The organism is Shewanella sp. DW31 (genome assembly GCF_015767295.1).
GTDB lineage: Bacteria > Pseudomonadota > Gammaproteobacteria > Enterobacterales > Shewanellaceae > Shewanella > Shewanella oncorhynchi.
The window spans coordinates 1-57,671 of the sequence record NZ_JADWMP020000019.1 but is presented as its reverse complement, the minus strand read 5'-3'; the positions used below and the strand labels follow the sequence as shown (position 1 = coordinate 57,671).

The window sequence follows — 57,671 nt, the reverse complement described above, 5'->3', positions numbered from 1 at the left end:
GCCAAAAAAAGCGCTACCTAAGTAGCGCTGTTTTATTAGAGCCGTTCACTCACCATAGCGGTTAGATCTTAATCAAGTTATAACCAAAACTAGTGGAAGGATCTTTATTCAGCACCATAGTCACATTGTCTTCATTGCTGAAATCCATTAAATCGGATGCATAGACAACGGTTTTAGTACCGTTTTCCACAGCGATAACCTTAATAGAATATTCGCCAGCTGGCACAGTCAATGACTGAGGGCTTGCTGGATTGACTGCGGTGATCTTATTTACAGCCGTTTCAATCGTGTCATTTGCCTTTAAGAAATACACGGTTAGATTGCTTTTATCGGCAAAACTCACAATGTCGAACTTAAAGCTATAGGGACTTGGCGTCTGAGTTTGCTTCATCTCCATCGCCTTCACTTGGCTGCCCTGCTCGGTCGTTTGCTCATAGATGAAGATGGTTTTAATGTCATCTTGGTTAAGGGTGATCAACACGTTATCGAGCAATTTATTTTGCGTACCGTGGTCGAACACACTCACACCAAAATCATTAAACTCAGCACCTTGATAGCTCGTCACCCCAAAAGATGGCACTTCGCTAAACAGAGTATCTTGCTTACTGCTAGCCACTTTCACATCGATAATGTGCGAACCTAAACCGTTAAAGACGCGATAATCGACACTCGCTTCTAATGCTACATGATTGCGAACATTGGTGGTTGAATCGACACTGTCCAAGGTGATTTTTGAATCCGAAGCACCAAAACCTTCGCGGATAATCAGCTTATAAGGCACCTTAGAACTGAATTTAATGTTCGCAGTTGTATAAGAAACATTCATTGTTCCCGCTGGTGCGAGGTAAACCTTATATTCACCCGTATCCATCACTTGCGGCTGCGACACTTCACCGTAGGCCACACTGCCTAACATCACGGCATCGGCAAAGGTTTGGGTCGACTTAGAAACATAAGCGTCAAAGGCTTGGGCATGTACAGCAGTATTGGCAATCAAGAGCTGCATTTTACTGTTTTCAGCCACTTCGTTGAGCTTATCGAGTTCAGTGCGAGAATAGTTGATATTAAGTAATTTAGGTTCGGTAAAATCACCATGTAATACAAAGAAATGGTCCGTTGCAACTTTCAAATCGATATTTTCTTTATAAATAGAGATATCTTTATCAGAGGCATCCTTAGCCATCACTTCAATCGCAGTTACGCCAGCCGTCGACGTAAATCGCGGCATAGTGTCCCCATAGATCACACTTTCATAGGTTTTATCGGCAACTTTGAGTGCAGTAGCAGTGCTTCCAGCTGAAGCATTATAAAATTGCACATAGGTGGCATTTTGATCTGTGCCCTCTTCATTATTATCATCTGAGCCACATGCCGTTACCGCTAAACAGGCAACAGCCACCGCAGCGAATCCCTTTAGCTTACTTTTTATCATTGTTTCCCTCATTAGCAGACAAAAATTCAGTTCAATCTACGCAGTTATACAATGACAACAATGGCAATTTCCACTAAAAACAAAAAACAAATATTTTACAAACTCAAACACTTAACAAACATTTCAATAACACACTAAAAAGTGATACAAACCACACTTTTCAGGCCCTTAATTGATACAAATGCGGCTGCTGATACTTTTGCTCGCCTCTCAAAAATTCTGCTCCAGTGGAAAATGACTGTTCTATCGAACACCTCTCTTTTAGGCTTAAAGCGACTATGGATAAACTATCCTCAGACGGTACAAACCTTGTTCGACTAATGCGATTAGGTTACTCTCGCATCGCCAATTAAGCCTTTGGGATGGATAGGATTTGCAAGGGATTCTCAACTACTACAAACAATGTTTTCAACACGATAGTGCCGAAATCAATCTCTGGTCTAGCCACAAGCTTGCCGAGCAAGATCAGCTATTACTCCAACATGAAGACGAGTTAAGCAGTGGCTTCCTACCCCGCTTGCCAGTGCCATTTGCTCCCGCCAGTGCATTACTAGCACGTAGCGCTTTGTATTTACGCGAAAAGGTATTATTGCACTGCTGTCTGTTTTTCTGCGGCACAGTCGACCTTAATGGCGAAAAACGAAAAGTCGTGACACCACTCCTTTATCGAGAATGCCAATTGCAGGCTGACGGCGATAATCTCTACCTAGAGAGCAATAACACTCTAGCTGGCAGCGGACCATTCACTATCAATGAAGCTCTATTAGAAAAATTAGTCGTTGAAGGACATAGCCTAAGCCAAGATTTACGCGATAATCCAACGGATGTCAGTGGCTGGATAGCTTGGCTGCGGGCGGGCCAAGCCGATGTCGATACCAGTCATTTATTGCATTTTCCCAAGCTGATCGATGAGGCTGAATTCACTAGCTTATGCCGTAAACGTGGGCAGTTTCTTGTCAGTCGAAGCCAAATCATTTTGGCAGAACGTTCGATCGCAAGTCGCGGCATTTTGCACGAACTCGACAAACTAATGACAGCGGCTGAACCATCAGCACCGCTTAAAGCGCTATTCGCAGAAACACAACAAACAACATCAATCAGCGCCAGTGAAGACACGCAAGAGGCTTATCTTCCTGGGCTGTTAAGCCGCGCGCAAATTCAGGCCTTAAAGATTGCGGCCAATCATACTTTGGGGCAGATCTCAGGCCCGCCGGGAACAGGTAAGAGTTACACCATAGCCACTGTGGCAGCAGAGCAGGTATTAAGGGGTAAATCTGTCCTCATCGTCGCCCACACTGATGTTGCTGTTGATGTGATTGCCGATAAATTGCAACAACAATTCCAGCTTGGGAGCAGTCTTATTCGAGCCGGCTCGCCGCAGTTTATAAAAGTCCTTAAAAACCAGATTGATGAAATGCTCCATGGTCAGCACCCTGCATCTGATGAGGCCGTCTCGGATAAGTTGCTACTCAATGCAAAACAACAACTTAATACTGTGACTCGTCAGCAAGTCAAAATGGAAGCGGACTTTATACGTCATTGCCGCCATGCCATACGTCGCGGCCAAAAACTGGCGACCTTACAACAAGGACAATCCCGTTGGCGCTTAGGATTTTACAACTGGGCTTACCGTGCAGGTATAAAAAGGTTTGCCCAGCAATGGAATGAACTCGATAAATTAACGACACTGATAGCGCAAAAAGAAGACTTAAGCCTCAAATACTTACAATTGGCAACTCACTATCGATTAAACCAATTACTCAAACATAAGCGCAGTACACTGGTGAGTTTTGCCAGTGCGTTACGCGCCCGCCAGTCCGCTAAGCAACTCGACGGTTTCTACAAAACGGATTTTGATGCCTTAAAGCAAACCTTTCCCATTTGGTTATCGAGCCTTGCCAGCTTGCATAAAGTGCTGCCCATGGAGCAGCAAATGTTTGATCTAGTGATTATTGATGAAGCCACCCAAGCCAATATTGCCGCCTGTTTACCGGCCTTGCAGCGGGCAAAAGCGGCACTGGTGGTGGGCGATAGCAAACAGCTGCGCCATTTCTCGTTTTTGTCCCGCGCAAAACAAACCCAAATCCAGACCCAACTCGGACTCGCCCCAGATTGTCGCGGCCTAATGAGCTACCGTGATGCCAGTATGCTCGACTTAGTATCGCAATCCCTTGCGAGCCAATCCCAAGTGGTATTTTTAAATGAGCATTTTCGGAGTAAACCTGAGCTGATCCAATTTAGTAATCAGCAGTTTTATCAAGGCATGCTGAAGATTATGCAGCACAGACCTTGCACAAGCTCTGGGCACTTACACAGAGTCCATGTGACTGGCAGCCGTGATAGCAAGGGCATTAACGCCATAGAAGCGGAGGCATTAATTCAAAAGTTAGCTCAACTGATTGATGAACAAGAGAATGCATTAGTGCCCGCCAGCATTGGTGTACTATCCTGCTTTCGCAATCAGACGGAGTATTTATCCCAGCAAATTCTCGCACGCTTTAGCGCACTACAACTCGAGCGTCACCAATTACGGATTGCCACACCCTTTGGATTTCAAGGTGAGGAACGCGATATTATGCTGCTGTCGTTTAGCATTACGGCCAACGACAGCCGCGCCGCCGTGTATTTAAATCGCGAAGATATGTTCAATGTCGCCATCACCCGCGCTAAACAAATGCAGTGGCTATTTTTATCGGTACAAGCGCATGAGCTCCCCAACAATAATTTACTGGCAACTTACTTAGCATCGGCGGGCCAATTTCAAGCGGCACACAATTATGTCGATTCCCTCGATACCTTCGGCCAGTCTGTGGCACTCGCGATTGAAGAAAAAGGCATAACTGTCTGGCGAGCCTACCATATGGCGGGGCTAGAACTGGATATTTTATGTCGCTATGGTAACCAATATTTAGCAATAGATTTAATCGGTTACCCAGGACCTTGGGCGGACTTTTTCGATATTGAACTGTATAAACTCTTACAGCGCGCGGGCATTAAACTTATCCCCGTCAGTTACGGGCTATGGTGCCAACAGCGAGAACTTTGTATCCAACATATTTGTCAGCAATTGGGTATTACCCAAACAAGTTAATGCAGTAAATAACAGCCTTAATCATGCTGTTGATAAATCGCTTTTATCTTGCTTCGCAACCAATTGATTTTAGGGTTGTGGCTGTTTCTCTTATGCCAAATCAAGGTAAAAGGAATGGCGAGTTTATCAAGATATTCGCCACTTATCGGGATAGGGCGACTGACTAAGTCAGGGTGTAATTGGCGAGCATATTGCTCACAATATTGTGGTGCAATTGCCATCATGCTGTGGTGAGGCTCTGCCGCGACAAACAGTGACTGCTCAAAACTGGCCAAGGTCAGCACAATATTACGGCTTAACCCAAGCTCAATAAGCACATCATCTAAGGCCCAAGTTTCACTCTTTTCCCACAAGATATTGATATGCGAATATTTAAGAAAGGTGTCTATATTCCACTCTTCCTGCAAGGCGGGATGATCGCGGCGCAAATACACCTGAGGAAGATCGGTAAATAAAACCTCAAAATCGATAAAATAGGGTAATAAATCAAGGGATTCCTTGGAACGTGGATGACTTTCTCGGCCGGTAAAACCCATATCCGCTTCACCACGCACAATCGCTTCGAGTGAATCGTAATCCCAATTTCGTACCTTCACCTTTGCATCAGGGTATTGAGTATAAATGGCCTGAGTCAGCTCATTAAGCATGATAAGCAACAAAGGCGACTCAAGCATCAACTCGAAGGTGAGCCCTTTGGTCATCTCGTCACCGCGCTTAGCCATCAGTTGCTTACCCATTTGCAACCATTCGGATAACTCCTGCTCCATACCGTGAGCCAATGGCGTTAACTGAAATCCCTGCGGCGTTTTGACAAATAAGGGATCGTCAAACCAATCCCGTAATTTGGCCAGCGACTTACTCACTGTGGATGGCGTGACATTGAGCTTTTTGGCAGTCTTAGAGACACTCCGCTCCTGTAATAAAAGCTGCAAAATAAACAATAAGTTAAGATCAAGCCGACTCAGGGATTTGGTCATTAAGTACAATTTCCGGCAATTTAGGAACCGCTAAGATCAGTGTAATGCTCACCAGCGCACCGACAGCGAGGATCACTAATAATATATTAATCGCACTCACTTCGAGCAGACCCATCACCCAAATATATAAAGCTGAAGTACACACTTGGGCAATTCCCAGTAATGAGCTGGCAACTCCAGCACGAGTAACAAATGGACTCAGCGCCTGACTCATGGTGACCCCAAATCCAATCGAAAAACCGGAACAAACAAAAGCAAAACCTAACAGGTTGAATGACTGACTAACCCCGCCCAATTGAGTCAAGATAAACACCAATGCCGCGGCGGCAAATAATGTCTGAGAGAACAAAATTAATGATTTTTCTTTAAACAGGTTAAGTAAAAAGGGCGTCGAAAATGAGGCCACCATACTCACAAATGCTGTCATAGCCATAGTGTTGGAATATTGCCCACGGTCAAACCCCATCTGCCCCATGATCAACATGGGAGAGACATTTACATAGCTTAAAATCGTTGTCACACCTAAAGTCGTTATCACCACGCGACTGAGAAAAAACCGCTGTTTAAAGGATTCTTTATATCCACCCGACTCAACTGTGGTGTGAAATTGCGGTTTAGGATAGGTTTCGCGCAATACAAAAATACACAGGGTTAATACCATTAATCCCATCCCCGCCATAGTGTTAAATAGGCTAGGCCATGGGAATTTAAGCATAATTAAATGGCCTATCACAGGTGCTATCACTGGGATAATGCAAGTCACGCCATTGACCATAGAGAGCACTTTTGCTCGGCGCTTATCGTCTAATACATCACGCAAAATCGCAAAAGCCACAACATAGCAAGAACCCGCACCAATGCCTTGTGCAAAGCGTGCCATTAAAAAGAGATCACTGGTTTGCGCACTACCGGCAAAGTAAGAGGCAATAGCAAACAGCAATGCGCCAAACAAGGTAATGGGTTTACGCCCAATCCTATCTGCTAAGCTCCCCGCAAACAGCATAGTGGTCGCCATGCCCGCAAGATACACAGAAAAAGCAATATGCAGCTGCGCCTCACTCGCCCCTAAATCCTGCGCAATTTGCGGCAAACCGACCAAGTACATATCTATCCCTGTCGGGTACAAAAGCACTAGACAAAAACTGCACAATAGATATCGAAACATATACCTCACCCCATTAGCCATCTCACACATAAGTTGCGCCTAGCCTAGTTTCACTCGCACAGATCTGTGAGTGGCATTTTCGACAACAGGTATTTCCATTGACGACCTATGGGTGGGCATAACACCACGAACGTGAAAGAAAAGTTGGTAAAAGAAGATAGAGGAGGAAAGGGGTAGAAAAATATCCCCAGCGGTTTACGACCACAGGGGATATGTCGGTGAATGATCAGTCTACTATTCTATGAGCCCAATACTCATTGCTGAGGTTCTGGCGGTGCAGGAAGGACTTGGATCATTAAACGGCTATCATCTTGCAGATATTGCTGCGCCAATTTATTAAGTTCTGCAACTGTCATCTGCTGCGCTAACGCTTGCCTTTGTTTAAAGGCAGCAAAACGACCAGGATGACTCTGGGCAGTTGAGGTGAGATCTAACCAAAAACCATTGGTTTGCGGCGCAGCTTGCATCCACTCAAGTACAGGTTGGCGGGCTCGATTAAATAAGTCCTCACTGATCCCCGAAGGCGCTTTAACTTGCTTAACTGCGGCGGTGAAATACTCGGCAACCGTTGGCAACATGGCTTGAGTCGTCACGCTAAACAAACCTAAGTAACCATAACCGCTGGCATTGAAATCGTTATAAGAAAAGGCCGATGGCGAATAACTCGCGCCCGCCTTCTCCCTCACGTTTTCCGTTAATAGAATGCTTAGCACTTGCTCCAGCAGACCCAATCCCGCGTGTTGACTCAAGTGAGTCATGTCCGTTGTAGGCCACACCATGGCAAGTGCCGCCATATCCAGTTGACCATAATGCGTTAATGTTTTCTGAACGGGCACTTTCGGAAACACAGGTACTATCGACTGAGCATTAGCAATAGGGCTGCGCTTAATGGCGCCAAGTGTTTCAGTCACAGCAGCAATGGCACTCGCTTCGTCAAAATCGCCCACAATAGCGAGTTCAATCGCCCCTTGCTCGACGGCCGAATGGAAACTCGGCGCTAATTCTCCAAAGTGACGTTTGAGAATTTCTTCAGGCTCACCATAACCATAACGTTTATCACCATTATGGGAGATACGGGCAAACTGATTAGAAAACTCAGATTGTGGGTTGCTATGAATACTTTGTTGCTCGGCAATCACTTGTTCACGAAACAATTGCTCAGCCTGCTTATCCATACCTGGCTCAATTAAATAAGCCGTCATTAAGCCAAGCTGCGTGCGAAGCTCTGCGGCATTAGTGCTAATCTCGCCGCCAAAACTTTGCTCACGCAGGCCTAAGTTGATGGAAATATCTTGCCCAGCAAAAATATCCTGCAGACTGTCATAATCATGGGCCTTGAGTCCCCCCTGCACAAACGCACTGTTAAACAGATAAGACAAACCATCCAACTCAGGGAATGGCACTTCACCAAAGCCAATGTTTAGGCTGACCAATGTGGTGCCTTTATTAAAGTTGGTAGGCTTAAGATTAAGGCGCACGCCATTGGCAAATTGCAGTTGGCGAATCCCCGTTTCCTTATCGCGACTGTCGGCCACTAACTTGCCTTGCTCGCCAAACTGAGTATAAGCAAACTCATCAATCGCCTTGATTGCTGGTGCGCTCACCGCTTGTTTACGGCTTTTCTCGTAGCTGGCGATAAGCTGTTTTTCAGCATTTTCAATGGGCTTATTGCTGGTCAGATACAAATACGGCGTGGCGTTCCATGTTTGATTAAACACTTGGCTTAGCTTTTGCGGTGTCACTGTTGGCATTATTTTTTCAAAAAATGCGAGCTGCCAATCAGGTTCGACAGGGACGCGATTGCCCGCCACCGAATACACTAGACTCTCGGCAATATTCACACTGTGAATAGTACTGCTCCCCGCGACACTTAGCTGATATCCCTTATGCATACGTTTGATTTGCTGGTCAATTTCCTGCTGGCTAAAACCAAACTCTTTTGCTTGACGCAGGGTTTTCTCCAAGAGTGCGATTCCCTCTTGCCAGTTATTTTCCTGCGTACCTAGGCTCATTTGTGTGCCATAGGCAATATCAAACTGCGGCCCAACCTGCAGGTTTACACCATATAAACCTTGGCTATGCAGTAATTGCGACTCCATACGGCGATACAAGATGCCGTGGGCAAGCTCGAGCAACATTTCCTGCTCCCGCACAGCAGGGTTATCGGTAATCGCTGAGATGGGTTTTAGCATGCCAAGGGAAACTGACGTTGACAGACTTTGATCAAAAAATGCCGCCGCATCGACACTTTGGCGCTCTGCGACAGTACCAATAGCTTGTTCCTTGGTTTTAGCGGCCAAAGGCGCGGCTTTCCAACTGGCAAACTGTTGTTTTATCTTTTGTTCTACCGCGGCCACCTCGATATCACCCACCACAATTAAAGTGGTGCGTGAGGGCGTATAAAAACGCTGATATAAAGACAGCAACGCCTCACGATTGGCATTACTGATACTGTTCGCCTCACCCACAGGGAAGCGCTTTGACAGCAATGTGTTTGGCATTAAAAACTGTAATTGGTTACGGTAATTCTCAAGATCCGCACCGCTACGTTCACGTAGCTCAGACAACACTACCGCTTTTTCACGTTCAATTAGCGCTGGGTCGAGTAATAGATTACTGCCAATTTCTCTCATTAAAAACAAAGCAGTATCGATTTTATCTTGGCTATTACTTGGCAAGTTGAATTGATAGACCGTCTGCTGAAACTCAGTCACTGCATTGGTATCGGCGCCAAAACTCAGGCCAAGGCGCTGCAATGTCGGCATCATCTCCCCCGCCGCCAATCCGGTCGATCCATTAAAGGCCATATGCTCAAGAAAGTGCACTAATCCTTGCTCGGTATCAGACTCAACCAAAGAGCCTACATCCACTCGCATCCGCACTATGACCGCTTGCTCCGGCGTCTTATTGCTCACCAATAAATAACGCATACCATTGGCAAGTTCACCGGTATGGACCCGCTCACTCATAGGCAAGCCTGTCGTTCCCATCCACAGCGGATCTTCACTCGCCTGCAGTGGCAAAACCATACTCAAAAGCGCCAGCAGTAACCACTGACGCACAAAACTAATTACCTTGAAATTGTTCATTAAAATTCGCACTTTTCCCCCAAAATCAAACAAGAAACCTAGGAAGCGCTCACCTATGTTTCAGATAAAATAAGCTTTCACTATAGTACCTAAAGCACTTTAAGTCACAAAATCAATACCTTATGCCGTACTAAAAATAGTTTATCGCCTTGATATATAGTCAGAATATGCCGAAAAATAATGAGCGAGGAAGGAAGCTGAAACAGCTGTGGATTTAATGGTTACTGTGGAATGGTATGCATATATTAGTGAGATATTGAGTGCTTAATTAGCCAAGCCCTTTCTTAAATCTAATTACAGAGCAATATCTTGATTGAAAATCTGAGTTGAACCCTCACAATTTTGGCTTTAAAAATCACAACACTGTTTAGATATTTCGGCTCATGGCCTCGTGAAAAAACCACTTCACAGGTAAGCCATTAATGCAAAATGCAAAAGCCCTACAAATATTCGCAGGGCTTTTGTTTTATCACGCAGCTGATTCTTAAAACTGTTGAAACCAACGTTGGATCTGTTGTGGATCTTTGCTTTGTGTTAACGACAGCATCAGTAAAATGCGGGCTTTTTGCGGGTTAAGATTACCTGCGGCGATAAAGCCATATTTAGCATCGTCTATCTCGGCATCAAGCGTGGTTGCGCCTGTGGGCACTCGACTAGAGCGAACGACTAAGGTGCCTTTTTGACTCGCCTTAGCTAAGGTGTCAAATATTGAGTGGTAAATATTACCATTACCTACACCGGCGCTGACTATGCCATCAAAACCCGCTTCAACCATAGCTTTGACAGGTAAATCGCTGGCATTAGCGTAGTTGTAGACAATCCCTACCTGTGGCAGCTTGTCGAGTTTGCTAACATCAAAAGGCGTTTGCCTTGTATGTTGACGCTCAGTTTTGCCCATGTATTCAATCTTGCTGTTATGGATAACGCCAAGCGGGCCAAAGTTAGGCGCGGCAAAAGTGTGTACACCTGTAGTGTTAGTCTTAGTCACATCGCGGGCATTCAATACGGTATCGTTCATCACCACTAACACGCCTCGACCTTTAGATTCGAGGTTAGCGGCGGTCGCGACTGCGTTATACAGATTCATCGGGCCATCGGCACTCATGGCAGTTGATGGACGCATTGCCCCAACCAGTACTACAGGCTTATCGCTCTTGATGGTGAGATTTAAAAAATACGCCGTTTCCTCTAAGGTATCAGTACCATGGGTAATGACGATACCGTCGACATCTTTATCAGCCAATAGCAAATTGATGCGCTTGGCTAAGGCTAGCCAAACTTTATCGTTCATATCCTGCGAACCGATTTTAACCAGTTGCTCACCTTGAATATCGGCAAGTTGTTTCATTTCAGGCACGGCCGCAATTAAGCTACTAATGCCCACTTCACCAGCCTGATAGTTAGACTCAGTAGCCGATTGTCCGACTCCCGCAATAGTGCCGCCCGTGGCAATAATACGTACCTGTGGAAGCGCCTGCGCCGCGGAGGAGAGAAATAACCCTAAAGTGACCGAGAGCAAAAGCTTACGCATTGGAAAATTCATGCTTACATCCTTTGATTAATAATAAACGCCCACAGTGTGCACTATTGTCTAAGCCTCACTGTGATAGCTCTCACTAAAATGAAATAACAGATTTAGCGTTATCTAATTGATTATTTAAACTTTAAGGAAAACACCATGCATTTATTATTGAGTAGATTTAACTAATCAATGATTATTCGCTATTGACGCGGTGACAATTAAATATCGTATGGTTTATTTAAATTTAAAAATACTTGAATAAATATGTCGCCGATTGGTTAACGAATAACAAATCTATAGCTAATTTGCATCAAAAAGTAATGGCTCACACTAGTGATCCGAGTTGAGAGACTTATCTAAGAAACAAAAGAAATACACTATTTCAAACAGTTAAGTGATCACCATCCTAATCCTGTTATTGCCAAAGCGTTAAGATCTACTTCGATAGTCAAGGAGACGATTCTCCTTCATGTTTTCGATGAGTTATTCTTGATGTGTTACGTATACTTATTGTACACATCCACAACTCAATACTCGGAGATATATCTTACTATTAATTGGATTTAATAGGATCGAAATGAAAGATACTAATAGCGTACGGATCGAAGAAGATTTATTGGGCACGAAAGAAGTTTCCAATGAATTTTATTATGGCATACATACATTGCGTGCCATCGAAAACTTTAAGCTGAGTAATCAAAAAATTTCCGATGTACCTGAATTAGTCCGTGGCATGATGCTAACAAAAAAAGCCGCTGCCATGGCTAACAGTGAATTAGGCGCTGTAAGTCCTGAAATCGCTGACAAAATTATTGAAGCGTGCGATCTGATACTTACAACGGGTCGATTTGTTGATCAATTTCCGGTCGATGTTTATCAAGGAGGCGCAGGCACTTCAGTCAACATGAATACCAATGAGGTATTAGCCAACGTTGCACTGGAAATCATGGGGCTAGAAAAAGGCCGTTACGATGTCATCAACCCTAATGACCATGTTAATAAATGCCAATCGACCAACGATGCCTATCCAACAGGTTTCCGTATTGCGGTCATCAACAGTACCGATATTCTGTTAGATGCATTAACCGACCTTATCAGCGCTTTCGACACTAAAGCCACAGAGTTTAAAACCATCTTAAAAATGGGCCGCACTCAATTGCAAGATGCCGTGCCTATGACCTTAGGCCAAGAGTTTCATGCCTTTGCTGTTACATTGCGAGAAGAAATTAAGTCCATCAAGCGTTGCCAAGAGCTGTTGTTAGAAGTGAACTTAGGCGCAACCGCCATTGGTACAGGGCTCAATACGCCTGTCGGTTATTCTGCATTAGCCATTAAGTATCTGGCAGACATTACTGGCCGCGCCTATGTGCCAGCGGAAGATTTAATCGAAGCGACATCCGATTGTGGTGCCTACGTTATGCTGCACAGTGCAATTAAGCGTATGGCGATTAAAATGTCCAAGATTTGTAACGACCTACGCTTACTTTCATCAGGTCCACGTACAGGTCTGAAGGAGATTAATCTTCCTGAGCTGCAAGCGGGTTCCTCCATCATGCCAGCCAAGGTTAACCCTGTGATCCCTGAGGTCGTCAATCAGGTTTCCTTTAAGATTGTCGGCAACGATATCACTATCACTATGGCCGCCGAAGCAGGCCAATTACAGCTTAACGTAATGGAACCTGTTATTGGGCAGGCGATGTTTGAGTCGCTCAGTTTGATGGGTAATGCCTGTATCTCCCTGCGTGAAAAATGCGTTGAAGGTATCACAGCCAATCCAGAGATCTGCATGGCCCATGTGATGAACTCTATCGGGATCGTGACCTACCTTAACCCAATCATCGGCCACCATGAAGGTGACATCATAGGCAAGATTTGCGCCCAAACGGGTAAAAATGTCCGTGAAGTGGTACTCGAACGCGGTTTGTTAACGGTTGAAGAACTCGATGACATTCTCTCAGTTGAAAACCTGATGAATCCTAAATATCAGGCTAAACGCAATACTAGCAAAGCCAAAGTGTAACTCAGTGGGGCTGGGGAGCCTTCCCCAGCCCACAACTCGATGATTCAAGAATAAGCATGCGCAGAGTGAATATGCGCAGGCTATTGAAATTAAAAATAAAATAGAGTTAACACTATGATTATATTAGAGATAATTATCGTCCTCGGGGCTATTTACCTTGGTGCAAGGATGGGTAGCATGGGAGTCGGCTTCGCTGGCGGTGTCGGGGTACTGATACTGACCGCGGGGATGGGACTCAAACCGGGCAATATCCCGATTGACGTGATCCTCATCATTATGTCAGTTATCACCGCGATTGCGGCCATGCAAGTGTCTGGAGGGATGGATTATTTAGTCTCACTGGCAGAAAAATTATTACGTAAGCATCCCAAACAAATCACCTTTCTGGCCCCTGTCGTCACCTATTTCATGACACTCTTTGCGGGTACAGGCCACACAGCATTCTCCACCTTACCTGTTATTGCCGAAGTCGCAAAAGAGCAAGGCATTCGCCCCTCTCGCCCCTTATCTATTGCCGTTGTCGCATCTCAAGTCGCCATTACCGCCTCACCGATTTCAGCGGCTGTCGTGTTCTTCTCAGGCATCTTAGAGCCGTTTGGCGTAGATTATTTAGTACTGTTAGCCGTTTGTATTCCCTCAACTTTCCTCGCCTGCATGGTCGGAGCCGTTGTTGCCAACTTAATGGGTAAAGAACTGGCCGATGATCCTGTCTATCAAGAACGCTTAGCCAAAGGTTTAGTCAAAACACGCGGTAAAACTGAGATCAAAATTAAAGCTGGCGCGAAACGATCTGTGATGATTTTCTTGCTGGCGATTGCGGCTGTCATGGCCTATGCCACTGCGATATCTGACAAAGTCGGTTTGATTGTTGACCCTGTATTGCCACGCGACGCCGCCATTATGGTGCTGATGCTTACGGCAGCTGCCGCTATTACGATTTTCTGTAAGTTAGACGCAAGCGAAATCTCTAATGCGGCCACCTTCAAGTCAGGCATGTCAGCCTGTGTTTGTGTGTTAGGTGTGGCTTGGTTAGGCGATACCTTAGTGTCGAATCATATTGAGGAAATCAAAGATTTAGCTGGCACCTTACTGCAAAGTCAGCCTTGGTTATTATCGGTAACCTTATTCTTTGCCTCCATGCTGCTCTACTCCCAAGGCGCGACAACAAAAGCGCTGATGCCCGCAGCCTTAGCTATTGGCGTAAGTCCATTAACTGCCGTTGCCTCTTTCGCCGCCGTCAGCGCGCTGTTTGTATTACCGACTTACCCCACGCTACTGGCTGCGGTCGAGATGGATGATACTGGCTCGACACGGATTGGTAAGGCGGTATTTAACCATCCGTTCCTGGTCCCTGGCGTTGTGACGATTGCCACCAGTGTGGCATTGGCCTTTCTGTTTGGCGGCATGATGCTGTAGCTCAATTTTACCCTAAGTGCTCTCAGGGCTAATGCCTACAAATGGATTAACCCTCTTCTTTTAATCTGTATCTATAGACTTTGTTTTGGCGTGATGCAGGTACATTCACGCCATAACAAATCGAGTAAGAGGTGAATTAATGTCAGCAAAAACGCGTGTTCCTACCGCCATTAACGGCGGACCATTTGGCCAAGCTTGGTCGGCTAAAGCAGACTGCTTACAAAGTGTGACAGGGCTTATATTAGGTATTTTTCTCTTATTTCATATGCATTTCGAGGCGAGCATTTTATTTGGTAAAGAAACCTTCTTTCACATGGTGCAATTCTTAGAAGGCAGTATGTTTAGCTCGACGGGTCATGGCTTCCCCATAGTGACCCAGATCATTTCAGTCATTATGCTCGTGATTGTTGCAATACATGCCGCAACTGCACTACGTCGTTTCCCTGTGCAATTAGGCCAATGGCGAGCGATGCGTGGCTTCATGTCGACTATCAAGCATAGAGATACCCAAGCATGGTTCTGGCAGATGATCACCGGTTTCTTACTGTTTTTCTTAGTGTCAGCCCATCTTGCCACTATGATTTTAAACCCTGATATTGGCCCTCACCTTTCGGCCGAACGGGTTTACCACGATAACGCTTGGCTCTTATACGTGGTGTTTTTACCTATCGTGTTATTCCACGGCATCGTTGGTTTATACCGAGTGATATTAAAGTGGGGTGTGAGTAGTAACCGTCCACTTATCCGCACTATAGCGCAAGTATTGATCGTCTATTTATTGTGTTTAGGCACATTAAGCCTAGTGACCTATATCAATATTGGTATCGAATTAGTTTTGCCAGTACAACCGTTTATTCCTCAGTAATGGGCATGACGCTATCGGCGCACCTAGCCTATATAGCAAGACAAACAACATACGGATCCTCCTCTGATACATAGTTGCAGCGCATCTATGCCCGAGGAGCGCAATGATAAATCCATGAAATGTTATCTAAATTATTAGATAAGGATCTGATTTGAAAATCATTTATACAGACTCATTAGTCATTGGCGCAGGATTGGCAGGCCTTAGAGTCGCGATTGCCACCAAAGAGCGAGGCCTAGATACCTTAGTGCTATCGTTAATTCCCGCAAAACGTTCACATTCGGCCGCCGCACAGGGCGGAATGCAAGCCAGCCTAGGCAATACCGTTAAAGGCATGGGCGATAACGAAGACATTCACTTTCAAGACACAGTAAAAGGTTCTGACTGGGGCTGCGATCAAGACGTCGCACGCATGTTTGCCCACGTTGCACCAAAAGCGATCCGCGAACTCACCAACTGGGGAGTACCTTGGTCGAGAATATCCGCCGGCCCACGTGAAGTCATCATGAACGCGCAAAGGGTAACGCTCAATGAGGCTGAAGAAGCTCACGGCCTGATCAATGCCCGCGATTTTGGTGGCACTAAAAAATGGCGTACCTGTTACACCGCCGATGGCACTGGCCACTCTTTGCTGTACGCGGTCGATAACCAAGCTATCTCCATGGGCATTCCAGTACACGAACGAATTGAAGCACTGTCGCTGATCCATGACGGTAAGCGTTGCCATGGAGTCATTGCCCGCTGTTTAGTCACAGGTGAATTGCGCGCTTATGTGGCCAAATCCACCACCATCGCCACTGGCGGTTATGGCAAGATTTATGAAATATCGACCAATGCCACCATCTGCGAAGGCATAGGCCAAGCGTTAGCACTCGATACTGGTGTCGCCACCTTAGGCAATATGGAAGCGGTGCAGTTTCACCCTACCGCCATAGTGCCCGCGGGGATCCTTACCACTGAAGGTTGTCGTGGTGATGGCGGTATTCTGCGCGATAAAGACGGCCATCGCTTTATGCCAGATTACGAGCCAGAGAAAAAAGAACTCGCTTCCCGCGATGTGGTTTCCCGTCGCATGACAGAGCACATGCGTAAAGGTAATGGTGTCGAAAGCCCTTACGGCCCGCATCTGTGGCTGGATATTACGCAGCTGGGCCGTGAGCATATCGAAACCAACCTGCGCGAAGTGAAAGAGATTTGTGATTACTTCCTCGGTATCGATCCTTGTAAAGATTGGATCCCCGTCAGGCCAACCCAGCATTACTCCATGGGCGGCGTGCGCACCAATGCCACTGGCGAGAGTCCACAACTCAAAGGACTGTTCAGTGTCGGAGAAGCGGCCTGTTGGGACATGCATGGCTTTAACCGTTTAGGTGGTAATTCGGTAGCGGAAACTGTAGTCGGCGGCATGATCATCGGCAAATATGTCGCTGATTTTTGTGAGAATAACGACTTAGAAATTGATACTGCGCTGACTCAAAAATTCATCGATAAATTGCAGCAAGAAATCGATGGACTGGTCGAAGGCAACGGCACAGAAAACCCCTTCCAAATAAAGAAAGAAATGCAACGCATCATGATGAACTACGTCGGGATCTTCCGTAATGGACCCGAGTTAGATAAAGCCATCAAAGGCTTGAAAGACTTACTGCTACGGGCAAAAAATCTTGGCCTTAAATGTAAAAAACGTCACTCCAATCCTGAGTTAGTCGAAGCGCTACGCGTCACCCGCATGTTGAAAGTGGCCCTAACCGTCGCCTGTGGCGCAGAGGCTCGCACTGAAAGCCGCGGCGCCCATTCACGGGAAGATTACCCACAACGCAATGATAAAGATTGGCTCAACCGCACGCTGGCGACTTGGCCAGATGCCGAATCACTTGAACCAGTACTGCGTTATGAAGCGCTAGATGTGATGAAAATGGAGCTACCACCGGGATACCGGGGCTACGGTAACGACAATACTATCGCCCATCCAGATACCGAAAAACGCGTACAAGAAATCAATCAAGTGCTCGCGAGCTTAGGTGACGATCCCGATAGAAACACACTGCAGCGAGCCCTAATGCCATACGAGCTGCCAAGTCATCTGCAGGCTCCCAATGGACGCCTCAGCGATACCTTAGCGATCACTCCAGCCCAACCGGTAGGGAATAAACCACTATGAGCCGCCAAATCAGCTTTAATATCTTTCGCTACGATCCGCAAGATGGCCAAGACAAGCCAAAGATGGAACGTTATCAGTTGACTGAAACACCGGGCATGACAGTGTTTATCGCTTTAAATCAACTACGTGAGCTACAAGACCCTTCACTGCAGTTCGACTTTGTCTGCCGCGCGGGCATCTGTGGCAGTTGCGCCATGGTGATCAATGGTTTTCCCACGCTTGCCTGTCGCACGTTAACGGCAAATTATCCCAATGGTGAAATCACCCTTATGCCGCTACCTGGCTTCGAGCTGATTGGCGACTTATCGGTGAACACGGGTAAATTTATGCGTGAATTAGCCGAACGCTTAAAACTGTGGCTGCACCCTAGACCCGATGATCAGGACATTCATCGGCTCGAAAATCCAATGGCACCCGAAGAAGCCGCACGGATCTATGAGCTAGAACGCTGCGTCGAATGTGGCGTTTGCGTGTCGGCCTGCGCCACCAAACAAATGCGTGACACCTTTGTCGGCGCGGTTGGCATGATGAAAATTGCCCGCTTCGAAATGGATAGCAGAGACAGCCGCAGCGCGGATGATTTCTACCATGTGATTGGCAATCAAGATGGCGTCTTCGGCTGTATGACGCTACTCGGCTGCCAAGATAACTGCCCCAAAGATTTGCCGCACATGCAGCAAATCGCTTACCTGCGCCGCAAAATGGCCGCGACCATACTCTAATCCTCCCTCTAACATCCCGCTGTTTTGGCGGGATGGATAGGATTGCATCTTTCCAAAACCAGCTGACAGGTTTTATCTGTCAGCTGCTGAGTTACGAAGCCTAATTTTCTTAGTTAGGCGCCTCCCCAGCACTATCACAAGTGCAGCTCCTTACTACTAGCGATACAGCTCAATCGGCAACAAAATCCATTAGCGTAACGCGAGTAGTTGTTATGTAAGGAAACATAAATGAAACCGTCTAAACTTACATCAGCCATACTTGTGCTGAGCTTTGCCACACCTATTTTTGCCGTTCAAGCCAATAATACAGCAGAAACCAATGACGAATTACGCACTGAATTACAACAAATTCAGCAGAGACTCGCCATGCTCGAAGCGCAAGAAAATGAGCCATCAGTGCCATCGGATACCCAGTTTAATTTTTATGGTTCTTTACGCCCAACCTTCGGCCTGACCCACACTAACTCGGACGATGTGTGGGATGTAGGCGATGCGAACTCGCGAATTGGCTTTGCCGCAGAACACCAGCTTGGCAATGGCTTAGTCGGGTTTGCGAAGGGGGAATTTAAGGTCGATATCAAAGATGACGGCGACTTTGGCGATGCACGTAAAGCCTATGTCGGATTAAAGGGATTTTTTGGTAGCGTTGCCATAGGTAAACAAGCCGTCACGCAGGAAATGATTTCCGATCCCGTTGATATCTTTAACCGCTCAGGAACGCCTCTGGCCTATGACAGTGCGAGCCCATTCAGGCTCAATAATCTCGTGACCTATCGTAAAGAGTTTGGCGACCTGTTATTTTCGGCCGATGCGCAATTCGACGGCAATAAAGGCAGTGGTGGCAGTGACTTCGTTAACACGGGCATCCGTTATAAAACCGACTTCATCTACATTGCCGCAGCTTTTTATAATAAAGAGTTAGAGGACAACAAGGATGAAAATACATTCGGTGTAACACTAGCAAAAAATTTCAATTCTCTGTTCCTCGCCGCAGCCTACCAAAACATTGAAAAAGACAGCGTCGATGGCACCACATTGGATGGTTCAACACTGGATGTAGTTGCAAGCTATCCCATCACTGACAGCTATAAAATCAAGCTAGGCGTGTCCAAATATGACGATGGCGACAATGACATCACCTCCGCGAAATACAATGCCTATAACACTACGCTGGAATGGCATAAAACACCGAAATTCAGCACCTTCATCGAATATCAAAAAACAGATTTTGAATACCGCGAAACCAATGACCAGATCATGCTAGGCATGCGTTATAACTTCGATTATACGTTCTAAGTTTTATCTCAAGCGTATCATCATGTGAACAAGCGAGGTAAAGGGTTGAACAACCTAACCCACGCTTCACGGCAAAAACTTAAAAACAAGAAACAACAAAGCCACGACTCGCGTGGCTTTGCTTATTTAAGACGATACCGTCTTTATGCTTCGATACGTTCCAAATTAGAACGGAATATCGTCATCCCAGCCATCATCCAAATCTGGAGTGAAGTTTTGCTGTGGTTGTGGCGCTGGACGCTGTGCTGGTGCTGCAGGCGCTTGATAAGCTGGCGCTGGCGCGGCTTGTTGCTTAGGCGCATAACCACCTTGTTGTGGTTGTTGAGCCTGTGGCTGACCATAACCTTGCTGCTGGGCAGGAGCTGGCGGAGCATATTGTTGCTGAGCTGGCGCTTGGTAAGCAGGTGCAGCTTGAGGCGCTGGCGCATATTGATTTTGCGCAGGCGCGGCTTGTTGTGGTGCAGATTGATAACCTGCGTTTTGTGGCATGCCGCCCATTGGCGCGCCTTGTGCTTGTCCACCTTGACCACGGCTACCTAGCATTTGCATGCTACCGCTTTGGTCGATAACCACTTCAGTGCTGTAGCGGTCTTGACCACTTTGGTCTTTCCACTTACGAGTTTGCAGTTTACCTTCAAGGTAAACCTGTGAACCTTTACGCAGGTATTCACCGGTAATTTCAGCTAATTTGCCGAACAGAACCACACGGTGCCATTCAGTACGCTCTTGCTGTTGACCCTGTTGGTCTTTCCACGATTCGCTAGTCGCTACTGTGATGTTTGCGACTGCATTACCGTTTGGCATATAACGCACTTCTGGATCTTGTCCCAAATTGCCAACCAAAATTACCTTGTTAACACCACGACTGGCCATTGAAATCTCCTGCGATTCTTTAAATAATCTATTAATTCAGTATGTTGTTTATCTTTATTGCCATAGAGGAAAATCAGCTTCCCCAAATACCACACGGCAGACCAGATATTATTGAGCAGAGCCTAACACAGCTCGTGCTTCTCTTAAATCGAAATGCTCGTCTACCTTGAGATAAGCCACTTTCTCGTCCAGCACGACTATGGCTTCAACAACGCCCATTAATTGGGATAACTGGGTTGCCATATCGCGCGCTTGCGCCTTGTCTTTCACTTCAGCTTCTAAGGTGTAACTCTTTAACAACACAGGATTTTGCATGCCTAATGTCAGGAATAACCAAATAGACATTAAGATCACGGCAACAACAAATACCCCGACTGCGCCCACGAGCTGGAAAGCACCGCCACCGAGCATACCACCACAAAAAGCCCCTAAAAACTGGCTAGTTGAATACACGCCCATAGCCGAACCTTTTTCGCCGACGGGGCAAAATTTGGCAATCAAACTTGGCAGTGAGGCTTCTAAATAGTTAAACCCAGTAAAAAAGAGCACCACGGCAAAACTCAATACCCAAAGATTGCTCGCAAATGCGGCCATCGCCAGCAATGCCACTATCATTATCACGAGGGCAATTTGGAACATCGCCTTAGTATTTTTGCGCTTAACCCCTATGATGATTAACGGCACCATCAAAATAAATGCGCCCACAAAAGCGGGGAAATACAGCATCCAATGTTTTTCTTTCACTAGACCCGCATCCACCAGATCCAGCGGTAATGCCACAAATACTGCGGTGAGCACTAAATGCAGGATAAAAATCCCAGCGTTAAGCCTAAATAATTGCGGCTCGAGGAACATACGTTTGAGCTTAGCGGGCGTTGCTAAAGTGTCTCCTTTGGGTGCCTGAGTGATGGGATTAGGCACTAAAAACTGGATCAACAGCATACCGACAATAGCCAATACCGCCGTTAACCAAAACAACCCAGTCAACCCAAGATGTTGCGCAACGATAGGTCCCATTAGCAAAGACAGGGCAAAAGATAACCCGATACACATACCAATAATCGCCATCACCTTAGTGCGCTGCTCGTCGCGGGTTAAATCCGCGGCAAGCGCCAGCACGGCAGCGGCAATCGCGCCCATACCCTGTACAGCTCGACCAAAGACAACGCCATAAATCGTATCTGCATTAGCAGCGATAACACTGCCAATAGCAAACAACACTAAGCCACCAAGAATAATCGGCTTGCGACCATATTTGTCAGATAAAATCCCCATAGGGATTTGCAGCACGGCTTGAGTCAGGCCATAAGCGCCGATAGCAATACCCACCCACAGAGGCGAAAAGCCTTCGAGATGCTGACCATAAAGTGCAAAGACGGGCATGATCATAAACAAGCCCATCATGCGCAAACCAAATACACTGGCTAAAGAAAACGCGACTTTTTTCTCAGTACCCGAAAGTCCGTTGTTACCCATGATTTTGCCCTGGATTGAAGTCTTTTAAGGGGCGCATGTTACCACACCCAAAAGGATTTGCTCAAAAGGAAATAGTGGCCTAAACCACTGACTATACACTTAGCTTTTATCCCGTTTATCACGGACCTATATTGACTGTGTCTGAGTTAACATCTTTATTTTTAACGCTCAGGCACAGGGGAATGAGTCTAACATAGTGTTCACAATTGTCCTGTGAGTCAGTGCGCAACAACAGTATTAATCTTAGTTAATCCATTCCATCCACAACATCCCGCAAAGCAGGCCGACTTAAAGCCAGTGCCAGCCCTAGGATTGGTGCAGATCACAGAATCAACTAAACTCAGCGGCGGAACTGTGCGATACTTGTGCTCATTTTTTTAAGCATATGGCATTAGAGCGATAGATGGATAAGATTGAAATACGCGGCGCACGCACCCACAATCTCAAGAATATCAACCTGACTATCCCAAGGGATAAACTGATTGTCATCACGGGCTTATCGGGATCTGGCAAATCCTCCCTCGCTTTCGATACTTTATATGCCGAGGGCCAGCGACGTTATGTCGAGTCCCTATCTGCCTATGCTCGCCAATTTTTAAGTTTAATGGAAAAGCCCGATGTGGACCATATCGAAGGCTTAAGCCCGGCGATATCCATAGAGCAAAAATCCACCTCCCATAACCCACGTTCGACCGTGGGCACGATTACCGAAATTTACGATTACCTGCGCTTGATGTTTGCCCGCGTGGGTGAGCCGCGTTGTCCGACACACAATCAACCCTTAGCGGCACAAACCGTCAGCCAGATGGTCGATAAAGTGTTGGAAATGCCCCAAGACAGCCGCTTGATGCTGCTCGCACCTGTGGTCAACGCTCGTAAGGGTGAACACGTTAAATTGCTCGAAGGTCTATCGGCACAGGGTTATATCCGTGCACGTATCGACGGTGAAGTGTGTGACTTAACCGATCCGCCAACCTTAGATTTACACGTTAAACACACGATTGAAGTGGTCGTCGACCGTTTTAAAGTGCGTGACGATATCAAGCAACGCTTAGCGGAATCCTTTGAAACCGCGCTGGAACTCTCTGGCGGCATCGCGACCGTTGCCAGCATGGAAGACGACACGGGTACTGGTAAATCCAAAGGCGAAGAACTGATCTTTTCGGCCAACTTCGCCTGCCCGCATTGCGGTTATTCGATGGCGGAATTAGAACCAAGGATCTTCTCCTTTAACAATCCAGCCGGCGCGTGCCAAACCTGTGATGGTTTAGGGGTACAACAATTTTTCGATCCTGAGCGCGTGATCACCAATACCGAACTTTCACTGGCGGGCGGTGCGATTCGCGGCTGGGATAGACGCAACTTCTACTATTTCCAAATGCTTAGCTCACTCGCCGAACACTATAAGTTCGATGTCGAAGTGCCCTACGAGCAGCTTAGCGAAAAAGTCCGCAAAATCGTACTTTACGGCTCAGGTAAAGAAAGTATTGCCTTTAAATACATTAATGACCGCGGTGATGTGGTGGTGCGTAATCACCCCTTCGAAGGCATTCTAAACAACATGGACAGGCGCTATCGCGAAACCGAAAGTAACTCGGTACGTGACGAATTAGCCAAGTTTATCAATACCCAAGCTTGTCAAAGCTGTGGTGGTTCGCGCTTACGCGAAGAAGCACGTAACGTGTTTTTAGGTGATATCAATCTGCCACAACTCACCACTTGGTCGATTGGCGAAGCCTTGGACTACTTCGAGAAAGTCGAATTTAGCGGCCAAAAGGCGCAGATTGCCGAGAAGATTTTAAAGGAAATCCGCGATCGCTTAGGCTTCCTCGTCAACGTGGGTCTCAATTATTTGAGCCTATCGCGCTCGGCAGAAACCCTCTCGGGCGGTGAAGCCCAACGTATTCGACTCGCCAGCCAAATCGGTGCAGGGCTCGTCGGCGTGATGTATGTGCTCGACGAACCTTCAATCGGCCTGCATCAAAGGGATAACGAGCGTCTGCTGCAGACGCTTATCCACCTGCGGGATTTGGGCAACACTGTGATTGTGGTTGAGCATGACGAAGATGCGATCCGTATGGCGGATCACGTGATCGATATCGGCCCAGGCGCAGGTGTACACGGCGGCGAAGTCATTTGCGACGGTCCGATTGAGAAGATCATCGCCTGTGAAGAGTCAGTTACCGGACAATATATTTCTGGTAAGCGCAGCATTCATATCGATACGCCGCGCATTCCCTTCGACAAAAACCAAGTCATTCAATTGTTTGGCGCACGCGGCAACAACTTGCGTAATGTGGATTTAACCATTCCCATTGGCCTCTTCACTTGTGTGACGGGCGTATCGGGTTCGGGTAAATCGACCTTAATCAACGATACTTTCTTCAAAATCGCCCATAGAATGCTCAACGGGGCGACGGTGGATGAGCCATCACCTTATGATCGTATCGAAGGGATGGAACTGTGCGACAAAGTGGTCGATATCGACCAAAGCCCAATTGGCCGCACACCGCGCTCTAACCCTGCCACTTATACGGGCATCTTCACCCCAATTCGCGAGATTTTTGCCGGAACCCAAGAGTCACGTACTCGCGGTTATCAAGTCGGCCGTTTCTCCTTTAACGTAAAAGGTGGACGCTGCGAGGCCTGCCAAGGCGATGGCTTGATCAAGGTAGAAATGCACTTCCTACCCGATGTGTATGTGCCCTGTGATTCTTGTAAAGGTAAGCGCTACAACCGCGAAACCTTAGAAGTACGCTATAAAGGCAAGAATATTCACGAAGTACTGCAGATGACAGTGGAAGATGCGCGCACTTTCTTCGATGCCGTACCTGCCATTGCCCGTAAGCTACAAACCTTGATGGATGTGGGTTTGTCCTATGTGCGTCTCGGCCAAAGTGCGACCACACTTTCGGGCGGTGAAGCCCAAAGGGTGAAACTTGCCAAAGAGCTGTCTAAGCGTGACACGGGCCAAACCTTGTATATCTTGGATGAACCGACCACGGGCTTACACTTTGCCGATATCCAATTACTGCTCGATGTATTGCATCGTCTCAAATCTCACGGCAACACGATTGTGGTGATTGAGCATAATCTGGATGTAATCAAAACAGCGGACTGGATTATCGACTTAGGCCCAGAAGGTGGCGGTGGTGGTGGTATGATTTTAGCCACAGGCACGCCGGAAGAAGTCGCCGAGCATCCAACCTCCCACACGGCACGCTTCTTAAAGCCACTGCTAAAACGGGATATCGAGCTGGCAAAGGCCAATAAAGCTAAGGCTTAACATTCGGCTCACGCCGCCGTTGGTCTGAATAATAAAAGCGCAGTCGCCCTAAGCACTGCGCTTTTTTTCGCTCAGCAATCCAATATGCTTAAGCTATCGCATACATATAGATCTCATTGAATTAGAATCGGATTTAGGCAAAGATGATATTCATCTTCTGGCGAAGGCTTTAGCGATAAGGAATGTCCATGCGTGATAGCACTCAGTCCCCAGTGACTCACCTTATGTTACCGAGGCAATATCAATCACTTTTAAGTAAAAACCTAAGCGACATAAACCTCAGTGACATAAACCTAAGCGCATCGACTCTATTCAACCACAATCGCATCGGTCAGCTGCTCGCCAAGTTCAAGATCACGCACCTTATAAGACATCAATCCCAAAGACTTGGCTTATTAGCACTGGCCTGCGTTGTTGCAACGACCCTCACTGGTTGCGCTAACTCAGCCGAGACCTGTGCACGCACTGAGCTAAAACTCACTTGGGCCGAGCCCACAGAGTTACAAGCGACAGTCACAGTATTAAGTTCGGATGAATTTGAAGGCCGCAAAACCCAAACCCAAGGTGCGGCAAAAAGTCGTGACTATATAAAGCAGCAATTTCAGGGGCTAGGTTTACAGCCTTGGGGAGCGGACTTTATCGTGCCCTTTGAATATCAAACCTTCTTCACCCAAGAAACTGGCGCCAACGTGGTAGCCACCGTGATGGCGGCAGAACCGACGAATCGATGGCGCATTATCGTCGCCCACTATGATCACTTAGGCATGAGCGGCAGCAAGATTTACCACGGCGCCGATGATAATGCCTCGGGCGTCGCCGCTATGCTCGCTATTGCCAAACATTGGCAACAGCAATTTGCCCTACAACCCAATACCTTGCCTAAGGTAAACCTGATGTTTGTAGCAACCGATGCCGAAGAACCTGGGCTCTATGGCAGTATCGCCTTGGTAGAGCAACTCAAGACCCACCTGCCAGAAGCGACTTTTGAGCTGATGTTGAATTTAGATATGGTGAGTCACCCCGGCAGGCCCTATGCGATTTACCTCGAAGGCAGTCGAAACTTCACTCAGTTCAATCAATTTAAACCCCTACTGAATCAACAGAACCGACTTTGCATTAAACTCACGCACCCTAAACCCGTTGGTCGAAGCATACAAAGTACCGATTGGCTGCGGGCGTCGGATCATTACCCCTTCCACAAAGCGAATATCCCTTGGCTGTATTTTGGTGTGCCGACCCATCCCCAATATCACACACCAGAGGATACCGTCGCGACAATCGACATCACTTTTCTTGCGGCAGTGACAGAGTCAGCATTCGAGTTACTTCAATTAAATGTTGAATATTTAAAGAATTAATGGGAAGTGGCGCGTTTCTTGCTCAGTTTTAGCGAAAAAAATGCAGAAAACAGGTTAAATAGCGTGACTCTGATTGGTAAAGTGGCCGCCATGCTGCTATAATCCGTCGTTCGCGGGAAATCGACACGGGGTTGATTTTCTGTCTGTGAAACTTTAGCGCCATTTCGCGCGCGCATCCACAAGGCTACAACCCAATGTCATCCGATGAAAGAACTTTCCGTGAACTCGGCCTATCCGAGAATTTGTTGCGTGCTCTTGACGAGCTAGGTTATGAAAAACCAACGCCAATCCAATCAGCCAGTATCGATCCACTTATGGCTGGCAAAGATATTTTAGGTCAAGCGCAAACAGGTACAGGTAAAACTGGCGCCTTCGCGTTACCACTATTAAACAAAGTTACCAGCCAAACGACACCGCAAATTTTAGTATTAGCACCAACACGTGAATTAGCCGTGCAGGTTGCTGAAGCGTTCAGTAGCTATGCCAAATTTATGAAGAATTTCCACGTTCTTCCAATTTATGGCGGCCAAAGCATGCAACAACAGTTGAATGCCCTGAAACGCGGCCCACAAGTTATCGTTGGTACGCCAGGTCGTGTTATGGACCATATGCGTCGCGGCACCTTGAAACTCGACTCATTACAAGCCTTAGTGCTCGATGAAGCCGATGAAATGTTAAAAATGGGCTTCATCGATGATATCGAATGGATCCTTGAGCACACGCCAAGCGAACGCCAACTGGCGCTATTCTCTGCCACTATGCCAGAGCAAATTAAGCGTGTTGCTAACCAGCACTTACGTAATCCTGTACATGTTCGTATCGAATCAAGCCAAACTACGGTTGAGTCAATCGAACAGCGTTTCGTACAAGTATCACAACACAACAAACTTGAAGCCTTAGTACGTGTATTAGAAGTTGAAAACACTGAAGGTGTGATCATATTCGTCCGTACTCGTAACTCATGTGTTGAGTTAGCTGAAAAGTTAGAAGCCCGCGGTTATGCTTCATCACCACTACACGGTGACATGAACCAGCAAGCCCGTGAGCGTGCAGTTGACCAACTGAAACGTGGTAAGTTAGACATTCTGATCGCGACTGACGTTGCGGCCCGTGGCCTTGACGTTGAGCGTATCGGTCACGTTGTGAACTACGATATTCCGTATGATGCCGAAGCTTATGTACACCGTATTGGCCGTACAGGCCGTGCTGGCCGTACTGGTATGGCGATCCTGTTTGTGACTAGCCGTGAAATGCGCATGCTGCGCACTATCGAACGTTCAACGAACAGCCGTATTTCACCAATGAAAATCCCAAGCCCAGAGACAGTTGCAGAACGTCGTCTGTCTCGCTTAGGTGAGCAATTGGCTGAAACAATCAACGGCGATTTAGATTTCATGAAAGAAGCTGTTGCTCAATTATGCCAACAGTTAGAAGTCGATACAGATCTGCTAGCCGCTGCATTATTACAGCAAGTTCAGCAAGAACGTCCTTTGCAATTGCCAGCCATTCAAGAACGTGTTCGTGATGAACGCAGTGAGCGCACTGAACGTAGCGACCGCGGAAGTGATCGTAATGACCGTGGTGGTGAGCGTGGTGAACGCAGAAGTCGCGAACCGCGTCCAATGCCAGCCAGCTTAGGCTCAGCTGAAGCGTTGAAAGACAACCCAGATTTGAAAATGTGCCGTTACGTGATCGACGTAGGTCGTGAGAATGGTGTAGGTGTGGGTAACATCGTTGGCGCTATTGCGAACGAAGCTAACATCGACAGCCGTTACATTGGCGCAATCCAACTTTATGATGCAGTGACCACTGTTGACCTGCCAGACGGTATGCCAAAAGACGTGTTACAGCACCTACGTAAAGTACGTGTTTGTGGCAAGCCATTGAACATCCGCGAAGCTGGTGATCAAGTATTTGTTGATTCAGGCCGCAGTGCTCGTTCAGACCGTCCTGCTGGTGACCGTAAACCACGTGGCGATCGTCCAACAGGTGACCGCCCAGCGGGTGATCGTAAGCCTCGCGCTGCGTCTACTGGTGACAAGCCATTTGCTGACCGCAAACCACGTGCAGACAAACCTGCCGGTGAGCGTAAGCCACGTAAACCACGTGAAGACTAATCTAGCTTAAGCTAGAGACTAAAAAAGGAGCCTAGGCTCCTTTTTTGTTGGCTTAACATCGCACTAGCTCAAAGCACACTGGCCAGTTGATATTTCAAGCTGATATAGTCAGTGCAAGAACGCCTAGCTTAAGGATATAAAATGGATTTTTTAGCACTGATCACTTCCCCATTTACCTCGGCACTGCCTGAACTCGCTAAGTCATGCCACAAAGATAAAACATTATTAATCATGGTACTTGTCGGTTGCACTCTGTTTGCGGGCTTTATTGGAATGTTAGTCGCAATGGCAAATTAACTTGCAGTTAAGCCAACATGTCTATTAGTGTCGACTTAGTCTTTAGCAACGCACCTAGTGTATTTCGATGAAAAAAGCCTTTAACGCCGGCCTGTTATCCGCCTTTGTCGCCCCCGGCAGCGGCCATTTTTACCTAAAACATAAACGCTCGGCACTGGTATTTTTTAGCTTAGCGGTCGTGAGTCTTGTGCTGTTGCTCATGCAAATCTATCAAGTGGCGCAAGTCATCGCCTTAGATATTCAAAACGGCACCTTACCGCTTGATATCGGCGTGATTTCTGCCGAAATCACCCAACAAACCCAGACCACAATTGCCAATGCCAATGAGCTGCTCTATGGCTTTTTGCTCTGCTGGTTAGTGGCATTACTCGACAGTATTCGGCTTGGGCTTAAACAAGATAAGCTGGATACACAAAGTAACCGCTAAATATCTTTTGACTCTTAGCTAGGCCGTAGCGACAAAAGCGATTTTGATATTGACCGAATATTTTTAATCAATTGAAATATTTGATATTAGTTTTTAACTGCTGCGGTAATAACACCATAAACAGTCAAGATGAGTAACGATATGTTAGACAATGAAGAACGCGATTTTATTCTAAACAAAGTGTCACAATCCGTGATTACCATTGCCCGCGAGGTCAATTTTGCCGAACGCTACGCCTCCATGTTGGCGCGCTTTCCTAAACTTCCTGGCGATTTTAATCCTAAGGTGCCGTCGGAACGCAGACAAGCATTGGTTGCCCAGTTCCCTTACCCGATCCGCTTTTACAAAAGTGAGGGGGGATATTACAAGCTAAATGCGAAAAAGTTCGCCTACCCGCATATGACGCTTATGATGGAGATGCAGCAGTGGGTAGTTTTTAACTTTAACTTGTGGCGTGAAGATAAGCGCATCGGTGGCGGCTCCTATCAACAGATTGCCGTTGCAGAGCGGTTAGCGCGAAATGAAGAAATTGACTGGGATAACGACTGGCGTACACAACATCAGCCATGGTGCTATAACGAAGATCAATTACAAACGGTGCTAACGGAAAGTTTTGCACTATTTGATGACCTTTGTAAGCAATTACCTAAGTAGTCACAGGAGTTAATTGAGATATATGCGGCTAAACAGGTTAACCGCATAGGCATAAATTATTTAGGCCATGCTTTAATCAGGCTGTGGTAGCAAGAGACCAGTAAATCAGCCGCTTGGGCATAGTCGGGCACGTCTTCAGGGCAATAGAGGGCGCAGTGACTACCCGCATTGCGCGCAGTTTGCAGATCAAACAGATAATCGCCCACATACAAGATATCTGCGGGCGCGAGTTGCCACTGCTGGCAAATAAGATGAATACCTTCGGGATGCGGCTTAGGCTGCGCATCGTAGCGCGTTAATACCAGTGCGATATCTATGCCGAGTTTATCGATAGTGATTTGCGCCGCTTCTGGCATATTGCGAGTCAAAATAGCCAAGGGCAGTGACTTGGCCCGTAGGCATTCGATAAGCTCCCTCGCGCCATCGATCCAACTGGCCTTGAGTGAACTTTGTCTCTCGTACTCATGGACAATGTCTAACGCCTTAGCCCGTGCTTCATCCGTACTCAGACTCTCGACATGGGCCAAGATATCCGTACCAGAATGAATCCCCAATTCACGCCGCAACCCAGCAAAATCGGGATTAGAATGTGCTAAGGTGCCGTCGAGATCGAAGATGACACCACGGATATCCTGAAGTTTTAACTCGCTGAGTCTAGTGATCACTGGCCTTTCCCATGGATAAAATGTATGCGTTAGACAGCCTGCAAACGCTTCGCCTGACGATTACGGTACATAGGCAGCAATTGCACCACCATCACAGACACAATAATCACGCCAATCCCCAGCAGAGATAAACCATCTAATTCATCAGCGCGGAATACTTCTGGCCACCAGCCAAGACTCACCACTAACGCCGTGGCACTAAAGCTAAATACTGGCGTTAGGGCCAACATGGCACTGACCTGCGCCGTCGGCCAATACTTCATCGACTGGCCAAAACAGCCATAGGCGATCAAGGTATTGGCGGCGCAAAACAGTACTATCTGCCAATCGAAGCTGTCCATACTAACAAACTGACTAAAGTCGCTAAAGGGAGCCATTACGAAAATACCTAAGCCATAGATCACTAAGAGCACGTTCGCGGGCGACAAACGATTCAGTAAGGATTTTTGCAATAAGGCATAGCTAGTCCACGACAGTGCTGAGAACTGGATGATCATCACCCCAATCCAAACCTGATGATTATTAGCCCCAGAAAAATTTAAATTAGGATGGAAAAACATCAACATACCTAAAGCTAAGGTTGCAAAACAGCTGAGTTGCACTGCATTAAGCCGTTCCTTAAAAAACAACACACCACCAAACGCGAGGAAAAAGGGCGAAGTCTGGAAATTCAGTTGGGCGGCGCCCGGTGCGAGGTAATCGAGTGAGTAAACAAAAGACACATAATTGAGCATCAAGAAGATGCCAGCAAGCACTAACCTTAACCAAACTTTGGCATCAAGTGCTGCAAATTGCTTAAGACTACCTGCGCTCCATTGGATCACTATACTGACTAAAAGCGCGACCAGAAAACGAAACCAAGTAAGAGTCACGGGATCGATAAAGGCCGCCGAGAGCTTTAATGCTATAGGTAACATGCCCCAAAATAAAACCGCAACTGAGATGAATAGGAGCCCAAGCTGAGCATGATTATTTGCCTGAGGGGCGTTATGGCTAAGGTTCACGGAGGAGTCCAGTAGAAACCGCAAAATGGACAGCCATTCTGGCACTGAGCCAACACAATATCTAGCGGCGAATCATGGAAAGATTCGCGTTAGCTTGGATACTTTAGCTGACACTTATGTGGGGCAAGTTTCAGCATCTTACGATAATTGGAATATTGGCCGCACTCTTGATTCAACTGCAGCAGATTTACCCCGAAAGCCAACATTGGCATTTCCCGCGTTGCCAATAACCGAGTATATTTGGCCCATAAAAATGGCTTCTGCCACACTCTCTCTAGGCCACTTCTTTTTAAGCTAACGCTTTAAATAGGAAAGTTAATGTTATCTACCGCCACGCTCGAACAAGTTAAAACACATATTAATACCGCAGCCAAAGAATTAGCCGAGCGCCGCGCAGCAGGCACGAGCGGCGATTTACTGATCCCAGAAATAAGGCCAACCAGCTTCGAACAGGCCTTCGCTATTCAACAAGCCGTAGCAGAAATATTTAAGGCAAGCGATAACAATCCTATCGCGGCGTGGAAATGCCTATTACCCACGGCGGAAAAAAACGTCGTAGCGCCTATTTATCAAGCTGATGTGTATCAACAATCGACCACTTGCCCACTCTATCCATCGACGAAAGGCCTCGCCCGAGTCGAACCCGAACTCGCCTTCGAGATTGCTCGCGATTTACCGCCAAGAAGCACGCCTTACACAGAGGCTGAAATCGACGAGGCCTTAGGCCACACACGCTTAGCCTTGGAATTGATCAAAAGCCGCTACCACACACCCAGTGAAGCGACGCATTTTGATGCCCTCGCCGATGGCTTAGTCAATCAAGGACTGTGGTTAGGGCCTGTGCTTAATCCGCAAGAAGGTTTAGAAATGAGTAATTTTGAACTCAGCGTTGATATTGCCAATGGCGAGCACCAGCAAAGCGACACACTGCAAAAATCCGCCATTCATCCCAACGGTTTCCCTAAGGCGGGACTCTACTGGTTAGTTAACTTTTTATCCGCCCAAGGCATTGGCTTAACTCAAGGGCAATATGTGATCACAGGCTCTTACGCTGGCGTCCTTGATCTGCCATTGGCACAGGTCTGCAAATTTGAATACGGCGCGCTTGGACAGTTCGCCGTGACTTTCACAGCTAAGTGATTGCGACTTATAAAGCGACAAGGCACTGATAAATAAGCGAACTCAGTTTCAGCTGGGCTCGCTTATTTTCAATCTCAGTTCTCAGTGCTCAGTTATCTGCATTCACCACAAGCATCATTAACAAAAGCCAAACTAACTTGCCTCAAAATGTACACCTATGTATCATCTAAATTCATCAATAATAAGGATATATAGAATGTCACACGGAAAAATGCTGCCAATTGCCTGTCTTCTTGCCCTCACTTTAGGCACTTCTCTTAGCGTGCATGCCTCAGAAAATAGCTTTGCCAAAGCCTATAGTGACTATCAAGCCGCCGTAGAAAAAGGCGATGCTGCAAATATTGAAGCAAGCGCAAAAACCGCTTATCTACTCGGCGAAGCCCAATATGCCAAAGACAGTGTCGACTTAGCGAATCTCGCCATGAACTGGGCCAGCGCGATAGAAAAGCAAGTCGCCCCTTACCCATTTGCAGAAAAGAATCTGCCAAAAACGGCGAAGGCAAATGAGTTGTATCAGCTCGCTCTGGCTAACTATAAAGTTCATTATGGCAAAGAAGCGCTTGAGCTTATCGACCCCTTACTGGGGGCTGCACAAACCGCCGTTGAAGCCAAAGATGCGAAAAATGATTTGCTTACTGCTATCGCAATTGCTGAAAAATCCGATAAAAAGAAACTGCTCGCCGATGTAAAAATGGCCGCCTTCAACCGCTTATCAAATACAGAGCTATACACCAAAAGCGTAAGACGCTATGCCTTCGATGCCTATGATATTTATAAAGAGATTTTACCAGAGAACGCCATAGACAGAGTCAAGGCAACCTATGTGGTGGGTGCAGTTGAGTATGCAGAAAAGCATGATGACAAGGCGATGCCATTGCTTTTAGAAGTCGTGAAGCAGTTTGAAGCCCTTAACTTTAGCCATCCCTATGCCTTAAGTGCCCACGCTTATTTAGTCGAACTCTATGAGCGCCAAGGAAAGCGTGACGAGTCCACCGCCCACTGTATTGCTATCGGCAAAATGCGTCCTTGGGCCGACGCACAGGAACAACAACCTATTTTCCGTATCGTACCAGACTATCCAATGTCCTATGCTAAGCAACGTAAAAGTGGCTGGGTTCAGCTTAAATTTACTGTCGATGAACATGGGTTCGTGAAAAATCCTGAAATTTTAGCCTCTAAGGGTGGTGCTTTATTTGAAAAAAAGAGTATTGAAACCTTAAATAAATGGCGTTACGCACCCAAGTTTGAAAATGGTATAGCCGTGGAAGCACAAACTAGCGTGCAAATGGATTACACCATAAACTAATAGCCCGCTATTTCACCTCATAACCTAGCCCGTCGCTCACACTCGATGGGCTTTTTTCATCCTGCTCTGCAAGCTGCCCCAGACTTAACCCCTGCTTAAGTTGGATTAAACAAGCTTGGCAAATACACGCATCGGCAGACGGTAAAATATGGTTGATGACCCCTAGCGGCGAATCTGATGCTTGCACTTGCAAGGCGGCCAAAGGTGGAAATGTTTGCAGAGCGCACCAACAATCCTCAATACCCTTACCTAAAATCACAGCACATTGATTCGCGCCTTGGCACAAAGGGCAAATTTGCGATTCCGTAACACTTAAATCTTGTAACGACTTGGACATAAATATCCTCGTAAATAACATAGGTTATTTATTCTTAGAGATGGTGATCATAACGGTTTTTAGCCACTCAAGTTGAGTTGCTTTGCCACAAAGAAAGATAACTGTATCATCAGTTGCGTTGGTATCAATTGTCATTGTTTACCCTAGGCTCGACACATTATGTTGATATTCTCTATGCCTCTATCGGTCAGATACTGTAAAGCGTCCTTTTCTGATTTGCCAAAAGATTAAGCACTTGCACTCCAGTGACACGCCAACTTTGATTTAGAAATGAGTCATCCCTGAGGGCTCGACGGCGGTATCCTTGCCGCCAACGGTCACTTCCATACAAGTACTTAATCTCGTTAATTCCCGAGTATACCTGTCGCTAAATTTAACAATGGATGTCCCAATAAAGTTAAAGCTATTCTTCATAGCCATTTACATGTCTATTTTTAATGCTTTCTGATGATTCACCAAATAAAGGCTCAAATGGCTTAAAGTCGACTTCAGGCGACTTTACTAGCAAGTCGAGCAGCTTCTGGTTTCCGTTATTTGAATAGGTCATGATTGATCCATATCTTTTTAAACGCTTTACCTGAATCTTTGTTTTTGCATATGCAGGGAACTCAGACAGAAAATTGTCAAACTCGACGATTAAGTCATCCGTTAATTTTATTAGTCTTTCTGTCAAGTCCATTAGAATTACAACTTTCGCTTGCCCAACAGCAGCTACCGTATCGTAGAGTGATAGGGTGGCATACGCTTTATCACCGTAGTGCTTTAATAGCTGCTCTTTAAATTCCTGATTGATTCCGTTTCTTTGCTCCCAGAGCTTAAGGATATAGTTATAATTGCTAACCATTGATCTAATGCGTGGAATCTGGCTCCATTTGTGATAACGCTCTCCATCTTCTTCGCTATTTGGCACCACAAATGAAAGATCTTGATAGCCTTCAGCTATGGGGCTTGCATGAAACAAAATGCTTGGTATCGCGGCTAATCGTTGGAGTGGGTTCTCACTAAGCTCCCCGTGATAATTGCCTTTGATAGCTAGAAGAGTTGCCCGCGCTTCTTCAGCAGAAAGAATCCATTTATTTGCTGCATCCATCTTATCTTTTTCAATTTGGATGCCTTCTTGGTGTCTGAGAGTTAGGTAGGCTATACCTGCACCAAGAATGGAGGTAAAGAAAGCACTGGCAATTGGAAAGGCGTAGTCTTTGAAATAATTAGGCTCTTGTCTTAATCCATCAATGGCATGTACAAGCAACGTTGTTTCTTCGTGCATTAGATCTCCTTGTGGCTTTAACAGTGTATTACCCACACTACTAATAAAATCTAAACCGTATAGAGTTGGACACTGGAATGATAAGAATAAATAATCCAATTATTACAATAATTTAGCATCAACTCCAGTGTGCTATCAACATTTTTGTTCCAGAAAAATCGAGACCTTATTTACCGAGAAGTATTTTGGCGCGGTAAATAAAGGAGGTGGATGAGAAAGATGAATATTTTCAGTGCAGAAAGATAGAACAGGTGCAGAAAAATAGGACAGGCGAAACTCTTTCCAGATTAACAGCCAACACCGAGACCACAGAAGTTCCCCCTCCCCTCGGAGTTGCCGCAGGGCATTTGTGTTCGTTGCGTGATCGAGGCATGGATGCCGAGATAGCGTCAGTCGAATCAGGGACGAGCGTCTGACGCGATAGCATAAGGACGCTAAATGCCCAAGGGGCTTTCAACTCCGTTAGGGGCGTCTTGGAGAATCCAAGGAGGATAGGACGAGCAGTCCTCCTTGGTCGGGTGTGGGGTGAAGCCCCACGACCTTGATTCACCTCGACCGTAAGGCCGTATTGATCTATACAAGACGCCCGCCCCATGGCCGCTTTTTGGCATCCATGCCATCACGGCATTTGTGAATCCTTTCACATCAGACGGGCGGTCGAGCATCCACGGATGGACTGGCTGCGAGTCGACGAGCGAATGCTATGACTCACCTATACGTTGATACCTGCAAACACGAAGACCCCTACAACGTAAATCCCAGATAACTCAGTACAATTGACCAACACATATTTGACCAATAAAAAAGCCAGCAAAGCTAAATGCTTGCTGGCTTTTATGTCTAACTTATTCACTCGCTTTATAACATCACACGAGCACTTAATCTCAGCGACTCAACTATGACTTCTTAGGAAAAATCGGATAGGACTCAGTGCCTAACACTTTGCCATCGACCGTGAGACCATAGTAATCGCTGTCATTGTGGTATTTCTCCTGCGCTTGCTTCACATCACCCTTGTTACGCGGATCCTGCGGACGCTCGTGGGAGTTGATGTAAGCGGCAACATCCCAAGCCTGTTGGTTCGTCAGCTGCATGCTCTTACCAAAGGGCATGTTTTCATAAATGAAAAATGCGGCAGTATTGACCCTGTGCATTCCCGCTCCCCAGTTATAACTTTGAGATCCCCACAGCGGCGGCAGTGCATACACACCCGCAATGGCTTGACCTTGCCCATCAACACCATGACAAGTTTGGCAATGGGCGACATACACGGCTTTACCTCGTTCAGATGAATAGGCTTGTTCGGGTTTTGGGATCTCAGGATAAGCTCGACCCGGCAAGTTAGCACGTTGCTCAACTGTCATCGCCTTAGCTAATGCCTCTGGTAGTGGGAAGTCATCCCGCTTGGCACCTTTGACTAACTCAGCATCACTGATCTCAGGAACAGGGCCACTGATATTAGCCTCATCCATCAAGCCGCCCATGCCTAACCAATAAGCGTAAGCAGAAAGCGCCACTAACTCAGGGCTACCTGATGCTGGGGCTTTACCATTCATAGAATAGTTAAAACAGCCTTGGATGCGTTCTTCAAAACTACTAACTTTATTGTCTTTTTTACGATAGGCCGGATAAGCAAAATACGCGCCCCAGAGGGGTGATGCGTTGGCTTTACGGCCTGCATCCATATGGCAATTGGTACAGTTAAGCTCATTACCCACATACTTATCACGCAGCTGTTGGGTATTCACAAACAGTTGATAACCTAAACGCACTTTGTCACCAAAGACGCCTTCGGGAATCGCACTCAAAGGTCTAGGGGTAAGATAGGTTTGATCTGCTACCTTAGGGAAAGAAGGCAGCGGAGCTTGCTTATCTGGGCGTTCTTGTACTGGCTCAGTTTCAGCTTGCGCCTGAACGGTTAACGACCCCATCGCGGCCAGTAATAACATTGCGGAATATTTCATGGCCGGCTCCTTATTTTAAATTCGCAAAGTAGTTGGCTAACGCATCAATCTCAGTGACGGTGAGCTTATTCGCGACGCTCCCCATCATGCCATCGACGTCACCTTTACGTGTTCCCGACTGCCACGCCAATAATTGCGTTTTGATATAACTCGCCTGTTGACCTGCTAAGCGAGGAAATAAGCCGCCACCTAATGCAGAAGGACCATGGCAGGTCACGCAGGCTGGTAAACCACGGGACCAATCACCTTGATAGGCTAAACGGGCGGTGTCGTCATTAAAAACAACTTGTTCACCGCGGAGAACAGGCTTGACGTCATTGGCAGGCTTAGCTGAAAAATAGCTCGACACTTGCTCAATACCGTCACCTTGGAGCGTCATTGCCATCGGCATCATGGTCGCGTTTTGGCGAACGCCCGCTTGGAAATGCTGCAATTGTATCGAGATATATTCTTTAGATAATCCCGCTAATCGAGGGCCGAGTGGTTCAATACCCTCACCCGCTGCCCCATGGCAAGACACACATAACTGTGCAGCTTGTGGCATAACGTTCATCGATTGTTTGTCAGAAGGCTCGGCGGCAGCGGCATAGCCGCTACATAGCGTTAAACCTATGACTAATGTTTTAATCTTCATGTTCTATCCTTGAAGAGAATTAAGCTCTAAAGCATAGGGGTTATTGTTATTTATGTTTGTGCTCACACACTAAACCCATTTTAAAATCAGCCGCTCATTTTTAAAACAGCCAATAAATGAGCCTTAACATTCATTAAGAGTCACTTATTGTTCAATTCAAACGGGATAAATTTACCTTACTCTGTACAAGGTTAAGCTGCAAGCCTTCAAGACTTAACGGCCTGCTCAATAACCAAATCGCGTCGATTCAAAACGATTCAATAACTTATGTATCAAATAGCATAAAAGTAACGTGCCAACGATAGCGATTAAAATACTGCTCACTCGGTATAAGGCACTGAAGATTAAGTCGTTACCTGGGGTCAAATACTGCCCAAACAAAATCCCTAACGTGGTCATAGCACCAAAACCCACGCCAGAGCCATTCGCCTCGCGCACATGGGCTTGGCTAAAAATCATCAGTCCAATCCACAACAAGGGGACAACTAACATCAATAGCCCTGACCAATCATAGAGCAGCAACTGCACGAGTATCCCAAACGACACCCCCAACAGGGTGCCTATGGCGCGCTTACGGGCATAGTCGAGTGCGCCATTCCAATGCATGGGAAACAATAGCAAAAGAGTGGTCGCTTGAGCCGACATCGAATCCCGCAGATCAAATATTTGGAACACCAGAAACGATGCCGTCGCTATGGTCGCGCCGAGCAAGGCTTCGTGGCGCATTCGATGCGGCGCCTTAGGCCCAGATTTGTAAGCCACTCTTGGTTCAACATCGGGCCAGAGTGCCGTCATAGCGTAGGCGATAACAACTGAAAGGGCTGTTGCCCAAAAGTTACTGAAAACTAAGTCGTTTAAGTCAACGCCTGGATAGCTAGCAAAGTGCAGCATGATACTGAGACTCAGCACACCGTTGGCACCAAAGAGAAACAAACTGCCGCGGGACATGGCCGCAAAGCGGTATAAAAATAATAGGAAAACGATAGGAGTCATCATACCGGGATGGCTGCCAAAGAAACCGCCGAGTAACCCAACCTCTAACCCAGCCATGGCAGATGAAGCTAATAATTGGCGCATAGCATGGCCATTCATCACTGGCACTAATCCGAGTAGTAGCATAGGTGTCACAGTGAAGAAGACTCCATTGCTCCAACCAAAAATTTTACACAGGGTAAAACCTAAGGTCGCGCCAGTCGCAATCCGTAAACACTGGCGTAAATCGTTGGCCGTCAATGGGCTATGGCGTAGTAACATGCTCGTCGCCTTGTTCTATCGATACATTAAATGAGGATGTTTAGCTGGCTTATGCTGCGTTCACACTTATGTTGCTTTGAAGCGTTCACTCAAGCCACTCGCGGCAAATACAAACCACCGCGAGTCACTCGTGCTCGTCAACACAGATAAGTACTAATGGATATGCCGATAAATATGCTGGTAAATACGCTAGTAAATAGGCTAGTAAATATAGTGCAGCAGGCTGATTGCTTTAATTTGCACCTTAGCGAGCATGCTAAACAGGCTATTCTCGGGCAGCAATTGCACGGTCGCGCGCGCACCGGCTGGTAAGCTGTTCATTGCCATACCATCTAACACTAGATGTAATCTCAATCTTTGGGCATCACGTACCCAACGGTCCGATTCCTGTGGCGCGGCTAAACGGCCATTGGCATCGAATTGCCCTGCACTCACGCCCGCATCGACACTGCTCACCGTCGCCCGATATAAACGCCCAGGTTCGCCATCGAACGCGATCAAAGCGGTCGAAGTTGCATTCACGCCACGCAGGCTCTTCTCGCGAAAATCGGCAATAATATCCACTTTATCCGATACCACGGCCAACAGAGGTTGCCCCACGGTCGCAAAACTACCGACTTCTAACTGCAAGTTAGTCACTATCCCATCTTGATCGGCACGTATTTGGGTGTAAGACAGATTAAGCTCGGCTTGGGCTAAATGGTTTTGCGCCTGACGCACTTTAAGATTCTCTTCGCCATAACTGCCGCGACTTACTTTGAGTTTTTCTAAACGTGCATTGGCGGCAAGCAAATTGGCTTCAGCAGCTGCGGCATCGCTATCGGCTAGCTCCTTTTGCTGCTGCGATACGCCATGGGTGGCATACAGGGCATCGAGACGTTTAGCCTCACTGCGTTTTTGTTGTGAGGTGGTTTTATTGGCATTGACCTCGGCCTTAGCGGCCAGTAGCGAAGCATCTAACTCAGCATTATCTTGACGGGCTTGCTCTAAGGCCAATTTAGCTTGCGATACCGCTAACTCATAGGGCGCGGGATCGACTTGAAACAACAAATCACCCTTGGCAACCGCTTGGTTATTGTTTACAGCTATGGTCTGAATTTTACCGCTGATCTGCGGTGTCACTTTCGTCACTACACGGGTCGCCATGGCTTGAGGCGTCAATGGCATCATAGTGTCGGCCAGCATGAAATAGCCAAAAACCATCACAAAGCCAAACATGGCAAATTTTACTAAACGGGCAAACTGTTGATCCGGTGTCATCTTCTTTCTCACAAAAGGGTGTCTGTAACCTTGGTTAATTTGGCGCTGGCGTTGTCGCTGATCAGGCTAATAATGCGTTCAAATTCGCTCAACTCTTCGGCACTGATCCCGCCTAATAACTCACGGCGCACTTGAATAATCCGCGCTTCCATTTGCTTTAAAACATCTAATCCCGCTGGCGTCAGGCTCACAATCCTTGCCCGCTTATCTTTGTCACAACAATGACGCTCGACTAAACCTTGCTCTTCTAATTGCCCTAAGGTGCGCATTAGCGAAGCCAATTCAATTTCTAAGGCATCGGCCAACACTTTTTGGCTCACACTGTCGCCTAAACGCAGTAATTTCCACAATGCCGTCCAACGGGGATGAGTTAATCCTAAAGGTGCCAGCTCAACATCGGCCACGGTACGCCACAGTCGATGCAGACGGCCTAAATGCTCCGCCAGTGATAACTCTTTTAGTCGCTCTAATTCTTTTTGCATCTTACCCACCCACTTAGTTAGCGTGCTAAGCATTATACTTAGTTAGCAGGCTAAGTAAATATTTAGGCCCAAAATAGATCTGTGTCCAAGGGCACGAAACGAGCGTAAGAGGGAATAAATAACGTAAAAAGGTTCGCGCCCTCTCAAATCTTATCAAGTTGTATCTCTATAATATCAAACGGATAAATTGAGTTGATTTGCACATGAATTGGAGGCTGTTTTGATAAATCTAAAAATTAGTACGAGGATCGTTATTGGGATCTGTCTATTACTGTTAACAGTAATGAGCTTTATCATGCCGCTCGTTCTCTCTGAATTCAGTCGCCAAGTTGCAGAATCCGAGCAAAGAGAACTCCATAAGATCTATGAAACCGCTGTTGCCGAGATAGCCTCATCGGGCAAATTAGCTGAAGCAATGGCAACCATCATCTCACTCACGCCAGAAGTTCAAAGCACCTTTGCAACAGGTGAACGTGATGAACTCACCGCCCGTACCTTACCTATATTCACCCAACTTAAGCGCGATTTTGCGGTTCAGCAATTCCAATTTCATAGGCCACCAGCCACTTCTTTTTTACGCTTGCATCGTCCTGAAAAATTTGGCGATGATCTCACCAGCATACGCAAGACCATAGTTGAAACAAATAGCCAAAAGCGCCCTCTTTATGGCTTGGAATATGGAGTGGAAGGATTAGGTATTCGTGGTTTAGTTCCAATGACTTACAACGGACAACACACAGGATCAGTTGAGTTTGGCATGTCCTTCGGTCAACCCTTTTTTGATAATTTTAAACAAGCCTATCAAGCAGAAATTGCCCTCATCTTGCCAGATGGTTCAGGGTACAAGTTATTTGGCGCTACATTCACGCCTGATACCCAAGCGGCAGATGAACTCAATAACGTCATGCAAGGCCATGAAGTCATACGCACTATTTCCTTAAATAACAAAACCTACGCCCTGTATCGCAATGCCATAAAAGATTACTCAGGAAACGTGTTTGGCGTACTCGATATTGCGATGGATAGAACCCATTCAGAACAAGCGATAGCGGATATTCGCCTTAAGTTGATCCTTATCGGTTTAGTGGCTCTGGTCATTGGAACTGCCATTGCTTGGTTTATTGCCAAAGGGATTACTCGCCCTATCGCTGAAACCACCCAAGCCATGAATGATATCGCTGAAGGTGAAGGCGATTTAACCCGCAGAATCGCGGTAAAAGGTAAGGATGAAATTGCTGAATTATCGATGGCATTCAACCGCTTTGTAGAAAAAATTCACAACACAGTTTCCCACGTCGCCGACTCAACAAGCCTGCTCGCCACCTCTGCTGAAGAAATGTCGAGCATTACGCGGGAAACCCAGAAGATGGCGAGTCGTCAGCACCTCGAAACCGAGCAAGTTGCCACCGCAATGAATGAAATGGCCGCAACGGTTCAAGAAGTTGCCCATAACGCTACCGATGCGGCCGATGCCGCCAATCATGCCAATGACTCAACCGAACAAGGCAAATTGGTTGTACAAAAAGTGGTAACCACTATCGCCATATTGGCCGAGGAAATAGCCACAGCAGCGAGTGAAATCAATGAATTAGAGCGTAATACCGCTGAAATTGATTCTGTGCTTGTGGTTATCCGTAATATTGCCGACCAAACTAATTTACTCGCACTCAATGCGGCAATTGAAGCCGCAAGGGCGGGAGAACAAGGCCGAGGATTTGCGGTCGTTGCCGATGAAGTACGCACTCTGGCGAGCCGCACTCAAGCATCTACGACGGAAATTCAGCAGATGATCGAAGCGCTTCAGCATAAAGCTAAGTCTACAGTCAATGCGATGGAAACCAGCACCCGCACCACCCAAAGCTGTGTATCCCAAGTTCACCAAGCGGGTGAAGCACTCGAAGCCATTACCCATGCGGTTTCCACCATTAGCCAGATGAATATCCAGATCGCCAGCGCTGCAAATGAGCAATGTGCGGTTTCGGCAGAAATTAATAAAAATGTTAATAACATCAATGATATTGCGACCAATGCGACAGATAGTGCGGTACAAACTGCACGCGCCGGCGATGAACTTGCCCAACTCGCAGCCCGTTTAACAACTTTATTAGCTCAATTTAGAATTTAAACAAAACAAAACGCCGCATTCTCTGCGGCGTTTTTATTAGCTTATTTTATAAGATGTTATTTAGGACGCACGCCTAAAGTGTGGCAAATCGCGTAGGTCAATTCGGCGCGATTTAAGGTGTAGAAATGGAAATCCTTCACGCCTTCGCGGGACAATACTTTTACCATATCGATTGCCACGTTTGCCCCCACCAATTGGCGTGTACCCGCATCGTTTTCTAGGCCATCAAATTGCTTATGTAACCAATTAGGTAACGACACATTGGTCATGCCCGCGAAACGTTTTAGCTGGGTAAAGTTAGTCACAGGTAAAATGCCCGGCACAATTTCAACGTCGATACCAGCGGCAACACAGCGATCACGAAAACGCAGGTAAGATTCCACATCGAAGAAAAACTGGGTAATGGCACGGCTGGCGCCCGCATCAATCTTGCGCTTAAGGTTGATCAAATCCGCCTGTGCATTACTCGCATCGGGATGCACTTCTGGATAGGCCGCAACTGAAATATCAAAGTCAGCCACTGAGCGCAGTAAACGCACTAAATCGACCGCAAAACGGGTTGGCTTGGGGCTACCCGCGGGTAAATCACCCCGCAGCGCCACTATGTCACGAATGCCCGACTTCCAGTAATGCTTAGCCAGTTCTAATAACTCTTCATCGCTGGCATCCACTAAGGTTAAGTGCGGCGCGGCAACGAGGTCGGTTTCCTGTTGGATACGTTCAATCACGCCATGGGTGCGGTCGCGAACACCAGAGTTAGCACCGTAAGTCACAGACACAAACTTAGGATTCAGCGGCTCTAAACGACGGATAGAGTTCCACAGTATCTGTTCCATTTCGGGGGTCGATGGCGGGAAAAACTCAAAAGAAACATTAATATCGCCATTAAGCTCAGACAAGCTCTGGTTCAGCGATTGTGAATGTTGTGCGTGATGAAAAGCCATGTGTATTTCCTCAACCGCCCTTGGCGCTACTCTTTGCTAGTATGAATTCGTTCAAATGGACGTTTGGACGTCTATATGTCCATATACTAGAGAAACTGAGATGTAAGTCAAGCCCCAAAATACCCATAAACCGCATTTAATCTCGGTTAATTCGATAGATTTATTCTAGCCAATAAAAAAGGACTCGAATGAGTCCTTTAAGAGGCTTGATATCGCGTTATTCCTGCAGCAGATCGCGACAGATCTGAGTCAGATCCGACTGCACCGCCGCCGCTGTCACTTCGCGTCCGGCGCCCGGTCCACGGATGATCAGCGGATTACCTTGGTAGAAGACACTGCGGATCACAAACACATTATCACCAGGGGTTAAATTGGCGTAAGGGTGATGAGTATCAATCCACTGCAAACCAACCTCGGCCTTGAGCTCTGGGCCGCTGTTATCTAAGGATGCCACATATCTGAGCACCTTATTTTGCTCCGCCGCCGCACCATACTGTTGCAGCAGATCGGCATCTAACTCAACAATGCGGGTGAGAAATTGATCTAAAGGAATATCCGCCAAAGCGGCTGGTACGAGTGAGCGCAGTTCAATATCTTCGAGCTCGATTTCAAGGCCAATTTCACGGGCCAAAATAAGCAGTTTACGCTGCATATCTCGGCCGGAGAGATCGTCGCGGGGATCGGGTTCAGTAATACCTAAGCCTCTGGCTTCAATCACTAATTCTGAAAATGGCTTGCTGGTATCGTATTTTTCAAATAACCAACACAGGGTGCCGGAGAAAATCCCGCCCACCGCTTCAACGCTATCACCGCTGTTACGCAGATCATTTAGCGCATGTTGGATGGGTAAACCTGCGCCACAGCTGGCGTTATAGCGCCAAAATAAGCGACGATTACCCAGTTGCTGCTTTAACTCTCGATAGAAAGGCAGTGGACCCGAGCCCGCAAGTTTATTCGCGCTCACCACATGGATGCCACGCTCGAATAGCTCTGGATATTGCAGCGTCAAACTGGCGCTGGCACTGATATCTAAGGCCACCAGCTCATCGCAGTTAACTTGCTCTAATTGCTCGAATAAATGTTCATACTGCCAAGGCGTTGCTTCAGTATTGAACTCTGTTTGCCACGCGGCAAGATTAATCCCAGTGGATTTAATCAAGGCTTTACTCGAACTGACTAAACCGACTAACTCAACACTGGCTTCGAGTTCATGGTCCAGTGATGGTGAAACCGACTTAAACAGATCGATCCAAGCCTCACCGATATTACCCACACCGAGCAGCAAGACGCCAATGCGTTTACGCGGGCCAGCGCAGCGACGGTGGACTTTTTGGGTTAACAGATTCACCTGTGACTGGGGCACTAACGTCACTAAACTTAAATCGCCACTGAACAAAGGTTTAGCATCACGGCTCAGTAAACGGGCGAAACTGCGACGATAATGTTCGGCGTCGGCACTCACTAATGCAACTAAACCAAAATCTGTGTTGATCTGTTGATCGCTGATCCCTAATGCTTCTGCCTCGGCATCGAGTAATCTTTGAACTTGTTTTTGATTCTCAGCGGTATAAGCAAGTTCAACTCTTTGATGGGCAGAGGTCCAATGGGCCAATGGCGTTAAACCCGCTGCGATCAACGAATCTAATAGGCTCGTTAATTCGCCCGTAAGCTTAAAGCCGAATAGGACCACAGCATTGAGATTAGTCACCACAGGCGCGCTCGCCGACGAACTGTGGGGCGCGATTAAGGTAAAGTCAGTGTGCGATGCATAACTTGAACGCACCGCTAAGCTCACTTCAGTATTGAATAACGGCTGCAAAGTGCGCGAATGCAATACTGGCGAGCCCAAACGCGCTAGGCGATCGGCTTCGGCAAGTGACATACTTTTCAGTAACTTGGCATCGTTGATTTTATTAGGATCGGCGTTGAACACCCCTTCCACATCGGTCCAAATGGTCACGCGCTCGATATCGGCGAGACTAGCAATCAGGCTGGCACTAAAATCTGAACCATTACGACCAAGTAACAAGGTATCGCCACGCTCGTTAGCACAGATAAAACCTGTGATCACTAAGCGTTCATTTGGATGCGCGGCTAATAGGGCTTGTACTTTAGCGCGGGATTCTTGTACCCGAATTTGCGGCACAGCGGCTTCATCGGCCACTAAAATTGAACAGGCATCCACATGGCTTGCCGCCACGCCAGATTCGCGCAGTAGCGCCGCCATTAAACGTGCCGACCAACGTTCGCCAAAGCTCACCACATGATTGATTTGGTATTCGTTGCGCTCGTCTAAGGACAACAAGCTGATGAGTTGCGCTTTATCAGTGGCCAAACGCTCACGCAGATCTCGGGCTTGTTCATTCGACAACAACTGCTCAATCAACCCCTGTTGGTAACTGATCAGCACTTGTAATTCTTCTTGCCATAGCTGACCCGCATCACGCAGCGCTAATAATTTATACAGGAAATTCGTGCTTTTACCCGCCGCAGAGACCACCACGAGATCATCACTATGACCGTGGGTTAACAGGATATGGGCAACTCGACGATAACAATCGGCATCCGCTAAACTGGAGCCACCAAATTTATGTAAGTGACAACGTGCCATCTATTATTCCTCTACTGACAAGCCGCAACGGCGGCTAATCCTGCTTGAATATCTGCAACTAAATCGGCGGCATCTTCAATACCCACCGATAGACGCAATAGGGTGTCCTTAATACCAGCCTCGAAGCGCGCCTGCGGCTCCATGGCTCTGTGGGTCATAGTGGCGGGCACTGCCACTAAACTTTCGACGCCACCTAAACTTTCCGCCACGCTAAATAAGCTGAGTGCACCTAAAAAGGCCACCACTTCGGCCTCGCCGCCTTTGAGCTCAAAGCTCAGCATAGCGCCAAAGCCCTGTTGTTGCTTGGCCGCAATGGCGTGACCTGGATGATCCGCAAGCCCTGGGTAATAGACTTTGCTCACCACAGGGCTTTGCGTTAATACCTCAATAATACGCTGGGCATTGGCTTGATGCTCGCGAATACGCACCGCTAAGGTACGTAGGCCGCGCAGGGTCAGATAACTGTCAAAGGCTGACCCCGTTAAGCCTAGAGTGTTCGACCACCAATGTAAGCTTTCGCCGATTTGCGCGTCTTTGGCGACCACAGCGCCGCCGACCACATCGCTGTGACCATTGATATATTTAGTGGTGGAGTGGATAACGATATCCGCGCCTAACAATAGGGGTTGTTGCAATATCGGCGATAAAAAGGTGTTATCGACCACCACCAGCGCGCCGACCTCATGGCTCGCCTTAGCAATGGCTTCGATATCTACCACACGCAATAACGGGTTCGATGGGGTTTCGAGCCACACCATCTTAGGATTCTGCGCAATGGCGGCGGCTAACGCTTGGCTGTCGGTTTGGTCGACCACAATGAGCTTAAACTGGCCTTTCTTCGCCAAGTTGGTAAATAAACGGTAGGAACCGCCATAGCAATCATGGGGTACAACTAATAAGTCATCGGGGCCGAGCAAAGTGGTCACTAAGGTGATGGCCGCCATGCCAGTGCACGTCACTATGCCAGTGGCGCCCTTTTCTAATTGCGCTAATGCTTCGCCTAAAATGCAGCGCGTTGGGTTGCCTGAACGACTGTAATCGAATTCGCGGGGATTTTTATGACCATCGAAAGCGTAATTAGTCGACAAATAAATCGGTGGCACAACTGCACCATATTGAGTATCGCTTTCGATACCCTGACGCACTGCCAGTGTGGCTAATTGACGCTCTGCCATGGGGGACTCCTAAATTCGGTAGACTGATAGAGATGTCTGGACGTCTAAATGTACCTAAGCCCAACGCCATCGTCAATAGGCGTGAAGACGTTTAGACGTCTGAACATAAAGAAATCTGTTTGCAATCACAAAGAAATAGTAGCAATAATTTGACTGTTCTTTGTAAGGGTTTAAAATCTGCCCCGAATTTAGCGTTATAACAGGTGAGTCAATGACTGAATGGAATGGGGAATACATCAGCCCCTATGCTGAACATGGCAAGAAGAATGAACAAGTAAAAAAAATTACTGTGTCTATTCCGCTCAAAGTGCTTAAGGTCCTCACGGACGAACGTACTCGTCGTCAGGTCAATAATTTGCGTCACGCCACCAACAGCGAGCTGTTGTGTGAGGCATTTTTGCACGCCTACACTGGCCAGCCATTGCCCAACGATGAAGATCTGTCAAAAGATAACCCAGACAGCATTCCCGCCGAAGCCAAGTTGTTGATGGATCAAATGGGAATCGAGTGGGAAGACATGGAATAGCGACTCATCGCTTTCAAAGTCATATCACAGTGCTCATCAATAGGGATCGTTAACGATCCCTTTTTGTTTATACCCAAGCGACTTCAAACTTTAAATTTCACCATCTTGAGTTGGTTTGGGATATAGGAAATCCTATGTTTTCTATGATAGATCCACAGACACTCGCCTTAGCCTCGCTGGTCGTGTTTCTGGGCGCCTTAACCCAAAGTCTTATTGGGTTTGGGCTTGCGGTTGTCGCCAGTCCTTTGCTGTATATCGTCGATCCACAACTTGTACCTGCGCCTGTTATTGCTATGGGTTTCTCCATCGCCCTGCTGACCTTAGTGCGTGAACGCGGTCACTTAGAATTCAATGGCTTGCAATATGCGCTCCTAGGTCGCGTGCCCGGTGGTTTTATCGGCGCGAGCCTGTTGCTGTTTGCGCCTCAACCCATACTGGGTTTATCCATCGCCGCCATTGTGACTGTCGCAGTGATCCTCAGCCTGTATAAATTCAGCCTGCCAGTGAATAAGAAAACCCTCTTCGGTGCGGGCGTGGTTTCAGGGATCTTCGGCAATATCGCCGCGATTGGTGGCCCGCCGATGGCGATTTTGTTGGCAGGCAAAGATGCCTCGCAGTTTCGCGCAGCGCTGTCGGCCTTCTTCATTTTTAGCTCCATGATTGCACTGATCATTTTAGCGATCACTGGCTTATTAGAATTAAAACATCTGTGGCTGTCGTTGATGCTGCTCCCCTCAGTGATTTTAGGTTACTTAGTCGCAGGACGATTAGTGGGCCGTGTCGATAAAGAGAAGACAAAGATGGCAACGTTAGTCCTGTGCAGTATCAGCGCCTTAGTGCTAACGGTGAAGTCAGTTATCGAACTCTTACCCCAATAAGCGTCCCGCTTGTACTGGCAAACCTTCTCAAAATTCAAACAATAAAAAAGCACTGACATTGCCAGTGCTTTTTCTTTATCTATCAATATGTAAAGCCAGCTTACATTCAGCTTAAATAGCTTTGCCCTGCGTACACAATAAAGTGTCTTAAGGCGAGTACGCCCGTTAAGCTCGCACAAGCCACCATGATCATTGCGCCCTTAGTGTGGCGAGTCGCGGCTGGTAGCAGCATAAACAGCAATGGAATACCAAAGCCGATACCGACAACGCCTATCCAGAACACGCTTGCCCATAGCCCAGAGGTTAACGACGCTAAGGCCGCAGCAGCCGCGCCGCCCTTGAAGTACAAGGCGCAGAACAACATGAACAGGAACAAGATTTCAATTGCCATCACAGGCAACTCTAACCCGTGCATCTTGACTAAGGTTTTATCGTGGCTGTCAGTCTTAAACAGCAAGAGTGCCAGTACCGCGTTTGCCGCAGCGCCCGCCGATAAACCCGACACTAAAAACAGCGCAGGCAGTACCGCAGTGTTGAGCATAGGATAGGCATTCATCGCCGAAATTAAGAAGCCAGTGTAAGCCCCTACGCCAATGGCGAGGACAAACAACAATACTTCAATCAGCTTTCGAAATGGCATAAGTAACTTAGCGATAGGTGTTAGGAAACCCAAACCCCATTTTGGTAAGTCATCCCGCAGCACAATAATGGCGTACGCAAAAGCTAAGGGAGAATACGCCAGCAGCGCCAGCACCCCGATTGCCATCACAGACTGGAAGTTATAGTGAATTAAGATCAACCAAAAGTGGAATGGTTTGGTTAAATCAAACACTAGACAAGCTAGACCTAAGCTAATTGCCACAGGCCCAATAATGGCTGCCGCCTTAAGAATGCTGCTTTCAGCTCCCGCGCTGAGTTCCTTATTCGCCCAGCGCAAACCAATGCCAATCAGTAAACTGCCCGCGGATAACCCCGCCATAAACAGGTAAACGGCGATGACCCAGTGCCAAGTGACAGGATCATATTGCGCCATGTCGCCCCAAGTATTGTTCATAATCAAATCCCCCCTCTTTTGGTAGGAACGCGATATACCCTAGGTTTAGTGCCCAAATGGGTTTTATCTTGGTAAGTGATTTTAGTGTTGAGCATGATGGCCACTTCACTGCTTGGATCATTGGCATCACCAAACACTAAGGCATCGGTTGGACACACTGTCACACACGCTGGCTCTTCGCCCCGTGCTAAACGACTGTCTTTACAGAAGTTACACTTATCCGCCGCCTTGGTTTCTGGGTTCATAAAGCGCACTTTATAGGGGCACGCTGCCACACAGTACATACAGCCGACACACTTCTCGGTATGGATAGAGATAATGCCGTCTTCACCCACATAGGCCGCACCCGTTGGGCACACCTTAACGCAGGGTGCATCTTCACATTGCTGGCAAGATACCCTGTGATATTTGAAATGCAGATTGGGCATCTCACCAAAGGGACCTTCCACACGCACTTGCAGACGAGTTACGCCTTCGGGTACGCCATTTTCACTGCGACACGCCACGTTACAAGCTTGGCAGCCGATGCACTTATTCTCGTCGTGCACCATTACATATCGTTTATTCATTTAAGCCTCCGATTAGCGCTTTGCCAGCGTGACGCCCGTGGTGTGCACTGTCATGCCACACACAGGAGCAGTAACGTGCGGCAGTAAGTTACCGCAGTGGATACCTTTGCCCGTTGCTCTGACCAACTCTTTGTTTTTAGAACCAAAGCCCATGTAAGCAAACACAGTATCTTGGCGAATGCCCGGCGTGACTAAGGCATGGCCTTCTTCTGTGCCAACACTGCTGGTGAGGCGGATTGGGTCGCCATTGCTGATGCCTAATTTGCCCGCAGTGATGGGATGAACCCACACAGCGTTATCCGACATCAGGTTAGCGAGCATAGGCACATTGTGGGTTGCACCATTGGTGTGCACCGCCACTTTGCCTTGGATAAAGTACAGCTCATCTGCTTTTTTAAGATTCACTTCGCGGAACTTGATCACCCCACGGCCCGGTGCCATGGCTTCGACTTTCGCGGAAGTGAGTTCAATCTTGCCGCTCGGGGTTTTAAAGGTCAGTGCGCTGGCGTAAGTGCCGTCTTCATCGGCAGGTCGCGCATTGGGGTATGCCTTAATAAACTCGGCAACCATCTTAGGCTCGCACAACATAATTGGCTTACCGAAGCTCACAAAACCTTCGTCTTTGATACGGCGCAGCAGGTCAGTGTCGCGGTTCACCTGCAGCATTTGCAGGGTTTCCATGTTTTCCCATGGATAGAACTCGCCAAGGCCCATAGCCACACCCACATCCTTAAAGATCTGCCAAGAAGGCTTAGTATCACCTAAGGTTTCAACGACCCGTTGGCGCACATAATAGGCCGGATTTTTACCTGACTTGTCAGCAATTTCTTCATCACGTTCAAGATAAGTCGACTCAGGTAAAATCACGTCAGCATAGGCGGCGGTTTCGCTGATATACACATCACACACGGCGATAAAGTCGAGCTTTTTCATCGCTTCAACAACGCGCGCCCTGTCTGTCATGGTTTGCATTGGGTTAGTGCGTGACATCACCCAGCCGTGTAACTGGTAAGGAACAGCGCTTAACGTGGCATCGAGAATGGTTTGGTAAACGCCGCCCGATGTCCACATCATGGCGTACTGTTCTTCCACCTGATCGATACGTTTCGCTGCTGGTTTTGGCATGTCTTTCACGCCAGGTTTTGCCAATACGGGCGCCACCGCTTCACCGGCAAGCTTGTTGTAATCACCGGGTTTCTGGCCGATATAAATCCCGCCCTTACGCTCGATGTTACCAATCAAGACGTTGGCGGCGTAAAGGGCGCGGCGCATCTCAAACTCTTCGGTGGTAAAGGTGGCTCTGTGACCAAAATCGACCACAGCATGGGGCGCTTTAGCGGCATATTCGTGGGCGATACGACGAATGTCTTTGGCAGGCACATCGGAGATGGTTTCTGCCCATTCAGGGGTATAGGCTTTCACTTCGGCGGCAAAGGCTTCGAAGCCTTCCACATAGCGCGCGACGAATGCTTTGTCGTAAAGATTATCTTCAATCAATACATGGCATAACGCCAAGGCGACGGCCACGTCGGTTCCGGGGCGAATGGCATACCATTCATCGGCTTTATCGGCCACGACGGAGAATCTTGGCTCGAACACCACCAGCTTGGCACCTTTGTCCATTTGCGCCGCCATCATGCCGCGGGTTTCGGACATATTGATGCCTTCGTACAGGTTATGGCCGAAGTTAATGATGTATTTAGAATTACTTAAATCACGTTTGACCTTAGTGCCAAAAATAGCCTTAGCGGCAATTTCATAACCACCAGGGCAAGTCGACGCGTGGGTAAAGGTATTTGGACTACCAAAGGTGGTCGCAAGGTGAAACAAATGCTTTTCTTGTGAGCCAGATTTTGACGAGAATGCCACGGCTTCTGGGCCATGTTCTTTTTTGATTTTATTGAGGTTTTCAGCGATTATTTTATAAGCCTCATCCCAACTGATCTCAGCCCATTTGCCTTCGCCGCGCTCACCGACCCGCTTTAACGGTTTAACGATACGCTGTGGATCGTACAATAAACTATGGCCTGCGCCGCCACGGGCACACACTTTACCGCCAAAGGATTTAGCGGCCTTGTTGCCACTAATGAAGACGTTTTTGCCCTCAATCACCCGCGCCGAAATCGGGCAGCGAGTCGAACACATTTCACAAATACTGGCAATGTCTTTGCCCATGCCCTTTAGCTGCTTATTCTCTAATGCCGCTAAGCTGCCCGGCAGCAGACTGGCCAACGCACACGTGGCGCTGCTCGCTCCTGCTCCCTTTAAAAAGGTTCGCCTATTAAGCTCAATCATGGTTACCTCCATCACGCTCATCCCACCCGTCAGTCGCCACATTGGACGCCATCGAGCAGAGGTTTGCTCACTGATTTGATTACTTTTTTAGTTATAAAGCGTTAAAACAGCGCCGCCATATCTTCAAAATACACGGCATACGCTGAATACACTGCTCATCCACAGAGATTGTTATCCCGAAAGAGGTAGGTGGGTATTGTGGTAAACCACATGGGGAAGCTCGGTGTGATCTACAGCAACTAAAACCTAGGACTGACCTTGAAATACGTGAATAAGATCAATAGGTCTTAAAAAACGGACAGAAAAAGCCGCCAGATGGGACAAATGGCGACTTCAAAAACAAACAGATATTTCAGTAAATTGCGATAACACTCGTGGGATGAGCATCACTATGCTGAGTGGAAAGTTGAGTGAAAAGCTGAGTAAAAACCTACCACTATCCTTAATCCATTAATTCTATATCGAGGCAGTTGAGCAGCCGAATCACTTCGTCGCGGCTAAACTTAGCGCCTTTGATTTTATTGTTAAAAATGTCGATATCGTAATTGGATGCCTCGCTGAAATCCGCCTCCAATAATTGAGTTCGGCCAAACAGACTATGACTAAAATCCGTGTAGGTGAAATTGGCTTGATTAAAACTGCCCTCGCGAAAATCGACATCGTGGGCCTTGCACTCTTCGATGATAATTTCATCGAGGGACAAACCTAAAAATGAGCAATCATTTAAGATGCATTGCTTAAAGGAAAAGGGCGCGGCAAAGGATAAACGCGACCACGCGGCTCGGGTCCAATCGATACCGACTAACTTACACTCTTCAAACTCCACCCCGCTGAACTGACACTGGGGCACTTTCACTAAACTTAAGTTGCAACGCACAAAGCGGCAATCGATAAACTTGCATTTACGGAAAGTGCTCTCGCTAAAATGGCAATCTTGAAAGCAGCAATCCTCAAACTCGATGCCCTGTAGATCTTGGGCTAATTCCGACAAGCCATTGAACTGTTTTGATAAAAAACTATTGCCCTGCAAAGCCGCGCTTTGCGCTAGTTGGGATGGCGCAAGCACTGATTGTTTAAGTACAGGCACTTCTTTCTGTGACGACATAACACCTCTAATCCTGCCCAATCCCCAACAATAAAATATGCAGGGCAATTGGGCTAGATACTACTTATTGTTTACTCTCTGATACGAGGCTTGAGACTCACCGGCTAAATGCTCGCGACGAGTTCCTCAAGCTGATCGGTCGCCTTAGACCAACCCTGATGAAACCCCATATCCTCATGATTCTGCCTATCTTCGCTATTCCAATGCAGCACCCGCGCAGTGTACTTGGTCTTACCATCTATAGGTTCAAACATGATGGTTGCCGTCATAAAGGCTTTATCGGACGGCACCCAAGCCTCAGTAAAGGCATCGGTAAATACGATGCGCTCATTCTCAACCACCTCGAGATATACGCCACGATTCGGGAAATCCTGCCCCTCAGGGCTGCGCATCACGATCACATTTGAACCACCGGCACGCACATCTAAGCTCGCGCTTGCCACAGTCCACGGCCTTGGCGTAAACCAGATTTTGAGGAGTTCTGGCTCGGTCCACGCGCGGAACAGCTTTTCTGGCGGCGCATCGATAATCCGCTCTAATACTAGCTCTCGTTGATTATCATTATGTACATGCTGACTTGTGCTCATATTCCCTCCATTGGATATTTGGCTTGATGGTCTTGTCGGCTGCTACATCATAAGCTCGCATATCAGCGCGCTAAAATACAGCCCTTCAACATTAGCTCGTCCGCAGAACACCAGCCCTCCATGATGCTCAGCACTGAGTGTTAGCGCGTGATTCCCTTGCAAATCCTTATGCCAGCTAGATTCAAGCCACAGAACTATATAAAGAGCAGTGTAAAGGGCTGTGTAAAGATCTGTGCAAAGAGCGATGCAAATAGCCGTGGCAAATTTTGTCAAAAAAGGTAGAATGTCGCCACTTTTTCGCGGCAGTCTAGAACAAGGTTCTCTCGGATTAATGGTTAGCATTTTCGAGCAAAATGGCACGGGCCCAGCCCGCTTTCGCAGACCACTTTCACTGTGGTGCCAACCTTGCCCTGCGTTTGTTCCCTCCCTTGCATTATCTCCACCCAACACAATTCAAACACCGCCCGAAAATACAATTTTTGCTGTTCAAGATTTAACATCAAATCCCGCAAACTGGCTGAGCGATTTACGCCCTAAGCCAAGCGCGAATAATAAAGCGGTTGCAATGAATCTGGCTGTTGCTAACGCCATAGTCCATCTGCAAACCGACACTTATAAAAACCTTATCCCTACACTCTCTATCCTAAGGAATACTCGTCATGAGTCTTGCTGATTCCGTATTAGCCGTGAATAACGATTTGCCAATCCGCACCGACAGCCCAGTCCACAGCGGCAAGGTTCGCAGCGTTTACTGGCTAACCGATGCCGACAGCCGCCGTTTAATCAAAACCAAGGGTTATAACGTCCCCGAAGATACCCCGCTCGCCATCATGGTGATCAGCGACCGTATCTCGGCCTTCGACTGTATCTTCCACGGTGAAGGTGGCCTCAAAGGCATTCCCGGTAAAGGCGCGGCATTAAACGCGATTTCTAACCACTGGTTTAAACTGTTCGCCGAAAACGGCCTAGCCGACAGCCATATTTTGGATATCCCGCACCCGTTCGTATGGATAGTCCAAAAAGCCCGCCCCATTAAAGTCGAAGCCATTTGCCGCCAGTACATCACAGGCTCAATGTGGCGCGCTTACTCTAAGGGCGAGCGAGTATTCTGTGGCATCACACTGCCAGAAGGCTTAGAGAAAGATCAAAAGCTCCCTGAGCTGTTAATCACCCCATCGACTAAGGGTATTTTAACCGGCATCCCAGGCGTGCCCGCTCAAGATGACGTGAACATCAGCCGCAGCGATATCGAAGCCAACTACCAAGCCTTTGGCTTTGAAAAGTTAGAAGATATCGACCTGTACGAGAAGCTGTTAAAAGATGGCTTTAAAGTGATTTCAAAAGCACTGGCCGACATTGATCAAGTGTTTGTCGACACTAAATTTGAGTTTGGCTATGTCACCGATAAAGATGGCAATTCAAAACTGATTTACATGGATGAAGTCGGCACTCCAGACTCATCACGTATTTGGGACGGCGCAGCCTACCGCGATGGCAAGATTTTGGAAAACTCCAAAGAGGGTTTCCGCCAATTCCTGCTAAATCATTTCCCTGATCCTGATGTGCTACTCAACAAAGACAGAATGCCAGAGCGTGAAGCCCTCGCCCGCGACAATGACCTGCCACTTGAGGCCATGATGCAAGTGTCACGCACTTACACCGGCGTTGCCGAGAAAGTGACTGGCGCGGCAATTCCGCTGCCAGCCAATCCAAAGGCAGATATTATTAAGATACTCAAAGATGAGTATGATCTGATTGTGTAATAGTGAGTTGTAAGCAAATCTGAGGTTTTGGGTGGTTTACCCATAGCTGAATAGTAGAAAAGGCGCTTAGGCGCCTTTTTGTTTAAGTCATTCACAAACTTAACCAATACACCGCTGATAATTAAGCACTGTCATTCCAGTGACACGCCGCCTATATCTTAAAAAAGCAGCATCCATGAGGGCTCGACGACGGCATCCATGCCGTCAACGGTCACTTACATGCCAATGCTTAATTCAACCAACTCTTCAGTAATCTGTATGCCTTTTCACAAGCATACACTTTACAAATTTAACAATGGGCGGCTCGTTAAATTTTTTTATTTAAGTCATTCACAAAATTAACCAATACATCGCTGATGATTAAGCACTGTCATTCCAGTGACACGCCATAAACTCATCCATGAGGGCTCGACGCTGAAGAATCCCCTGATGATTTACATATAAATCATTAGATTGGAGTGAACTTGCACCTTGAAGTGTGA

44 protein-coding genes are annotated in these 57,671 nt (G+C 47.2%); 20 read left to right on the top strand and 24 right to left on the bottom strand.

Features of this window, described 5'->3' with window-relative positions; genetic code table 11:
* Nucleotides 1-61: 61 nt before the first annotated feature.
* Nucleotides 62-1,432, bottom strand: coding sequence for a DUF4397 domain-containing protein (locus GWI56_RS15640; protein ID WP_198573419.1), 1,371 nt, complete (start codon nucleotides 1,430-1,432; stop codon nucleotides 62-64).
* Between the two features lie 373 nt (nucleotides 1,433-1,805).
* Here GWI56_RS15640 and GWI56_RS15635 point away from each other — a divergent pair, with 373 nt between their 5' ends.
* Complete coding sequence (locus tag GWI56_RS15635) at nucleotides 1,806-4,523, top strand: DEAD/DEAH box helicase (protein ID WP_198573418.1); 2,718 nt, start codon at nucleotides 1,806-1,808, stop codon at nucleotides 4,521-4,523.
* Between the two features lie 17 nt (nucleotides 4,524-4,540).
* On the opposite strand, the gene yidZ is transcribed toward GWI56_RS15635, so the two are convergent.
* The 4 genes from yidZ to ansB all read right to left on the bottom strand — a co-directional run bounded on the left by yidZ (nucleotide 4,541) and on the right by ansB (nucleotide 11,297).
* A complete protein-coding gene (yidZ, locus tag GWI56_RS15630; RefSeq protein ID WP_198573417.1) occupies nucleotides 4,541-5,500 on the bottom strand; it encodes an HTH-type transcriptional regulator YidZ in 960 nt (319 codons plus the stop codon).
* Entirely contained in the window at nucleotides 5,475-6,665 is a 1,191-nt protein-coding gene (locus GWI56_RS15625; protein WP_198573416.1) for an MFS transporter, read from the bottom strand. The genes yidZ and GWI56_RS15625 overlap by 26 nt, the downstream gene beginning before the upstream one ends.
* 254 nt (nucleotides 6,666-6,919) lie before the next feature.
* Nucleotides 6,920-9,754, bottom strand: coding sequence for a M16 family metallopeptidase (locus GWI56_RS15620; protein WP_206766118.1), 2,835 nt, complete (start codon nucleotides 9,752-9,754; stop codon nucleotides 6,920-6,922).
* 484 nt (nucleotides 9,755-10,238) lie between these two features.
* Entirely contained in the window at nucleotides 10,239-11,297 is a 1,059-nt protein-coding gene (ansB, locus tag GWI56_RS15615; RefSeq protein WP_113940026.1) for an L-asparaginase 2, read from the bottom strand.
* 556 nt (nucleotides 11,298-11,853) lie between these two features.
* On the opposite strand from ansB, the gene aspA reads away from it, so the two are divergent.
* From aspA to GWI56_RS15585, 6 genes are all read left to right on the top strand, one after another.
* Nucleotides 11,854-13,296: an aspartate ammonia-lyase gene (gene aspA / locus GWI56_RS15610; protein WP_198573415.1), complete on the top strand. Its 1,443-nt coding sequence runs from the start codon at nucleotides 11,854-11,856 to the stop codon at nucleotides 13,294-13,296.
* Nucleotides 13,297-13,410: 114 nt separating this feature from the next.
* Nucleotides 13,411-14,712 (top strand): anaerobic C4-dicarboxylate transporter, encoded by a 1,302-nt coding sequence (locus GWI56_RS15605; RefSeq protein ID WP_105251341.1) that lies wholly within the window; start codon nucleotides 13,411-13,413, stop codon nucleotides 14,710-14,712.
* Nucleotides 14,713-14,851: 139 nt separating this feature from the next.
* A complete protein-coding gene (locus GWI56_RS15600; protein ID WP_105251340.1) occupies nucleotides 14,852-15,577 on the top strand; it encodes a fumarate reductase cytochrome b subunit in 726 nt (241 codons plus the stop codon).
* Between the two features lie 151 nt (nucleotides 15,578-15,728).
* Nucleotides 15,729-17,738, top strand: a complete 2,010-nt coding sequence (locus GWI56_RS15595; protein ID WP_198573414.1) for a fumarate reductase flavoprotein subunit — start codon at nucleotides 15,729-15,731, stop codon at nucleotides 17,736-17,738.
* Nucleotides 17,735-18,460 (top strand): fumarate reductase iron-sulfur subunit, encoded by a 726-nt coding sequence (locus GWI56_RS15590; protein ID WP_105251338.1) that lies wholly within the window; start codon nucleotides 17,735-17,737, stop codon nucleotides 18,458-18,460. The genes GWI56_RS15595 and GWI56_RS15590 overlap by 4 nt, the downstream gene beginning before the upstream one ends.
* A gap of 228 nt (nucleotides 18,461-18,688) precedes the next feature.
* Nucleotides 18,689-19,756 (top strand): porin, encoded by a 1,068-nt coding sequence (locus GWI56_RS15585; RefSeq protein WP_168825595.1) that lies wholly within the window; start codon nucleotides 18,689-18,691, stop codon nucleotides 19,754-19,756.
* 165 nt (nucleotides 19,757-19,921) lie between these two features.
* Here GWI56_RS15585 and ssb read toward each other — a convergent pair whose 3' ends face one another.
* Nucleotides 19,922-20,629: a single-stranded DNA-binding protein gene (ssb, locus tag GWI56_RS15580; RefSeq protein WP_168825597.1), complete on the bottom strand. Its 708-nt coding sequence runs from the start codon at nucleotides 20,627-20,629 to the stop codon at nucleotides 19,922-19,924.
* Between the two features lie 108 nt (nucleotides 20,630-20,737).
* Nucleotides 20,738-22,105 (bottom strand): MFS transporter, encoded by a 1,368-nt coding sequence (locus GWI56_RS15575; protein ID WP_168825599.1) that lies wholly within the window; start codon nucleotides 22,103-22,105, stop codon nucleotides 20,738-20,740.
* Between the two features lie 403 nt (nucleotides 22,106-22,508).
* On the opposite strand from GWI56_RS15575, the gene uvrA reads away from it, so the two are divergent.
* The 6 genes from uvrA to GWI56_RS15545 all read left to right on the top strand — a co-directional run bounded on the left by uvrA (nucleotide 22,509) and on the right by GWI56_RS15545 (nucleotide 30,244).
* Complete coding sequence (gene uvrA / locus GWI56_RS15570) at nucleotides 22,509-25,391, top strand: excinuclease ABC subunit UvrA (protein ID WP_198573413.1); 2,883 nt, start codon at nucleotides 22,509-22,511, stop codon at nucleotides 25,389-25,391.
* Nucleotides 25,392-25,579: 188 nt separating this feature from the next.
* Entirely contained in the window at nucleotides 25,580-26,749 is a 1,170-nt protein-coding gene (locus tag GWI56_RS15565) for a M28 family peptidase (protein WP_198573412.1), read from the top strand.
* Between the two features lie 194 nt (nucleotides 26,750-26,943).
* Entirely contained in the window at nucleotides 26,944-28,866 is a 1,923-nt protein-coding gene (locus tag GWI56_RS15560; RefSeq protein ID WP_011847889.1) for a DEAD/DEAH box helicase, read from the top strand.
* A 141-nt stretch (nucleotides 28,867-29,007) separates the two neighbouring features.
* Nucleotides 29,008-29,163: a hypothetical protein gene (locus tag GWI56_RS15555; RefSeq protein WP_168825603.1), complete on the top strand. Its 156-nt coding sequence runs from the start codon at nucleotides 29,008-29,010 to the stop codon at nucleotides 29,161-29,163.
* A gap of 67 nt (nucleotides 29,164-29,230) precedes the next feature.
* Nucleotides 29,231-29,590: a hypothetical protein gene (locus GWI56_RS15550; RefSeq protein ID WP_198573411.1), complete on the top strand. Its 360-nt coding sequence runs from the start codon at nucleotides 29,231-29,233 to the stop codon at nucleotides 29,588-29,590.
* 129 nt (nucleotides 29,591-29,719) lie between these two features.
* Nucleotides 29,720-30,244: a hypothetical protein gene (locus GWI56_RS15545; protein ID WP_242068421.1), complete on the top strand. Its 525-nt coding sequence runs from the start codon at nucleotides 29,720-29,722 to the stop codon at nucleotides 30,242-30,244.
* A 56-nt stretch (nucleotides 30,245-30,300) separates the two neighbouring features.
* On the opposite strand, the gene GWI56_RS15540 is transcribed toward GWI56_RS15545, so the two are convergent.
* On the bottom strand, nucleotides 30,301-30,909 hold the full coding sequence (locus tag GWI56_RS15540; protein WP_198573410.1) for an HAD family hydrolase: 609 nt from the start codon (nucleotides 30,907-30,909) through the stop codon (nucleotides 30,301-30,303).
* 29 nt (nucleotides 30,910-30,938) lie between these two features.
* Nucleotides 30,939-31,913, bottom strand: coding sequence for a DMT family transporter (locus GWI56_RS15535; protein WP_198573409.1), 975 nt, complete (start codon nucleotides 31,911-31,913; stop codon nucleotides 30,939-30,941).
* A 318-nt stretch (nucleotides 31,914-32,231) separates the two neighbouring features.
* Between GWI56_RS15535 and GWI56_RS15530 the strand changes: the two genes are divergently transcribed.
* Together GWI56_RS15530 and GWI56_RS15525 are read left to right on the top strand one after the other, a co-directional pair.
* Nucleotides 32,232-33,053: a hydratase gene (locus tag GWI56_RS15530; protein WP_198573408.1), complete on the top strand. Its 822-nt coding sequence runs from the start codon at nucleotides 32,232-32,234 to the stop codon at nucleotides 33,051-33,053.
* Nucleotides 33,054-33,249: 196 nt separating this feature from the next.
* Complete coding sequence (locus GWI56_RS15525) at nucleotides 33,250-34,359, top strand: energy transducer TonB (RefSeq protein WP_198573407.1); 1,110 nt, start codon at nucleotides 33,250-33,252, stop codon at nucleotides 34,357-34,359.
* Between the two features lie 7 nt (nucleotides 34,360-34,366).
* Here GWI56_RS15525 and GWI56_RS15520 read toward each other — a convergent pair whose 3' ends face one another.
* From GWI56_RS15520 to slyA, 7 genes are all read right to left on the bottom strand, one after another.
* Nucleotides 34,367-34,696, bottom strand: a complete 330-nt coding sequence (locus tag GWI56_RS15520; RefSeq protein ID WP_198573406.1) for a cysteine-rich CWC family protein — start codon at nucleotides 34,694-34,696, stop codon at nucleotides 34,367-34,369.
* A 403-nt stretch (nucleotides 34,697-35,099) separates the two neighbouring features.
* The gene (locus GWI56_RS15515; RefSeq protein WP_198573405.1) at nucleotides 35,100-35,963 is read right to left on the bottom strand and encodes a hypothetical protein; all 864 of its coding nucleotides are present in this window, start codon (nucleotides 35,961-35,963) and stop codon (nucleotides 35,100-35,102) included.
* Between the two features lie 896 nt (nucleotides 35,964-36,859).
* Nucleotides 36,860-37,927, bottom strand: a complete 1,068-nt coding sequence (locus tag GWI56_RS15510) for a c-type cytochrome (RefSeq protein ID WP_198573404.1) — start codon at nucleotides 37,925-37,927, stop codon at nucleotides 36,860-36,862.
* A 10-nt stretch (nucleotides 37,928-37,937) separates the two neighbouring features.
* Nucleotides 37,938-38,561, bottom strand: coding sequence for a c-type cytochrome (locus GWI56_RS15505; protein ID WP_198573403.1), 624 nt, complete (start codon nucleotides 38,559-38,561; stop codon nucleotides 37,938-37,940).
* A gap of 225 nt (nucleotides 38,562-38,786) precedes the next feature.
* Nucleotides 38,787-39,815: a DUF2955 domain-containing protein gene (locus tag GWI56_RS15500; RefSeq protein ID WP_198573402.1), complete on the bottom strand. Its 1,029-nt coding sequence runs from the start codon at nucleotides 39,813-39,815 to the stop codon at nucleotides 38,787-38,789.
* 201 nt (nucleotides 39,816-40,016) lie between these two features.
* Complete coding sequence (locus GWI56_RS15495; RefSeq protein WP_198573401.1) at nucleotides 40,017-41,075, bottom strand: HlyD family secretion protein; 1,059 nt, start codon at nucleotides 41,073-41,075, stop codon at nucleotides 40,017-40,019.
* Between the two features lie 8 nt (nucleotides 41,076-41,083).
* Nucleotides 41,084-41,557, bottom strand: coding sequence for a transcriptional regulator SlyA (slyA, locus tag GWI56_RS15490; protein WP_105251323.1), 474 nt, complete (start codon nucleotides 41,555-41,557; stop codon nucleotides 41,084-41,086).
* A 223-nt stretch (nucleotides 41,558-41,780) separates the two neighbouring features.
* On the opposite strand from slyA, the gene GWI56_RS15485 reads away from it, so the two are divergent.
* Nucleotides 41,781-43,682, top strand: coding sequence for a methyl-accepting chemotaxis protein (locus GWI56_RS15485; RefSeq protein WP_198573450.1), 1,902 nt, complete (start codon nucleotides 41,781-41,783; stop codon nucleotides 43,680-43,682).
* A gap of 56 nt (nucleotides 43,683-43,738) precedes the next feature.
* Here the strand turns inward: GWI56_RS15485 and metF are convergent, their stop codons facing one another.
* From metF to metB, 3 genes are all read right to left on the bottom strand, one after another.
* A complete protein-coding gene (metF, locus tag GWI56_RS15480; RefSeq protein ID WP_012088154.1) occupies nucleotides 43,739-44,626 on the bottom strand; it encodes a methylenetetrahydrofolate reductase in 888 nt (295 codons plus the stop codon).
* A gap of 217 nt (nucleotides 44,627-44,843) precedes the next feature.
* Nucleotides 44,844-47,237, bottom strand: a complete 2,394-nt coding sequence (locus GWI56_RS15475) for a bifunctional aspartate kinase/homoserine dehydrogenase II (RefSeq protein ID WP_198573400.1) — start codon at nucleotides 47,235-47,237, stop codon at nucleotides 44,844-44,846.
* An 11-nt stretch (nucleotides 47,238-47,248) separates the two neighbouring features.
* A complete protein-coding gene (gene metB, locus GWI56_RS15470; RefSeq protein ID WP_198573399.1) occupies nucleotides 47,249-48,412 on the bottom strand; it encodes a cystathionine gamma-synthase in 1,164 nt (387 codons plus the stop codon).
* A gap of 211 nt (nucleotides 48,413-48,623) precedes the next feature.
* Between metB and metJ the strand changes: the two genes are divergently transcribed.
* Nucleotides 48,624-48,938: a met regulon transcriptional regulator MetJ gene (gene metJ, locus GWI56_RS15465; protein WP_105251319.1), complete on the top strand. Its 315-nt coding sequence runs from the start codon at nucleotides 48,624-48,626 to the stop codon at nucleotides 48,936-48,938.
* A 134-nt stretch (nucleotides 48,939-49,072) separates the two neighbouring features.
* Complete coding sequence (locus GWI56_RS15460) at nucleotides 49,073-49,816, top strand: sulfite exporter TauE/SafE family protein (RefSeq protein ID WP_113940051.1); 744 nt, start codon at nucleotides 49,073-49,075, stop codon at nucleotides 49,814-49,816.
* 106 nt (nucleotides 49,817-49,922) lie between these two features.
* On the opposite strand, the gene nrfD is transcribed toward GWI56_RS15460, so the two are convergent.
* From nrfD to GWI56_RS15435, 5 genes are all read right to left on the bottom strand, one after another.
* The gene (gene nrfD, locus GWI56_RS15455) at nucleotides 49,923-50,870 is read right to left on the bottom strand and encodes an NrfD/PsrC family molybdoenzyme membrane anchor subunit (protein ID WP_006087005.1); all 948 of its coding nucleotides are present in this window, start codon (nucleotides 50,868-50,870) and stop codon (nucleotides 49,923-49,925) included.
* Between the two features lie 2 nt (nucleotides 50,871-50,872).
* Nucleotides 50,873-51,439 carry a 4Fe-4S dicluster domain-containing protein gene (locus GWI56_RS15450; protein WP_198573398.1) on the bottom strand — a complete coding sequence of 189 codons (567 nt, stop codon included), beginning with the start codon at nucleotides 51,437-51,439 and terminating at the stop codon, nucleotides 50,873-50,875.
* 12 nt (nucleotides 51,440-51,451) lie between these two features.
* Nucleotides 51,452-53,734 carry a thiosulfate reductase PhsA gene (gene phsA, locus GWI56_RS15445; protein ID WP_198573397.1) on the bottom strand — a complete coding sequence of 761 codons (2,283 nt, stop codon included), beginning with the start codon at nucleotides 53,732-53,734 and terminating at the stop codon, nucleotides 51,452-51,454.
* A gap of 442 nt (nucleotides 53,735-54,176) precedes the next feature.
* Nucleotides 54,177-54,839: a pentapeptide repeat-containing protein gene (locus GWI56_RS15440; protein WP_198573396.1), complete on the bottom strand. Its 663-nt coding sequence runs from the start codon at nucleotides 54,837-54,839 to the stop codon at nucleotides 54,177-54,179.
* 104 nt (nucleotides 54,840-54,943) lie between these two features.
* On the bottom strand, nucleotides 54,944-55,426 hold the full coding sequence (locus GWI56_RS15435) for an SRPBCC family protein (RefSeq protein ID WP_198573395.1): 483 nt from the start codon (nucleotides 55,424-55,426) through the stop codon (nucleotides 54,944-54,946).
* A gap of 244 nt (nucleotides 55,427-55,670) precedes the next feature.
* On the opposite strand from GWI56_RS15435, the gene GWI56_RS15430 reads away from it, so the two are divergent.
* Complete coding sequence (locus tag GWI56_RS15430) at nucleotides 55,671-56,099, top strand: hypothetical protein (RefSeq protein WP_198573394.1); 429 nt, start codon at nucleotides 55,671-55,673, stop codon at nucleotides 56,097-56,099.
* A complete protein-coding gene (locus GWI56_RS15425; protein WP_198573393.1) occupies nucleotides 56,086-57,189 on the top strand; it encodes a phosphoribosylaminoimidazolesuccinocarboxamide synthase in 1,104 nt (367 codons plus the stop codon). Before GWI56_RS15430 ends, GWI56_RS15425 begins: the two co-directional genes overlap by 14 nt.
* Nucleotides 57,190-57,671 lie beyond the last annotated feature (482 nt).

Bases quoted from the DNA above. Each gene is read 5' to 3' on its own strand.
- GWI56_RS15640 (WP_198573419.1), bottom strand. From the start codon at position 1,432: ATGATAAAAAGTAAGCTAAAGGGATTCGCTGCGGTGGCTGTTGCCTGT.
- yidZ (WP_198573417.1), bottom strand. From the start codon at position 5,500: ATGACCAAATCCCTGAGTCGGCTTGATCTTAACTTATTGTTTATTTTG.
- GWI56_RS15625 (WP_198573416.1), bottom strand. From the start codon at position 6,665: ATGTTTCGATATCTATTGTGCAGTTTTTGTCTAGTGCTTTTGTACCCG.
- GWI56_RS15620 (WP_206766118.1), bottom strand. From the start codon at position 9,754: ATGAACAATTTCAAGGTAATTAGTTTTGTGCGTCAGTGGTTACTGCTG.
- ansB (WP_113940026.1), bottom strand. From the start codon at position 11,297: ATGAATTTTCCAATGCGTAAGCTTTTGCTCTCGGTCACTTTAGGGTTA.
- aspA (WP_198573415.1), top strand. From the start codon at position 11,854: ATGAAAGATACTAATAGCGTACGGATCGAAGAAGATTTATTGGGCACG.
- GWI56_RS15605 (WP_105251341.1), top strand. From the start codon at position 13,411: ATGATTATATTAGAGATAATTATCGTCCTCGGGGCTATTTACCTTGGT.
- GWI56_RS15600 (WP_105251340.1), top strand. From the start codon at position 14,852: ATGTCAGCAAAAACGCGTGTTCCTACCGCCATTAACGGCGGACCATTT.
- GWI56_RS15590 (WP_105251338.1), top strand. From the start codon at position 17,735: ATGAGCCGCCAAATCAGCTTTAATATCTTTCGCTACGATCCGCAAGAT.
- GWI56_RS15585 (WP_168825595.1), top strand. From the start codon at position 18,689: ATGAAACCGTCTAAACTTACATCAGCCATACTTGTGCTGAGCTTTGCC.
- ssb (WP_168825597.1), bottom strand. From the start codon at position 20,629: ATGGCCAGTCGTGGTGTTAACAAGGTAATTTTGGTTGGCAATTTGGGA.
- GWI56_RS15575 (WP_168825599.1), bottom strand. From the start codon at position 22,105: ATGGGTAACAACGGACTTTCGGGTACTGAGAAAAAAGTCGCGTTTTCT.
- uvrA (WP_198573413.1), top strand. From the start codon at position 22,509: ATGGATAAGATTGAAATACGCGGCGCACGCACCCACAATCTCAAGAAT.
- GWI56_RS15565 (WP_198573412.1), top strand. From the start codon at position 25,580: ATGCGTGATAGCACTCAGTCCCCAGTGACTCACCTTATGTTACCGAGG.
- GWI56_RS15560 (WP_011847889.1), top strand. From the start codon at position 26,944: ATGTCATCCGATGAAAGAACTTTCCGTGAACTCGGCCTATCCGAGAAT.
- GWI56_RS15555 (WP_168825603.1), top strand. From the start codon at position 29,008: ATGGATTTTTTAGCACTGATCACTTCCCCATTTACCTCGGCACTGCCT.
- GWI56_RS15550 (WP_198573411.1), top strand. From the start codon at position 29,231: ATGAAAAAAGCCTTTAACGCCGGCCTGTTATCCGCCTTTGTCGCCCCC.
- GWI56_RS15545 (WP_242068421.1), top strand. From the start codon at position 29,720: ATGAGTAACGATATGTTAGACAATGAAGAACGCGATTTTATTCTAAAC.
- GWI56_RS15530 (WP_198573408.1), top strand. From the start codon at position 32,232: ATGTTATCTACCGCCACGCTCGAACAAGTTAAAACACATATTAATACC.
- GWI56_RS15525 (WP_198573407.1), top strand. From the start codon at position 33,250: ATGTCACACGGAAAAATGCTGCCAATTGCCTGTCTTCTTGCCCTCACT.
- GWI56_RS15520 (WP_198573406.1), bottom strand. From the start codon at position 34,696: ATGTCCAAGTCGTTACAAGATTTAAGTGTTACGGAATCGCAAATTTGC.
- GWI56_RS15515 (WP_198573405.1), bottom strand. From the start codon at position 35,963: ATGCACGAAGAAACAACGTTGCTTGTACATGCCATTGATGGATTAAGA.
- GWI56_RS15510 (WP_198573404.1), bottom strand. From the start codon at position 37,927: ATGAAATATTCCGCAATGTTATTACTGGCCGCGATGGGGTCGTTAACC.
- GWI56_RS15505 (WP_198573403.1), bottom strand. From the start codon at position 38,561: ATGAAGATTAAAACATTAGTCATAGGTTTAACGCTATGTAGCGGCTAT.
- GWI56_RS15500 (WP_198573402.1), bottom strand. From the start codon at position 39,815: ATGTTACTACGCCATAGCCCATTGACGGCCAACGATTTACGCCAGTGT.
- GWI56_RS15495 (WP_198573401.1), bottom strand. From the start codon at position 41,075: ATGACACCGGATCAACAGTTTGCCCGTTTAGTAAAATTTGCCATGTTT.
- slyA (WP_105251323.1), bottom strand. From the start codon at position 41,557: ATGCAAAAAGAATTAGAGCGACTAAAAGAGTTATCACTGGCGGAGCAT.
- metF (WP_012088154.1), bottom strand. From the start codon at position 44,626: ATGGCTTTTCATCACGCACAACATTCACAATCGCTGAACCAGAGCTTG.
- GWI56_RS15475 (WP_198573400.1), bottom strand. From the start codon at position 47,237: ATGGCACGTTGTCACTTACATAAATTTGGTGGCTCCAGTTTAGCGGAT.
- metB (WP_198573399.1), bottom strand. From the start codon at position 48,412: ATGGCAGAGCGTCAATTAGCCACACTGGCAGTGCGTCAGGGTATCGAA.
- metJ (WP_105251319.1), top strand. From the start codon at position 48,624: ATGACTGAATGGAATGGGGAATACATCAGCCCCTATGCTGAACATGGC.
- GWI56_RS15460 (WP_113940051.1), top strand. From the start codon at position 49,073: ATGTTTTCTATGATAGATCCACAGACACTCGCCTTAGCCTCGCTGGTC.
- nrfD (WP_006087005.1), bottom strand. From the start codon at position 50,870: ATGAACAATACTTGGGGCGACATGGCGCAATATGATCCTGTCACTTGG.
- GWI56_RS15450 (WP_198573398.1), bottom strand. From the start codon at position 51,439: ATGAATAAACGATATGTAATGGTGCACGACGAGAATAAGTGCATCGGC.
- phsA (WP_198573397.1), bottom strand. From the start codon at position 53,734: ATGATTGAGCTTAATAGGCGAACCTTTTTAAAGGGAGCAGGAGCGAGC.
- GWI56_RS15440 (WP_198573396.1), bottom strand. From the start codon at position 54,839: ATGTCGTCACAGAAAGAAGTGCCTGTACTTAAACAATCAGTGCTTGCG.
- GWI56_RS15435 (WP_198573395.1), bottom strand. From the start codon at position 55,426: ATGAGCACAAGTCAGCATGTACATAATGATAATCAACGAGAGCTAGTA.
- GWI56_RS15430 (WP_198573394.1), top strand. From the start codon at position 55,671: ATGCAAATAGCCGTGGCAAATTTTGTCAAAAAAGGTAGAATGTCGCCA.
- GWI56_RS15425 (WP_198573393.1), top strand. From the start codon at position 56,086: ATGAGTCTTGCTGATTCCGTATTAGCCGTGAATAACGATTTGCCAATC.